Source organism: Chlorogloeopsis sp. ULAP01, assembly GCF_030381805.1.
Taxonomy (GTDB): domain Bacteria; phylum Cyanobacteriota; class Cyanobacteriia; order Cyanobacteriales; family Nostocaceae; genus Chlorogloeopsis.
In genome coordinates, this window is sequence record NZ_JAUDRH010000006.1 from 288358 (window position 1) to 346028 (window position 57671).

51 protein-coding genes, 1 tRNA gene, 1 CRISPR repeat array and 1 other annotated feature (1 of these 54 running past the window's edge) are annotated in these 57671 nt (G+C 42.1%); of the genes, 28 read left to right on the forward strand and 24 right to left on the reverse strand.

Translation table 11 applies throughout. The features are described from left to right. The first annotated feature begins 27 nt into the window (after positions 1 to 27). Positions 28 to 1398 carry an efflux RND transporter periplasmic adaptor subunit gene (locus QUB80_RS14060; RefSeq protein WP_289790120.1) on the forward strand — a complete coding sequence of 457 codons (1371 nt, stop codon included), beginning with the start codon at positions 28 to 30 and terminating at the stop codon, positions 1396 to 1398. A gap of 34 nt (positions 1399 to 1432) precedes the next feature. Beyond that, positions 1433 to 4690: an efflux RND transporter permease subunit gene (locus tag QUB80_RS14065; RefSeq protein WP_289790121.1), complete on the forward strand. Its 3258-nt coding sequence runs from the start codon at positions 1433 to 1435 to the stop codon at positions 4688 to 4690. Here QUB80_RS14065 and QUB80_RS14070 read toward each other — a convergent pair. After that, a complete protein-coding gene (locus QUB80_RS14070) occupies positions 4687 to 4827 on the reverse strand; it encodes a hypothetical protein (protein ID WP_289790122.1) in 141 nt (46 codons plus the stop codon). The genes QUB80_RS14065 and QUB80_RS14070 overlap by 4 nt on opposite strands. 250 nt (positions 4828 to 5077) lie before the next feature. Between QUB80_RS14070 and QUB80_RS14075 the strand changes: the two genes are divergently transcribed. Together QUB80_RS14075 and QUB80_RS14080 are read left to right on the forward strand one after the other, a co-directional pair. Next, positions 5078 to 5479 carry a response regulator gene (locus QUB80_RS14075; protein ID WP_289790123.1) on the forward strand — a complete coding sequence of 134 codons (402 nt, stop codon included), beginning with the start codon at positions 5078 to 5080 and terminating at the stop codon, positions 5477 to 5479. A gap of 981 nt (positions 5480 to 6460) precedes the next feature. Continuing rightward, positions 6461 to 8464, forward strand: coding sequence for a serine/threonine-protein kinase (locus QUB80_RS14080; protein ID WP_289790124.1), 2004 nt, complete (start codon positions 6461 to 6463; stop codon positions 8462 to 8464). Between the two features lie 82 nt (positions 8465 to 8546). Here QUB80_RS14080 and QUB80_RS14085 read toward each other — a convergent pair whose 3' ends face one another. Both QUB80_RS14085 and QUB80_RS14090 read right to left on the reverse strand, forming a co-directional pair. Then, positions 8547 to 9608 carry a glycosyltransferase gene (locus tag QUB80_RS14085; RefSeq protein ID WP_289790125.1) on the reverse strand — a complete coding sequence of 354 codons (1062 nt, stop codon included), beginning with the start codon at positions 9606 to 9608 and terminating at the stop codon, positions 8547 to 8549. A gap of 475 nt (positions 9609 to 10083) precedes the next feature. Then, positions 10084 to 11055: a glycosyltransferase family 2 protein gene (locus QUB80_RS14090; RefSeq protein ID WP_289790126.1), complete on the reverse strand. Its 972-nt coding sequence runs from the start codon at positions 11053 to 11055 to the stop codon at positions 10084 to 10086. Between the two features lie 145 nt (positions 11056 to 11200). Between QUB80_RS14090 and rplS the strand changes: the two genes are divergently transcribed. From rplS to rplL, 8 genes are all read left to right on the forward strand, one after another. Then, positions 11201 to 11563, forward strand: coding sequence for a 50S ribosomal protein L19 (gene rplS / locus QUB80_RS14095; protein ID WP_289790127.1), 363 nt, complete (start codon positions 11201 to 11203; stop codon positions 11561 to 11563). Positions 11564 to 11716: 153 nt separating this feature from the next. Continuing rightward, a tRNA-Trp gene (locus QUB80_RS14100) sits at positions 11717 to 11789 on the forward strand. A 206-nt stretch (positions 11790 to 11995) separates the two neighbouring features. Next, positions 11996 to 12223 carry a preprotein translocase subunit SecE gene (gene secE / locus QUB80_RS14105; RefSeq protein WP_289790128.1) on the forward strand — a complete coding sequence of 76 codons (228 nt, stop codon included), beginning with the start codon at positions 11996 to 11998 and terminating at the stop codon, positions 12221 to 12223. Further along, the gene (nusG, locus tag QUB80_RS14110) at positions 12220 to 12858 is read left to right on the forward strand and encodes a transcription termination/antitermination protein NusG (RefSeq protein WP_289790129.1); all 639 of its coding nucleotides are present in this window, start codon (positions 12220 to 12222) and stop codon (positions 12856 to 12858) included. The genes secE and nusG overlap by 4 nt, the downstream gene beginning before the upstream one ends. Positions 12859 to 12864: 6 nt before the next feature. Further along, complete coding sequence (rplK, locus tag QUB80_RS14115) at positions 12865 to 13290, forward strand: 50S ribosomal protein L11 (RefSeq protein ID WP_289790130.1); 426 nt, start codon at positions 12865 to 12867, stop codon at positions 13288 to 13290. A gap of 128 nt (positions 13291 to 13418) precedes the next feature. Next, positions 13419 to 14135 (forward strand): 50S ribosomal protein L1, encoded by a 717-nt coding sequence (rplA, locus tag QUB80_RS14120; RefSeq protein ID WP_289790131.1) that lies wholly within the window; start codon positions 13419 to 13421, stop codon positions 14133 to 14135. 70 nt (positions 14136 to 14205) lie between these two features. After that, positions 14206 to 14393 (forward strand) — a sequence feature (ribosomal protein L10 leader region). A gap of 90 nt (positions 14394 to 14483) precedes the next feature. Continuing rightward, entirely contained in the window at positions 14484 to 15029 is a 546-nt protein-coding gene (rplJ, locus tag QUB80_RS14125) for a 50S ribosomal protein L10 (RefSeq protein ID WP_289790132.1), read from the forward strand. Between the two features lie 179 nt (positions 15030 to 15208). Beyond that, a complete protein-coding gene (rplL, locus tag QUB80_RS14130) occupies positions 15209 to 15604 on the forward strand; it encodes a 50S ribosomal protein L7/L12 (protein WP_289790133.1) in 396 nt (131 codons plus the stop codon). Between the two features lie 61 nt (positions 15605 to 15665). Here the strand turns inward: rplL and QUB80_RS14135 are convergent, their stop codons facing one another. From QUB80_RS14135 to QUB80_RS14155, 5 genes are all read right to left on the reverse strand, one after another. Further along, complete coding sequence (locus QUB80_RS14135) at positions 15666 to 17471, reverse strand: serine/threonine protein kinase (RefSeq protein WP_289790134.1); 1806 nt, start codon at positions 17469 to 17471, stop codon at positions 15666 to 15668. A 169-nt stretch (positions 17472 to 17640) separates the two neighbouring features. Next, positions 17641 to 19844: direct repeats of the CRISPR family, unit length 37 nt; unit sequence GTTTCAATCCTCAATCACCTAATAAGGTAATTGTCAC. Between the two features lie 227 nt (positions 19845 to 20071). Next, positions 20072 to 20932: a type I-C CRISPR-associated protein Cas7/Csd2 gene (gene cas7c / locus QUB80_RS14140; protein ID WP_289790135.1), complete on the reverse strand. Its 861-nt coding sequence runs from the start codon at positions 20930 to 20932 to the stop codon at positions 20072 to 20074. A gap of 2 nt (positions 20933 to 20934) precedes the next feature. Further along, positions 20935 to 22191: a type I-C CRISPR-associated protein Cas8c/Csd1 gene (locus tag QUB80_RS14145; RefSeq protein ID WP_289790136.1), complete on the reverse strand. Its 1257-nt coding sequence runs from the start codon at positions 22189 to 22191 to the stop codon at positions 20935 to 20937. Beyond that, on the reverse strand, positions 22124 to 23836 hold the full coding sequence (locus QUB80_RS14150) for a serine/threonine protein kinase (protein ID WP_289790137.1): 1713 nt from the start codon (positions 23834 to 23836) through the stop codon (positions 22124 to 22126). The genes QUB80_RS14145 and QUB80_RS14150 overlap by 68 nt, the downstream gene beginning before the upstream one ends. A gap of 104 nt (positions 23837 to 23940) precedes the next feature. Further along, positions 23941 to 25518 carry a serine/threonine-protein kinase gene (locus QUB80_RS14155; RefSeq protein ID WP_289790138.1) on the reverse strand — a complete coding sequence of 526 codons (1578 nt, stop codon included), beginning with the start codon at positions 25516 to 25518 and terminating at the stop codon, positions 23941 to 23943. Between the two features lie 286 nt (positions 25519 to 25804). Here QUB80_RS14155 and QUB80_RS14160 point away from each other — a divergent pair, with 286 nt between their 5' ends. Together QUB80_RS14160 and QUB80_RS14165 are read left to right on the forward strand one after the other, a co-directional pair. Further along, positions 25805 to 26218, forward strand: coding sequence for a hypothetical protein (locus tag QUB80_RS14160; protein ID WP_289790139.1), 414 nt, complete (start codon positions 25805 to 25807; stop codon positions 26216 to 26218). Continuing rightward, the gene (locus QUB80_RS14165; protein ID WP_289790140.1) at positions 26205 to 26510 is read left to right on the forward strand and encodes a hypothetical protein; all 306 of its coding nucleotides are present in this window, start codon (positions 26205 to 26207) and stop codon (positions 26508 to 26510) included. Before QUB80_RS14160 ends, QUB80_RS14165 begins: the two co-directional genes overlap by 14 nt. A gap of 159 nt (positions 26511 to 26669) precedes the next feature. Here the strand turns inward: QUB80_RS14165 and QUB80_RS14170 are convergent, their stop codons facing one another. From QUB80_RS14170 to QUB80_RS14180, 3 genes are all read right to left on the reverse strand, one after another. Beyond that, the gene (locus QUB80_RS14170; protein ID WP_289790141.1) at positions 26670 to 28166 is read right to left on the reverse strand and encodes a protein kinase domain-containing protein; all 1497 of its coding nucleotides are present in this window, start codon (positions 28164 to 28166) and stop codon (positions 26670 to 26672) included. Positions 28167 to 28530: 364 nt separating this feature from the next. Further along, on the reverse strand, positions 28531 to 28677 hold the full coding sequence (locus QUB80_RS14175) for a hypothetical protein (protein ID WP_289790142.1): 147 nt from the start codon (positions 28675 to 28677) through the stop codon (positions 28531 to 28533). Between the two features lie 186 nt (positions 28678 to 28863). After that, entirely contained in the window at positions 28864 to 29025 is a 162-nt protein-coding gene (locus QUB80_RS14180; RefSeq protein WP_289790143.1) for a hypothetical protein, read from the reverse strand. Positions 29026 to 29518: 493 nt separating this feature from the next. Between QUB80_RS14180 and QUB80_RS14185 the strand changes: the two genes are divergently transcribed. The 7 genes from QUB80_RS14185 to QUB80_RS14215 are packed head-to-tail and all read left to right on the forward strand — an operon-like array spanning position 29519 to position 33451. Continuing rightward, positions 29519 to 29854 (forward strand): cation:proton antiporter subunit C, encoded by a 336-nt coding sequence (locus QUB80_RS14185; protein WP_289790144.1) that lies wholly within the window; start codon positions 29519 to 29521, stop codon positions 29852 to 29854. Beyond that, positions 29851 to 31284, forward strand: a complete 1434-nt coding sequence (locus tag QUB80_RS14190) for a cation:proton antiporter (RefSeq protein ID WP_289790145.1) — start codon at positions 29851 to 29853, stop codon at positions 31282 to 31284. Before QUB80_RS14185 ends, QUB80_RS14190 begins: the two co-directional genes overlap by 4 nt. Further along, positions 31281 to 31670: a Na+/H+ antiporter subunit E gene (locus QUB80_RS14195; protein WP_289790146.1), complete on the forward strand. Its 390-nt coding sequence runs from the start codon at positions 31281 to 31283 to the stop codon at positions 31668 to 31670. The genes QUB80_RS14190 and QUB80_RS14195 overlap by 4 nt, the downstream gene beginning before the upstream one ends. Then, complete coding sequence (locus QUB80_RS14200) at positions 31667 to 31933, forward strand: hypothetical protein (protein WP_289790147.1); 267 nt, start codon at positions 31667 to 31669, stop codon at positions 31931 to 31933. Before QUB80_RS14195 ends, QUB80_RS14200 begins: the two co-directional genes overlap by 4 nt. Before the next feature lie 3 nt (positions 31934 to 31936). Next, positions 31937 to 32215, forward strand: coding sequence for a monovalent cation/H(+) antiporter subunit G (locus QUB80_RS14205; protein ID WP_289790148.1), 279 nt, complete (start codon positions 31937 to 31939; stop codon positions 32213 to 32215). Beyond that, positions 32208 to 32795: a DUF4040 domain-containing protein gene (locus QUB80_RS14210; protein WP_289790149.1), complete on the forward strand. Its 588-nt coding sequence runs from the start codon at positions 32208 to 32210 to the stop codon at positions 32793 to 32795. The genes QUB80_RS14205 and QUB80_RS14210 overlap by 8 nt, the downstream gene beginning before the upstream one ends. Further along, the gene (locus QUB80_RS14215) at positions 32792 to 33451 is read left to right on the forward strand and encodes a Na(+)/H(+) antiporter subunit B (RefSeq protein WP_289790150.1); all 660 of its coding nucleotides are present in this window, start codon (positions 32792 to 32794) and stop codon (positions 33449 to 33451) included. The genes QUB80_RS14210 and QUB80_RS14215 overlap by 4 nt, the downstream gene beginning before the upstream one ends. Here the strand turns inward: QUB80_RS14215 and QUB80_RS14220 are convergent. Next, on the reverse strand, positions 33426 to 35090 hold the full coding sequence (locus QUB80_RS14220; RefSeq protein WP_289790151.1) for a tetratricopeptide repeat protein: 1665 nt from the start codon (positions 35088 to 35090) through the stop codon (positions 33426 to 33428). The two genes, QUB80_RS14215 and QUB80_RS14220, sit on opposite strands and share 26 nt — an antisense overlap. A gap of 474 nt (positions 35091 to 35564) precedes the next feature. On the opposite strand from QUB80_RS14220, the gene QUB80_RS14225 reads away from it, so the two are divergent. Continuing rightward, complete coding sequence (locus QUB80_RS14225; RefSeq protein ID WP_289790152.1) at positions 35565 to 37085, forward strand: sensor histidine kinase; 1521 nt, start codon at positions 35565 to 35567, stop codon at positions 37083 to 37085. Between the two features lie 110 nt (positions 37086 to 37195). Here QUB80_RS14225 and QUB80_RS14230 read toward each other — a convergent pair whose 3' ends face one another. Together QUB80_RS14230 and QUB80_RS14235 are read right to left on the reverse strand one after the other, a co-directional pair. After that, the gene (locus tag QUB80_RS14230) at positions 37196 to 37348 is read right to left on the reverse strand and encodes a hypothetical protein (RefSeq protein ID WP_289790153.1); all 153 of its coding nucleotides are present in this window, start codon (positions 37346 to 37348) and stop codon (positions 37196 to 37198) included. 51 nt (positions 37349 to 37399) lie between these two features. After that, a complete protein-coding gene (locus QUB80_RS14235) occupies positions 37400 to 37939 on the reverse strand; it encodes a DUF2267 domain-containing protein (protein WP_289790154.1) in 540 nt (179 codons plus the stop codon). A 492-nt stretch (positions 37940 to 38431) separates the two neighbouring features. Between QUB80_RS14235 and QUB80_RS14240 the strand changes: the two genes are divergently transcribed. Further along, a complete protein-coding gene (locus tag QUB80_RS14240) occupies positions 38432 to 39088 on the forward strand; it encodes a superantigen-like protein SSL4 (RefSeq protein ID WP_289790155.1) in 657 nt (218 codons plus the stop codon). Between the two features lie 388 nt (positions 39089 to 39476). Here the strand turns inward: QUB80_RS14240 and QUB80_RS14245 are convergent, their stop codons facing one another. After that, positions 39477 to 41930: an ATP-dependent Clp protease ATP-binding subunit gene (locus tag QUB80_RS14245; RefSeq protein WP_289790156.1), complete on the reverse strand. Its 2454-nt coding sequence runs from the start codon at positions 41928 to 41930 to the stop codon at positions 39477 to 39479. A 253-nt stretch (positions 41931 to 42183) separates the two neighbouring features. On the opposite strand from QUB80_RS14245, the gene QUB80_RS14250 reads away from it, so the two are divergent. Further along, a complete protein-coding gene (locus QUB80_RS14250; RefSeq protein ID WP_289790157.1) occupies positions 42184 to 42474 on the forward strand; it encodes a DUF3288 family protein in 291 nt (96 codons plus the stop codon). 7 nt (positions 42475 to 42481) lie between these two features. On the opposite strand, the gene QUB80_RS14255 is transcribed toward QUB80_RS14250, so the two are convergent. Continuing rightward, positions 42482 to 46144, reverse strand: a complete 3663-nt coding sequence (locus QUB80_RS14255) for a PAS domain-containing protein (protein WP_289790158.1) — start codon at positions 46142 to 46144, stop codon at positions 42482 to 42484. Between the two features lie 307 nt (positions 46145 to 46451). Beyond that, the gene (mutS, locus tag QUB80_RS14260) at positions 46452 to 49127 is read right to left on the reverse strand and encodes a DNA mismatch repair protein MutS (protein ID WP_289790278.1); all 2676 of its coding nucleotides are present in this window, start codon (positions 49125 to 49127) and stop codon (positions 46452 to 46454) included. A gap of 245 nt (positions 49128 to 49372) precedes the next feature. On the opposite strand from mutS, the gene QUB80_RS14265 reads away from it, so the two are divergent. Continuing rightward, positions 49373 to 49945, forward strand: coding sequence for a Uma2 family endonuclease (locus QUB80_RS14265; protein ID WP_289790159.1), 573 nt, complete (start codon positions 49373 to 49375; stop codon positions 49943 to 49945). Between the two features lie 30 nt (positions 49946 to 49975). Here QUB80_RS14265 and QUB80_RS14270 read toward each other — a convergent pair whose 3' ends face one another. The 6 genes from QUB80_RS14270 to QUB80_RS14295 form a co-directional block, all read right to left on the reverse strand. After that, positions 49976 to 50098, reverse strand: coding sequence for a hypothetical protein (locus QUB80_RS14270; protein ID WP_289790160.1), 123 nt, complete (start codon positions 50096 to 50098; stop codon positions 49976 to 49978). Positions 50099 to 50130: 32 nt separating this feature from the next. Beyond that, positions 50131 to 50571 (reverse strand): hypothetical protein, encoded by a 441-nt coding sequence (locus tag QUB80_RS14275; RefSeq protein WP_289790161.1) that lies wholly within the window; start codon positions 50569 to 50571, stop codon positions 50131 to 50133. Positions 50572 to 50853: 282 nt separating this feature from the next. Further along, a complete protein-coding gene (locus QUB80_RS14280) occupies positions 50854 to 51027 on the reverse strand; it encodes a hypothetical protein (protein WP_289790162.1) in 174 nt (57 codons plus the stop codon). Between the two features lie 452 nt (positions 51028 to 51479). Further along, entirely contained in the window at positions 51480 to 52571 is a 1092-nt protein-coding gene (locus QUB80_RS14285) for an AI-2E family transporter (RefSeq protein ID WP_289790163.1), read from the reverse strand. Between the two features lie 10 nt (positions 52572 to 52581). Continuing rightward, entirely contained in the window at positions 52582 to 53010 is a 429-nt protein-coding gene (locus tag QUB80_RS14290) for an NUDIX hydrolase (protein ID WP_289790279.1), read from the reverse strand. Positions 53011 to 53185: 175 nt separating this feature from the next. Then, a complete protein-coding gene (locus QUB80_RS14295) occupies positions 53186 to 53572 on the reverse strand; it encodes a hypothetical protein (protein WP_289790164.1) in 387 nt (128 codons plus the stop codon). Between the two features lie 350 nt (positions 53573 to 53922). On the opposite strand from QUB80_RS14295, the gene folD reads away from it, so the two are divergent. The 3 genes from folD to QUB80_RS14310 all read left to right on the forward strand — a co-directional run bounded on the left by folD (position 53923) and on the right by QUB80_RS14310 (position 56485). Next, positions 53923 to 54798: a bifunctional methylenetetrahydrofolate dehydrogenase/methenyltetrahydrofolate cyclohydrolase FolD gene (gene folD, locus QUB80_RS14300; RefSeq protein ID WP_289790165.1), complete on the forward strand. Its 876-nt coding sequence runs from the start codon at positions 53923 to 53925 to the stop codon at positions 54796 to 54798. Between the two features lie 149 nt (positions 54799 to 54947). Next, entirely contained in the window at positions 54948 to 55874 is a 927-nt protein-coding gene (gene crtE, locus QUB80_RS14305) for a geranylgeranyl diphosphate synthase CrtE (protein WP_289790166.1), read from the forward strand. Between the two features lie 152 nt (positions 55875 to 56026). Further along, complete coding sequence (locus QUB80_RS14310) at positions 56027 to 56485, forward strand: divergent PAP2 family protein (protein ID WP_289790167.1); 459 nt, start codon at positions 56027 to 56029, stop codon at positions 56483 to 56485. Positions 56486 to 57039: 554 nt separating this feature from the next. On the opposite strand, the gene QUB80_RS14315 is transcribed toward QUB80_RS14310, so the two are convergent. Beyond that, on the reverse strand, positions 57040 to 57671 hold the 3' portion of the coding sequence (locus QUB80_RS14315; RefSeq protein ID WP_289790168.1) for a hypothetical protein. The gene runs 145 nt beyond the window's last position; only the last 632 of its 777 coding nucleotides appear in the window; the start codon falls outside the window, past its right edge — the gene reads right to left on this strand; the stop codon is at positions 57040 to 57042.

The window sequence follows — 57671 nt, forward strand, 5'->3', positions numbered from 1 at the left end:
CAAACTTCCTTGGTAGGAGCCAAATCCATGATTCGCGAAGGAAAAAAGCCGCGTAAATTCGTTCAAAATCCCGCTTTGATGTTGGGTTCACCTATCTATTGGCTAGCTAGCTTGCTAGGTATCGCGTTGCTAATCGGAGGTTGTGGCTCGTTTCCCAAAGAATCAGCCGAGGCTCAACAAGAGCGTCGTGGCTCACAAGCAGCTAGTGCAACGCCTGTGGATGTGGCAATCGCCCGCAAGGATTTACTGCAACAGCAACTAGAGTATACAGGCACTACTACACCATACCGGACTGTATCATTGCGATCGCAGGTGGAAGGAAGGCTTGTGGCTTTGAATGTAGATGTGGGGGATATACTCACACAAGGACAAATTGTTGGGCAGGTGGATGATGTGCTATTAAGGACAGCATTAAATCAAGCGGAAGCTGAACTAGCCGCCCTGCAATCAGAAGTAGCCAGAGCAAATACTCAAGTCAGTAATGCTCGTGCGGAAGTAGAGCGGGCGAGACTTGTAGTAACTCAAGCTCAAGCAGATGCACAAAGGCAAGAAAAACTTTTTAAAGAAGGAGCGATCGCCCAACAAGCGGCTGAACAAGCACGTACTACTGCCCAAACTGCTGTGCAAGCATTACGTGCCGCCGAAGAGCAAGTGCGTACAGAACAGCAAGCAGTAGCTGCTGCCAAAGGTAGATTAACTGCTCAAAAAGCTGTAGTGGCACAAGCACAAGAACGCAGATCCTATACAAGACTGACATCTCCAATTGCTGGTGCAGTATTAGAAAAGGTTACAGAACCAGGTAACCTTTTACAACCAGGCAATGAAGTATTAAAAATTGGTGATTTTAGCCGTGTTAAAGTTGCAGTTCAACTTTCTGAGTTAGAACTGGCAAATATTCAGGTAGGGCAATCTGTACAAGTGCGCTTAGATGCCTTTCCTAATGAAAGTTACATTGGTACGGTAACACGCATCTCCCCAGCAGCCGATACTACCGCTCGCTTAGTACCAGTGGAAATAGTGATTCCCAACAGTGATGGCAGAATTGGCAGTGGGCTGCTAGCCAGAGCAAGTTTTGTTAGTAAAGGAGAAGAACAAGTAGTAGTACCGTTGACAGCCATTCAGGGAGTACAGAAAGAACAAGAAAACCGAAATTTAAAATCGACAGACGAAAATACTCAGGGACAAGTATTTGTGGTGTCAAAAACAGAAGATTCAACAAAAGTTACAGCGAGAACCGTCACTTTGGGTAAACGTGCTGATGGCAAAGTAGAAGTTATATCTGGCTTACAACCAGGTGAAGCTTATGTAGTGCGGAGTGGCAAGCCGTTACAAGATGGTAATGCTGTAAGTCTTTCAATTCTCTCTGAGAAATTAGACTCAACTTCGACAGGGAAATAGAAATTGTTTTTGTCTGAATTTTAAATTTAGAAAAATGCAGCAAACAAAAAAGATTGGGGGATTTAGTATCAGTGCCCTTGCTATCCGCCAGCACATTGGCACACTCATGCTTACCTTGGCAGTGATTGTAATGGGTTTCTTTTTCATCACTAAACTACCAGTAGATTTGCTGCCATCAATTACTTATCCCCGGATTGGTGTGCGGGTACAAGCTCCTGGAATTTCACCTGAGGTAGGAGTTGATGAAATTACCAAACCATTAGAAGAAGCTTTTGCCGCAACTGAGGGCGTAGTGCAGGTTTTTTCCCAAACTCGTGAAGGGCAGGTAAATTTGGATCTGTTCTTTCTACCAGGAGGCAATATTGATCAAGCTCTCAATGATGCGACGGCGGCATTTAACAGAGCTAGAAGTGGTTTGCCAGATACTATCGAAGAACCCCGCATATTTAAATTCGATCCCTCCCAATCACCTGTTTACGAAATGGCGTTGACTTCGCCTTCTTTAGAAGGTGTTGATTTGCGGGTATTTGCCGAAGAAGAATTAGCCCGCGAGCTAAGTGTGGTGTCAGGAGTGGCAGGGGTAGATGTATCGGGAGGAGTACAAGAAGAAGTCAGAGTCAATATTGATTTAGATCGCTTGCAAGCTCTTGGTGTTGGTTTAACAGATGTACTCAATGAACTGACAAGCCGTAACCAAGATATTTCTGGCGGTAGAATTTTTGGACAAAATTCCGAACCTCTCACCCGCACTGTCGGGCGTTTTAAAGACGCTAAAGAAATCCGTAATCTTTCTTTTGAAGTTTCTTCCCCTTCCCCCACTTCCTCTACTTCAGGGCAAGTACAAGGCACTACCCCTACTACTTCCCCGCTTCCCAGACGTGTGTATCTGCGTGACTTTGCTGAGGTTATTGACGGTACCGAAAACCAACGTCTGTTCGTCTTACTCAACGGAGAATCGGCAGTCAAAATCAGCATTCAAAAACAACCAGATGCCAACACCATCGATGTTGTTGATGGAGTGAAAAAGCGACTGGAAGAATTGAGACAATCTGGTGTTGTTCCACAAGAGGCAGTTCTCACACCTACTTTGGATGAGTCACGATTTATTCGCAATTCTATTGCTAACGTCACTACTTCCGGGTTAGTAGGAGCAGCACTTGCCGCGATCGCTGTTTTGTTATTTCTCGGTTCAGTACGGCAAACTCTAATTATTGTATTTGCTATTCCTTTGGCAACCCTCGCTGCAATCATTTTGATGGGATTATTTGGCTTATCCCTAAATATTTTCAGCTTGGGTGGTTTGGCATTGGGTGTGGGTATTGTGGTGGATAACTCCATCGTGATGTTGGAGAATATTGCCGAGGGTGCAGGCATGACTCCCGGCAAAGATACGAGAACTCGCCTTAGCCCACTGCGACTGATTCAACAGGCAGAACAAAGTAGCCAGGAAGTAGAATCAGCATTGCTGGCTTCTACTAGCACGAATTTAGTTGCTGTATTGCCGTTTTTGTTGATTGGTGGCTTTATTTCACTACTATTCAATGAGTTAGTTCTCACTATTAGTTTTTCTGTTGCCGCTTCTATCCTGATTGCTGTAACCGTAGTGCCGATGCTCACTTCTCGAATGCTGGCATGGCGCTTTTCCAGTGGTATGAGTGATTTCTGGTTTTTACGGGAGTTTAATAGTCGTTTTGATGCCGCAACCAGAGGATATAGCGCTTTGTTGAGTAAAATATTGCGTTTTCGATTGTTAACAGTGGCGATCGCTATTATCCTACTTGGTGGTGGCAGCTTGTGGATGATACCGCAAATTTCCCAAGAGATTTTACCCCGTATTAATACCGGACAAGCCAATTTATTCGCTCAATTTCCTCCCGGTACTCCTTTAGAAAATAATCAAAAAGTCATGGCTGCGGTTAATGATATCCTCAGCCGTCAGCCAGAAACAGAATACGTATTTTCAACAATTGGAGGTGGTTTATTTGGTAGCAATACTACTGAAAACCCCTTGCGGAGTTCCAGTACCATCACCCTCAAACCTGGTTCAGACGTAGAAGCCTATGTGGAACGAGTTACTCAAGAGTTTAACAAACTAAATTTAGCCGGTATTCGCTTACGTTTATCTCCCGGACAAGTACGAGGTTTAATTCTCACTAATTCTCCCGTTCGTGGTGCTGAAGTTGATATTATCCTGCAAGGAAATGACGCAGACACCTTACAAAAAGCCGGAGAGCAATTACTGGCAAATTTGGAAGAAAAAGTCACCTTAGCTAGATTTCGTCCCGATGCAGATGCGCGTCAACCAGAAATTCAGATTCTTCCCGACTGGGAGCGGGTTGCAGCTTTGGGATTGACTACTAGAGAAATTGGTGACACAATCGCAACTGCAATTCAAGGTAGCGTACCCACACAGTTGCAACGGGGCAATCGTCTTGTAGATGTGCGGGTGCAATTAGATGAAGAATCTGTGCAAACACCTTCGCAACTACAAAGATTGCCTTTATTTGTGGAAAATAATCGCCAAGTGCGCCTGAGCGATGTGGCAAGTATTGTAGATGCCCAAGCTCCTGGAGAAATTCAACGCATTAACCAGCGTCAGGTGTACATTATTGCTGGGAATTTGACGGAAGGAGCAAGTCTTAGCGATGCCCAAGCACAGGTAGATAATGTATTAAACAGTTTCCAATTTCCTCAAGGTGTGAGTGTCTTGCCCAGTTCCACCGCAGAATCTAATCGGCAATTGCAAAATTCTCTACAGTTGTTAGGGGGATTGGCTAGCTTTTTAGTTTTCGTAGTCATGGCAGTGCAATATAATTCACTGATTGACCCCTTAGTAATTATGTTTACTATCCCACTAGCATTAGCTGGGGGTGTTTTTGGCCTTTATATTACCCAAACAGCCATTGGCGCAACGGTAATTGTTGGTGCTGTGTTACTTGTTGGTATCGTTGTTAACAATGCTATCATCATGGTTGAATTGGCAAACCAAATTCGGGAACGGGAAGAAATTAGCCGTAAAGCAGCAATTTTACAAGCTGCTCCCCAACGTTTACGCCCAATCTTGATGACTACAATCACTACTGTTTTGGGTATGTTTCCTTTAGCATTGGGAATTGGGGAAGGTTCAGAATTTCTTCAACCTTTAGGTATTGTCGTATTTGCGGGGTTGTCTTTGGCAACACTGTTAACGTTGTTTATTATTCCCTGTTTTTATGTTCTGCTGCATGATGCTTTGAGTTGGAAATGGGTGAAGCCTATATTAATGCAATTGCGTTTGTTCAGGAAAATCTAAACCCAGAAGCTACCAACTGCCCCCATCACTACCACCTCCACAGTCTCCACCACCAACGCCGCCACTATCACCACCCCAACTACCACCCGTATCCCCATCACTTGAGTAGTCTGAATTAATTCTAGGAATTGATTCAACTTTAGCCTGATAATAATTACAGTGGTGGCATTTTACAAATATTACCCGCTATTTTTTCTTTCTTAACCTATTTGCCAATATTGAAACAACATTTATACCACGGCAGAAAAAAGCGATTTTTTCGGAAAAACTTTAATTCACGGGTATATTACAAGAACTATATCCTGAGTAGGAGGAATTATAAACTCCTGTTTAGTTAAAGGTGTAAGGGTGATTTCAAAATAGGAATTCACTTTTTTTGATTGCAATATGTGTGGTATAGGGGCGAAACAAAACAGTGATCATCATTACATTCTTATCTGTGATGATGTTCCTGAAAATTGCTTTTTTCTTGAAACGGTTCTCAAATTGGAGGGTTATGATGTTGAAATTGTAAATAGCGGAACAGCAGCACTGGCTAAAGTTGAAGCTAGTCAACCCGCTCTTTTGCTGCTAGATTTGATGATGCCAGATATAGACGGATACGAAGTTGCTCGTCGCATTCAGCAAAACCCGACTTTAGAATCTCTTCCTATTGTGTTGATTACGGCTTATGAAGAAGCTCTGATTAATGAAGAGTGTGAAGTCAGGTTGGCTGGAATTATCCGCAAGCCTATTGATCCTGATGAATTATTAAATCAGGTTCAGGCAATTTTGATGTCCAAAAATTAGATCCATTCTAGTTTTAGGCAAAAGATAAAAAATAAACTTTAATTACTCTATATCAATCTTTGGTAATATATTTACCAAAGATTTGACATTTGTTAATCGTTCTAGAGTTAGTACCATGAATAATTCAAAAACGTTATATTTTAAATAATAAAAACCGCTAGCTAGCATATATTATTTTTAAGATTCAATTAGTGAATTACTGGGATTTTAAAAAAGATAGATTACTGTAGCAAGTACTCCCAACTTAATTCATGATTTCCTATAGGCTCTATTTGAGAAATAAACTATTTGAGAAATAAAGATAAGTTTCTAATGTTATTAGATATTAGCCTCTGCTTTTGAGGCTAGAGTGATGATGTGACTCTTAGATAGCGATCGCCAAAAATTTAGAATTTTCTAACGCATGCATACATATTTACGTACTAGAGATGTAATTAACTTTTGCAGCACATCCCATTCCAAATTGGTGAAGCTTTGAGCGGTTGATTTAAGTGCTGGCTATACTATCCAAGTAGGTTAATAGCTGTATTGCTTATGGGCTACCAAGGACAATGCGATCGCCTGTATGTAATTCCTAGCTATCCTGCAACAAAAGCATTAGTTACTTAAGTTGCTCTTGACTTCATAAATAGTAATTAACTATACATATAAAATATCAATTCTTTACATACAAGATTGAGAAAATATAGTAAATTTTTAAACATTAAGAGACTTTCATCATTATGTTAAACAGCTTTCACACTGATTTTGTGCAGCTAGAATAATAATAAGCTTTGCTTATAATTAGTTAGAAATTGAATTATAAACATCTTTGTCTATTTCTATCTAACTATGAAGATAGTGAAAAATCATAATTGTTCTCAATGCCAACTGAAACAATACAAAGTTTGGTAATTTTTGTGCTTTTAATTCAGTTTATTGTAGTCATTTAATTTCCGGTACAACTTTTTTTAGGAAAGTAATATAGAGGCTTGAGATTCAATGTTGCAATCAACTATTAACAATCGTTACAAGATTGTTAAAGTTTTAGGAGAAGGTGGTTTTGGTAAAACTTTTTTAGCAGAAGACACACATTTGCCTTCTGGTCGTTGTTGCGTCATTAAACAGCTAAAACCTGTTACTAATAATCCGCAAATATACCAAATGGTTCAAGACAGGTTTAGACGAGAAGCAGCTATATTGGAGGATTTGGGCAATAGTAACAATCGCATTCCCAATTTGTATGCTTATTTTTCAGAACAAGATAATTTTTATTTAGTTCAAGAATACATTGAAGGCAAAACTCTCACTGAGAAAGTACAAACCGAAGGGGTAATGAATGAGAGTGCCGTGCGAGAAATTCTTAAAAGTTTGTTATATGTTCTCAACTTCGTACACAGCAGACATATTATCCACCGGGACATTAAACCAGATAATATAATTTTGAGGAGTTCGGATAACATACCAGTACTGATTGATTTTGGTGCAGTGCGAGAATCAATGGGTACAGTATTGAATTCTCAGGGCAATCCTACCAGTTCGATTGTAATTGGTACACCAGGATTTATGCCTCCAGAGCAAGCAGCTGGCAGACCTGTTTATAGTAGCGATTTATACAGTTTAGCCTTGACGATGATTTATCTGTTGACTGGGAAAATGCCGCATGAGTTAGAGACAGATCCCAGAACAGCAAACATTATCTGGCATCAATATGCAATAAATGTTAGTCCGAGTTTGCGAATGATTTTGGATCGGGCGATCGCTTATAACCCAGGTGTTAGTATAGCCCCTTCGCCAGAGGCTCGCTATGCCACAGCCAGAGAAATGATTGACGCTTTGCAGTCTCCTGCTGCTGATTATGTTGCTCCTACAGTACCTTCTTTCCAATACAACTCTGGTAAATACTATTCTCCACCGCCTACAGTTGTAAATTCTGGTGGTAACCCACCTCAATATATTTCACCTAGTACACCTACAAATTCTAGGTCGAATTCGTCAGCAAGCAGTAATCCTCCTCAGTACGTCTCGCCGGGTACACCAATAAATTCTGACTCGATGTGGGTAGGTGGAGGCGGTACATTTAATACCTCTGTTTCTGTACCGCTCGAAATTCAAGGTTGGAATTGGGGAGCATTTCTCATATCGCCTTTGTGGTGTCTAACTAACCAAGTCTGGATTGGTTTAATTTCCTGGATACCCTATCTCGGCTTACCAATGCCTTTTATTCTAGGTGCAAAAGGAAATGTGTGGGCTTGGAGAAGTAGACAGTGGCGAAGCGTACAAGATTTTAAAGCCCATCAAAGAGCTTGGGCAAAAGCAGCAATTATTGTTTACTCAAGCTTTGCAGCTTTATTTATACTTTTAGCTTTTATTGGTGCCAATCTTCCAGAAGAAGACAATTCTTCTAATACTAACAACTCAAGCTTGAACCAATCGAACTCTAGTCCTAACCCTACTCCTAGCCAATCAGATCCTCCTAGTTCTTCAAACTCAACAACTGAAACAGGCATATTTGAGGAAGTTGAAATTAGCAACCTTGATACGTACACCTACAAGACAGGTCTATTCTCAATTGATATTCCTCAAGGATGGACTCTCAAAGATAATAGTAATGCAAATGAAGTAATTATATATTGGCTGGACAACACTAAAAATGCTCTAGTTCAGGTTAACGTTTTCATTGTAGAACGCGAGCTAGATCAGGAGCAGTTGACTACTATGTTAAAAAATTTCATCAACAATTTTGCTGCTTCCCAAACAAACTTGACGATGAATCAACCTGTACGCCAATCCGACAATAGTGTCAGAATTACTTGGAGGTATACAACTCAAACTCAAGGTTTTTCAGGAAGGCTAACAGTTAATAGCTTTATTAAACATCAAGGCAATAAAGTTTCGATTGACTCCTATGTTGTACCTAGCGAGCAATACGAAAAGCTTTTACCAGCTATTAACCAAGTTATTGGTAGTTACAAGCTTAATGCTTCGGCTCCTTTAAATCTTTAAGTAGTTAGTAAAGACGGGATGAACCGAAGCGTTTGTACAAGTAGTGGTTAGTTGTTAATTATTAGCTATTAACCATTAACAGTCATTTTTTCACTAACTCTAAATACACCGCTAGATTTTCCTGATGAACGCGAGTAACATCTAACCACTCTAAGTTTTGATGCGCCTTTATTTTCCACTCATTTAGAGCTTCTGAATTACTCAATAAATTTACTAAGGCGGCAGCCAAAGCTTTACTATCTTTTGCTGGTATTAAAATGCCAGCTTTTCCATTGTCTAAAGCTTCCGGTATGCCATCGACTTGAGTGGCAATAATAGCACAACTAGCTTCACGTGCTTCTGAAAGTACAAGACCGAAGGGTTCACGGTGAGATGCTAACACGAATATGTCACAAGCTAGCAAATAGCGTTGAGGTTCAGCTTGAAAGCCTTCAAAATGAATGCGGGAGGTGAAGGCAGTTTGACTTGCCTGTGTTTCAAATAAGTGGCGATCAGGACCATTTCCAATAAGATACAAATGGGCTTCAGGAAAATCTGAGGCAATTTGTCCAAAAGCTGCAATTAACTCAGTTATACCCTTACGCTGATACATCCCTGCCACAGTGGCGATCGCGGGACGTTGTAATGGTAAAGGTTGATACTCTTGTAACGGACGACTGCGGGGACTACCGAGAGTACCGTTGCATATCACCCGCAACTTTTCTTGATGAATACCACGCCGTGCCATAGACTCGGCAACTGCTGTACTCACAGCAACTACTCTATCGGCAAGTCCCATTAGTATGCTGGCTCGTTGAAATTCGTTATGTACCGTGGCAACTAAACCGTATCCACCTTTATTTCTGAGTAAACCTGCTAGCACAACTCCTGTCATCATGTGGGCATGGACTATATTCGGTTGAAACTCTTGTATAATTGACCGATATCCTACAGCCGCTTTAATAATATTAATTGGCTTCCTACTTTGATCGAGTTGGTAGTGCTTAACACCAAAACTTGTTAGTAAGGCTTCGTATTCTCCCCCTCCTGAAATAACTGCTACCTCAAAACCGCTTTTTGCCTGCAAACAAGCAAGGTCTACAGTTACATTTACAATGCCGTTACCAATTTCTTGAATGTGATTCAATATATGTATTATTCGCATAATATTTGAGATGAATCTAAGAAATTAATATATAGCAATCCTAAATCATTGATAAAACTCTTCCTTCTTTGTGTAGTTTGTGTACTACCATGCGGAAAGGCGCTTCGCGTCTATGTGGTTAGTTAGTTCCAGCATCTTTTTATAAATTAGATAGGACTGCTATAGCTTTATATATGAATACCTTAATATTAATTGATGATAAGAGTTTAGCTTTATATAAATTTAATCAAACTAGAGCTAATATCAAGTAAATATGTAGCTGCTATTTTTAGAATATAAAAAATAAAAATATGTAAATCAGAGTGTAGCATTCCCAGAAAAAATAGAAAACAAAACTAGAAAATTAGCTCTCTGACTTCTTAAAGAAGTCGGAGAGCTATAATATGAAAGCAAAAAAATTCTATACTTAATCCCTAAATTGCTTTGCATGGTAATTTTGATGAATGTGTTTTAAATTGTGCATTTTCCCGTTGAATCATTTAATTAATACATATTTTTGAATTTGAGTGCTGCTGAAATTTCGGCGGTTCAATAGAGCATGAAACAAAAGACTCCAGGCTTGCCAAGAAAAGATTGCAGGAATAGCAGAAAAAATTATACTGTTAAAGCTCTGAAGATTTTTCTGTTTTAAAGCTACGAGCAACCAATGCAATTTCAAATAATTTTGAATATCTTTAAGAGCAGGAATGTGAGCATAGTGCTTTTCGCTAACCAAAGAGTAAATCTTCTCCTTCATCACAGAATTAGTCTTTAGGCGCCGAGACAAAGAGAACTTATGATTGCAAGCACCTTGCCATATAGTTCGGTAAGTAAGGCATTGATTAATAAAAATTGCATCACCAAACTTAGCAATATTAATCCAAGAATCAATATCATCACAATTGGTATCAAGTTGAGAATCCCAACCGCCTGTTTTTAAGAAGACATCACGACGACAAGCTACCTGTACAGGTGTACCAAATGGAAGAAGTTCGAGCAGCATACCGTAATGAATATCTGCTTGTGGAGTGTAAAAAGCTAACCCGGCACCTAATTGTGGTGTACGGCTAAGTTCAACTTCATGTTCATTAATTTGAGCAGCCATACAAGATGCGATCACAGCTTGGGGACGAAGTGCGATCGCTCGTGCCATTTCCTCCAGACAATTGGGAGCTAAGTAGTCGTCATCATCCAAAAACTTAATCCAATCACCACTGGACTTAAGAACACCCGCATTCACAGTTGCTGCATGCCCAGAGTTAACCTGATTACGATGGTACACAAAGCGAAAGTTTCCACTCTCTAAAAATTTTTCTCTACAATAACTTAAGTACTCTTGGGTGCCATCTGAGGAACAGTCATCAGCCACAACCACTTCACAGGGAATAGTTTGCCTCAAAGCAGAGTCTATCGCTCTTTTCAGCAAATCCAAACGGTTGTAAGTTGTAATCACTATGCTAAATTTCATACGTTTTCTACCTATGGCACACTTTTGTGACATCACATTTTCTTAATTTGATGACACAACAGGTGAAAACGTCATCAGTTTAATCCACTAGACTGATATAGGGTTGAAGATTTATTATGGATGATTGTGAGTTTTTCTGTAGACTATGAACGCTCAAGAAATAATCCGCTCTATTGAAGCGGAACAGCTAAAATCAAATCTGCCCAATATATATGTGGGCGACACAGTTAAAGTGGGTGTCAAAATTAAAGAAGGAGACAAATACCGTGTACAGCCCTACGAAGGAGTTGTAATTGCCATGCGTAATGGCGGAATTAATGAAACCATTACAGTTCGCCGTGTATTTCAAGGCATTGGTGTTGAGCGGGTATTTTTGGTTCATTCTCCTCGCATAGACAGCATCAAAGTAGTACGTCGTGGTAAAGTTCGGCGTGCTAAACTTTACTATCTACGCAATCGTGTTGGCAAGGCTACTCGGATTAAGCAGCGCTTTGACCGTGCTTTGTAATCGATAATGTAGAGTATGGGACAAAGATTCACACAAACAGCGGCATCAGCCGCTAATTTGTCTCCCGAAGTCAAAAATAAAGTTAACAAAAAACGCCAAATTGGGTTAAACTAGAAAAAGTCTGATGCAATAACTGAATCAAAGACAGCGTGTGCGCTCTTAGTTCAGTTGGTAGAACGCAGGTCTCCAAAACCTGATGTCGGGGGTTCAAGTCCTCCAGGGCGCGCTGTAAACGAAAAACCCGAATCGAGTGCAATAGTGGTTGAAAAGACAAGCAACCAGCACTTTTGATTTCGGGTATAATTGTTTTATTTGCAGCTTTTTTTCAAGCAATTATTTAAAGTTCAGAAATAAAGTTGCGATCGCCTATAGAAATTAAATGAAAATTAGCATTTAATGGCTGTATCAGCTATGGGGGGGAGTAAAAGTACCGTGGCCAAGAAAAACGAAGCAGAAATCCAAGAAACTACTAGCAATGGGTTTAGCTTAGGCAACTTCTTTCAAGGACTGAAAGAAGAATTTGAAAAAGTTGTTTGGCCCAGTCGCAGACAGTTAGTGAGCGAATCAGCAGCTGTCTTGCTGATGGTATCCCTATCGGCATCTGTGCTTTTTTTGGTTGATAAATTTTTTACTTGGGCAGCACAACAGGTATTCGGATGACTTCTGCAACAGACGAAGAACACAATTTTCTTGTGCAGTCAGAGGAAACACAAGAACGTATGGCAGCAGAGCATGAAGCTCGCTGGTATGCCGTACAAGTAGCCTCTGGTTGTGAAAAACGTGTGAAGACTAACTTAGAACAGCGCATCCAGTCGTTTGATGTAGCTGATAAAATTCTTCAGGTAGAAATTCCGCACACACCAGCAGTAAAAATCCGTAAAGATGGTAGTCGTCAACATACAGAAGAGAAAGTCTTCCCTGGCTATGTACTAGTCAGAATGGTGATGGATGATGACTCCTGGCAGGTAGTACGGAATACCTCCCATGTAATTAATTTTGTGGGAGCAGAGCAAAAGCGTGGCGGTGGTAAAGGCCGCGGTCACGTCAAACCAGTGCCGCTAGGTCATGCAGAAGTAGAACGAATCTTCAAACAGACTAGCGAACAAGAGCCAATTGTCAAAATTGACATGGCGACTGGTGATAAGATAGTCGTGCTTTCTGGCCCATTTAAGGACTTTGAAGGCGAGGTGATAGAAGTTAGTCCAGAACGAAGCAAGCTCAAAGCTTTACTTTCGATTTTTGGACGAGATACACCTGTAGAATTGGAATTTAATCAGGTTCAGAAACAGAGTTAATTAGAAATGGCGAAAAAAGTAGTAGCGGTCATTAAACTGGCCCTTAACGCTGGGAAAGCCAACCCAGCACCGCCAGTCGGCCCTGCCTTGGGTCAGCACGGCGTTAACATCATGATGTTTTGTAAGGAGTACAACGCCAAAACAGCAGATCAAGCTGGGACGGTGATACCTGTAGAAATTTCGGTTTATGAAGATCGGAGTTTCACATTTGTACTCAAAACACCTCCGGCATCGGTGTTGATTACTAAAGCGGCAAAAATCGACAAAGGTTCTAGTGAACCTAACAAAAGAAAAGTTGGGTCAATTACACAGGAACAACTACGGCAAATTGCTCAAACTAAATTGCCCGATCTCAATGCCAATGATATTGATGCGGCAATGAAAATTATTGCAGGCACTGCCAAGAATATGGGCGTAACCGTGACAGATTAGTTAATGGTCATTGGTCATTAGTCATTAGGAAAGACAATGGCAAAGGACAAATGACAAAATCTAAAATCCAAAATCCAAAAATTTTCGGGGGAGAGAATTTACCTCGTTAAATACCCCAGGAGAGAGAAATGGCAAAGAAAGTATCGTGTCGTTTGCAGGCGCTATTAGAAAAAGTTGAAGATAGGGAGTATGCTCCTATCGATGCTTTAAATCTTTTAAAAGAGACAGCAACAGCAAAGTTTCCCGAAGCAGCTGAAGCACACATTCGGCTAGGAATTGATCCAAAGTATACAGACCAACAACTGCGAACAACAGTAGTACTGCCCAAAGGTACAGGACAAGAAGTACGGGTGGCAGTGATTGCAAGAGGGGAAAAGGTAACAGAAGCAACTAACGCAGGTGCTGATGTTGTCGGTTCAGAAGAACTGATTGACGAAATTCAAAAGGGCAGGATGGATTTTGACAAGCTGATTGCCACACCGGATGTGATGCCGCAAGTAGCAAAGCTTGGTAAATTACTTGGCCCTCGTGGCTTGATGCCATCGCCAAAGGGTGGAACAGTAACATTTGACATCGCAAGTGCGATCGCTGAGTTCAAAGCTGGTAAACTAGAATTTCGTGCCGATCGCACAGGTATTGTGCATGTTATGTTTGGTAAGGCATCCTTCTCGCCAGAAGATTTACTGGTAAACTTAAAGGCGTTGCAAGAAACTATCGACCGCAACCGTCCTTCAGGAGCCAAAGGCCGTTATTGGCGCACAGTATATGTGTCTGCCACAATGGGGCCATCAATCAAAGTTGATATCAACGCCCTGCGCGATTTGAAATTAACTGAAGCAGCGTAAATTTAGTCATTAGTCAATGGTCATTAGTCATTGGCAAAAAACAAATGACTAATGACAAATGGCAACGGACACAACTAAATAACCAAAGCCGGAGACAGCAGGTGCCATTGGCTTAATATCCTGCCGAGGTTTGTATTCCAATTGCTTGAGGTTTTACCTATTGAAGGTGTAGGCATTCTGGCACTAGGAATCAGGCGTATAAAATTCGCCCCTCAAGTTAAACCCCGGCTTTAGCAGCTGGGGTTTATTGTTTTCGCTACTGGCTAATTGCTAATTGTTAATGGCTAATAGTAAATCGCAATGAACAATTAGCAATTAACAAATTCCTTCCAAGGAGGTGAAACAAGAATGGGTAGAACCATAGAAAACAAAAAAGCGATCGTGAGTGAACTCAAAGAAACTTTGGGTGAGTCACAATTAGCACTGGTAATCGACTACCAGGGGCTAACGGTTGCTGAAATTACCGATTTGCGCAGGCGCTTGCGACCAACTGGCACTGTTTGTAAGGTAACAAAGAATACTCTGATGGGTATTGCCATCGAAGAAGATGAAAAATGGCAACCGATGTCGGAATTGCTCAAGGGTTCTTCCGCCTTTTTGTTAGTAAAAGAGGATTTCTCTGCTGCAATTAAGGCTTACCAAGATTTCCAGAAAGCTACCAAGAAGACAGAACTTCGTGGCGGCGTTATGGAAGGGCGTCTGCTCAAAGAACCAGATGTCAAAGCGCTGGGTGATTTACCTTCCAAAGAGCAACTTATGGCGCAAATTGCTGGAGCAATCAATGCTTTGGCAACAAAGATTGCCGTTGGAGTCAACGAGGTTCCCAGTTCGCTGGCTCGTGCTTTACAAGCATATGCCGACAAAGACAAAGGCGGCGAAGAAGTTAGTGGTTAATAGCTAATAGCTAATGGTGAAGCAGCGTTGCGCGGGTTAAGCGCGTTGTAGTACCTGGCGTCGGGTTAAGCGCGTCGTAGCACCTGCTGAACCCGAAGGGCTAATTGCAATCAACAATTAACAATTAGCAATTAACAACTACAAACAATCAACAAATTCACATTACAGGAGTTATATCAATGTCCGCAGCAACTGATGAAATTTTGGAAAAATTGAAAACCCTAAGTTTGCTAGAAGCAGCTGAGTTAGTAAAGCAAATTGAAGAAGCCTTTGGTGTTAGTGCTGCTGCACCTGCTGGTGGCATGATGATGATGGCTGCTCCTGGTGCTGCTGCTGCACCTGCTGAAGCAGTAGAAGAGAAAACCGAGTTTGATGTAATTCTTGAATCTGTTCCAGCCGATAAGAAGATTGCTGTACTCAAGGTTGTACGGGAAATAACCGGTTTGGGTCTCAAAGAAGCAAAAGATTTGGTAGAATCGGCACCTAAGCCTGTTAAGGAAGCTATTGCTAAGGAAGCTGCCGAAGATGCTAAGAAGCGCATTGAAGAAGCTGGCGCTAAGGTGAGTGTGAAATAGTCAATATTTGTCTCTGTTTTGGAAGATTTGACAGGAGCCTAACTGAGGCTCCTTTTTTAAATCAACACTTTCTTGCATCGGCAGGGTTGACAAAATCATGTAAGTCTGAATCCCATACGCTGATGTAAATCAAGCCGCACTCTTGACGTACAATTTGGCCTTTTAGGGAGCCGATCGCAAAACGAAAATTATCCAATCGCCGTTGTCGCACTTGTAGCAATCCTTGCCTAATTTCTTCTGTGACTTGACGCCCTAACATTCCCTCCAAAGTTGTTAGCATAACTTGAAAGTCTATAGATTGAGCAAAAGCTACCTCTGTTTGACGAATCCTGCCAGAATTACGGTCAAATAAGTAGCCAAGGTGAATGCGATTTGGCACTAATATATAACTGACAGCACGAGTATTGCGCCAAATACCTCTTGAATCTTGGCTTGGTTTACCAAGGGCAGCTTCTACAGTACTTCTTTGCGTACCCACAGAAAATCCTGGAACTTTTTGCGTGCCGATAGTGCGAGATGATTGATTGCGAGGTACGTTGTTTTGTGGTTGAGAAACTGTAGCTGGTGGCGCTGATGCAACTGGAAACTCAGCAGTATCTTCAGGCTCTGATGGAGTAGGTACAGAAGGTACAGGATTAGATTGCTGTTGTTTTGGTGGTGATTGCGAATTTACTGGTGGATTGGCTTCCTCAGAAGTAGGAGCCGGGGATTCTGGCGCAGGAGATAGATCTGTTGAAAGCGGTGTGGGAGTGGGTAATATTGGTGAGTGGGCAGACTCTGGCTTGCGGGTGATATTAACGATCGCAAGCGTACCAATCAAGCTAGCAACAACCAAACTGCCAACAATCCAAGTCGGCTTTTGCCACTTTCTAGGAATGGAATAGGTGAGGGTAACAGGAGCGTTTTGATTGGAAGGCAATAGCTGAGTTTCCTGAGATGCGGCACTAAAAGTAGGGAGCGAGGTGACAATGGGTTGAATTGCAATTGTTGTCTTTGGTGTAGGAGGGGAATAAGACTGCAAAGCATCTAGCATTTTGCTTGCCGTAGTGTAGCGATCGCTAGCTTGGGGTTTAATTGCCCGGTTAAGTATCATTGCCAACTGCGGCGATACTCCAGGAGCATGATGTTGCCAAAGTATTTCACCCGTTTGCGGGTTGGTTTTTAGTTCCCGTGGATGTTTGCCAGTCAGTAAGTAAATCGCTGTTAAACCTAAGCTATAAATATCTGTAGCGTAAACTGGACGTCCTACAACTTGTTCGCTTGGCATATATCCTGGTGTACCCATAACCAGCGATTGAGTGGTGTATCCTGGCGAATTCTCTACTGAACGTATTGTTTCCTTCACTGCACCAAAATCAATAAGCACCGGCTCACCCCCCCTAACCCCCCTTTGATAAGGAGGTATGCTGGAAGCGTAAGGGTTGCGAAGAATAATATTATCTGGCTTGATATCTCTATGGATGATGCCTTTACTGTGGATGTAATCTAAAACAGGCAGCAAACTTAATAAAATTTCTCTAACTGCTGTTTCGCCCACTGAACTTTGAGTTTTAATAAGACTTGACAAGGTTTGGCCTTTAATCCATTCTTGAACAAGATAAAACTGTCCATTTTCAGAAAAGTAGGCATAGAGCTTGGGAATTTGCTCGCTACCTTCACCCAAATACTCTAAAGTGGTTGCTTCCCGTTCAAATCGCCGCTGAATCTTGGGGTAAATTTTTGGATCGTTTGTGATTGGTTTGAGCTGTTTAATCACGCAACGACGGCGAGAAGGCAGATGGGTATCTTCTGCCAAAAAGGTTTCACTAAACCCACCAACACCTAGTACCTGGATAACTTGATAGCGATTGTTCAGCAGCTTTGTCATGCTCCGTTCATAGTCTTAGTGAAACTCCAAATTAGGAGGTTCGCCTTTTGAAAATACCCCATTACCAATCAATTCTTGCTATGAGCTTATTAATTTTCTGAAAAAAACGTATCTATCCAAGTAAGTGAAACATAATGAACTATATCTATGTCATTGGTAGTGGAACCTAGTTTCAATTCTCAATCACCTAATAAGGTAATTGTCACCGCTGCCGCTATTGCGGAAGATACTGAGATTGCTTGTTTCAATCCTCAATCACCTAATAAGGTAATTGTCACGAAGGATCAGAAGGATCACCCCTCCCTCAAGCCCGTTTCAATCCTCAATCACCTAATAAGGTAATTGTCACAAAGCTCAGTACCTATCGAAGTTTTGCAAACTAGTTTCAATCCTCAATCACCTAATAAGGTAATTGTCACATTGATAAATTTAATACTCCTTTATCCTCTGTGATTGTTTCAATCCTCAATCACCTAATAAGGTAATTGTCACAAAACTTGCAGATGCTAAAGGATTAAATATAAGTTTCAATCCTCAATCACCTAATAAGGTAATTGTCACTAACGCTGAGGGTTACACGTGGCCTGAACGATTCACTGTTTCAATCCTCAATCACCTAATAAGGTAATTGTCACCTAAGTTCTCCAAGATGTATTCGTAGTAATCACCACGTTTCAATCCTCAATCACCTAATAAGGTAATTGTCACCTGCGCAAACGCTCCCAGAAGCCCAAGCGGTGACGGTGTTTCAATCCTCAATCACCTAATAAGGTAATTGTCACTCAGTAGGTGAAGTACCATTTGACGTCAAGAAGATACCGTTTCAATCCTCAATCACCTAATAAGGTAATTGTCACTCTACAGGGTGAGGAAATGGGTAGATGCTATGCTGTTTCAATCCTCAATCACCTAATAAGGTAATTGTCACGCCAGTGTACGCTGTGTGAACATCGGACTAGTATAGAGTTTCAATCCTCAATCACCTAATAAGGTAATTGTCACATCCTAAGTCTGGTCAACAGATTGCATCTGTACTTGCTGTTTCAATCCTCAATCACCTAATAAGGTAATTGTCACAGCCCAGCTATTGTTCTTCTCTGGAAGTCCTTGTCTGTTTCAATCCTCAATCACCTAATAAGGTAATTGTCACCCAGGGGGCGTCCGACTTCCCACGTCGGGCTTCCCGTTTCAATCCTCAATCACCTAATAAGGTAATTGTCACTTCCTGGTACTTTGGCGATTGGATTATTGCTTGGATTTGTTTCAATCCTCAATCACCTAATAAGGTAATTGTCACTAAATTACAAGAGCTTATAAAAATAGCGGCTAAAGTTTCAATCCTCAATCACCTAATAAGGTAATTGTCACCTCCCACAGATATAGCGGTAATTCCTTTGCGAATTGTTTCAATCCTCAATCACCTAATAAGGTAATTGTCACCTTGCTGCGGAATCGTTTCGATTTCTTCAGAATTTGTTTCAATCCTCAATCACCTAATAAGGTAATTGTCACCAAATTATTGAGTCCCCTATCTCTGCTAATCCTGTTTCAATCCTCAATCACCTAATAAGGTAATTGTCACTCCCGGCATATCCATTAAGTTAAGGAGTTTAGAGATGTTTCAATCCTCAATCACCTAATAAGGTAATTGTCACAACTCAGAAATTCCCATGGGTAGCACACTTGGGAGTTTCAATCCTCAATCACCTAATAAGGTAATTGTCACTTGGGGGAATCTTTCAGGGTCTAGAGGGAGCCGTTTCAATCCTCAATCACCTAATAAGGTAATTGTCACCACAAGATATTCACAGAATTAGAATAGGCGATAGGTTGTTTCAATCCTCAATCACCTAATAAGGTAATTGTCACTTCTACTATTGTCTACTTTGGAGAGCATTGGGTAGTTTCAATCCTCAATCACCTAATAAGGTAATTGTCACGAGTGCGATCGGTAGGGAACTCTTGGGATGCACCCTGTGTTTCAATCCTCAATCACCTAATAAGGTAATTGTCACTTCTAAGTTCCCTGAGAGCTGTAACATTCCAGTTTCAATCCTCAATCACCTAATAAGGTAATTGTCACCCCCTTTAAAACCGATAAGTCAGAAGCAGGCGTTGATGTTTCAATCCTCAATCACCTAATAAGGTAATTGTCACAATAGTGGTTAATAGTCGCTATTTTACGCTCCAAGTTTCAATCCTCAATCACCTAATAAGGTAATTGTCACTACACTGGGTGAAGGTTGCTGAGGTGCCGTTGGGTTGTTTCAATCCTCAATCACCTAATAAGGTAATTGTCACCGAGTTTCAGCATTATGAATCCCTATCAAGCAAGTGTTTCAATCCTCAATCACCTAATAAGGTAATTGTCACCCCCGTCTTGAGAAACCTTTGAAAAGACGAGATTTGTAAAAGAGTTTGCGCGGATACCTGCCCAGTATCTCATGCCAGTACAAAGAGTAAATAACTAAAACGCTCAAATCCTTGTTAAGTAAGGTGCGCGGATGGTTATAGCGACCCAAGACGCTGAATTCATACTGTGCAAAAGTTTCGGGTTTACTCATAGTTACTTCGTTTTAACACCTAGCCATTCGCGCACTTTAAGCTAGTCTAGTTAATGTCACGCCATCTGGGAAGCGATCGTCATCGACTTTTATTTTGTAGTCAGAAAAGCTGCGAGGTACATCAGCATTTGCTTGTATTTGCAGTTTATCAAAAAGCTGATGAACTGGGTAATTACCATATTTAGCAGCATGAGTGAATACATAAAACCCGCGACAAGCCATAAATCCGCGTGAAGATGAGCGATCAAATTCCCAGGCTTTAATTAAGGCTTCCCAGAATAGTTCTAAATCACGCTGGGTTACACAGTTTGCAGCCAAGTGAGGATTATAAAAAATATGAGCTTTGTACAAACCATAGGGTAAAATTTCTTTTCTTCCCATAGTTTTGTTATCTTTACCTTCACGCTCCTCTGTAGCAGCACATCGGGTAATAGTAACGGATTGAGGGAGTACAGGGTCAATACTTCTGGCAAAACTAATTTGCATTGGTCCCCAAAGTTGCCCAGCTTTTAAACCAATAGAAAGAACTGCACCAAACATTCTTATATCATAGAAATTTTGCTGCATCCACTCAGCTACCTTAGCTTGCTGCTCTGGTGTTCCTTCTTTTTCTGGGAAATTCATTGCTACATAACCACGTTTTATTGTTTCTCGTAGCACTCCACCCTGTTCAATAAAAAGTTTGTATTTTTCCGGTTTGTCCTCATCCTTACTTACCATCTCCACATAATTACGCACTTTACGTTTGAGACAAGCATCAGTTACTAGTCCTTGTCTGGTTTGTGGATCAATTCGGGGTTGGTTGCCAGCATCCGGATCGCCGTTGGGATTTCCGTCAAGGCAGTCAAACAGCAGGATAGCATCGTGTTTTTTGGTTGGGTCTAGGTGTATGGTCATAATTACTCCTCAGATTTGGTAAAAAATTCAGCCCTACGAATGCCCCAGCCCAAGAAAAAGCAGGCTTGAGCTTTGACATCAAGAGTGTCAGGCAAATCAATAGATGGGTTAAAATTACTGCCAAACTTAGCAAATTCTTCATCTAGTGCTTTTTTGATGCAGAATAATAATGCACCACCTTCTTTTTCTTCTAGGTGATGAGCAATGCAACCATAATACAGACGAGGGAAAACCTGGGCGGGTGTAGTTGATAGAGCCTTTAATGATCTTGTGACGTTAGTATCTTCTTTTTGAAGGTTTTGTGCTGTCACTTGCGCTCTGTGCATCAAAAATGCGATGCGCCCTAAAATGTAAGCTACTTGTTCTGGTGTGGGGCGTTTCTCTAATTCGGGTAGTGTTGGCATACTGACATTAGTAGTGAGATAAAAAGCTAAAGCTTGTGCTCGAACAAGCGATCGCATGACATCTTGTTCTTGACAAATTCGGTTCATAATCCGGATGGCATATTCATCCGGTAGAGGCATACCGAGCAAAGCAGCCTTGACTAAAGCAGTGGTGATTTTGTCGGTGTACTCTTTAACAGGGTCAAAAAATGCACTGTTACGCAGTACCCATACTGGTTTAGCTTTAGTGTCAGATGTTAGTTGTTGACATTTGACAAATCGTTTGACGCTAGATTTAATTTGCTCAGATGTGCATTCATCCCAACTGCTAACAGCAATTCTTCCCTTATTACCCTTGAGTGCAGCTAGATAAAAATGACGAGATAGAGTGCGATCGCTTGGCAGTTTGCTAGGTTGATTGGGGGTAACAAAAATACCCTGAGCAGCTGATGGATCTTCCCATAATTGCGGATCAATACCTTCACCTTCCACATCTCCCCAGAAAACAAACGCTTGTCTACCAATCTTTTTATGATTAGCATCTCTAGACATTAATATTTCTAAGGCTTTATGAAACCGAACAGCAGACTCAAACCCAATAGGTGCATTGGTGTTACCTTCCCACCCGTGTGATTGGTAAGCCGCTTTATCAAAGCTGGTGATAGCAGCGCCAGAAGTGGAAGAACCTGGTACACCTTTAACCATCATGGGCATCTTCCGACTAACAATATTAGTGTTTTCACCTGTCAGTAGGCAGATGCCAGAGATTGTGTCTTGCTTGCTGGCATAATATTCACCCCACCATTTTTTAATAGCTGGTCGTTTGCTGACTTGCTGACCTTGATCGCATAACATCAGGTGAGACAGATTGAGCAAAACTTACTTCTGTTTGCCGCAATATGCCTGATTTGCGATCAAATAAATAACCAAGATCAACACGATTTGGCTTTAACCGATAAAGATAAGCACGAGTATTCCATAAACCTTTGGAAACTTTACTTGGTTTTCCTAATGCTTCTCTAATAGTACTTTCAGAAGTACCTGTGGGAAATCCAGGTACACTGCCACTGGTGATATTTGTGGCAACTTCTTGCTTATTTTCTTGCTTTGGTGGTGGGTTGTCTTGTTGAGGTGGTTTTGGTTCTGATGTAGAAACTGTTGGGGGCTGAGAATCTTGTGGCTGGGGTTCTGGTGCTGGTTCAAAAGTTGTTGGTTGTTGCGGAGGTTCTGGTGTAAAAGCAATTGGAGGTGAAGAAGGAACAGCAGCAGCTGGTTTCTGTGGAGAGGTAGGTTCTACTAAGGGAGGTTGGGAAGCAGCAGGCGTATCGTCGGGTTCGTTTGTAGGAGCAACAGATTCTGGTGCAACAGTTGGATTTGTTGCGGTAGGTTCTTGTGTAGTTTCAGGTGCAGGTGATGTAGCAATAGTTGTTTCAGGTTGGGGTTGGCGAGTGATGTTAGCGATCGCTATCCCACCAATCAAACCACCGATCACTAAACCACCAAAAATCAAAGCGGGTTTTTGCCAATTTTTATCTGTGGTAGAGGCAGGAATAAAAGCTGATTTTTGGGAAGAAGGCAAAGGCTGAGTTTGTGCAGCAACAGGAGACAAAGCAACTGTAGATTGAGTTGACTGATATGACGGTGCCGAAGGCATAGAACCGAGAGATTGCAAAGCGTGTAACATTTTGCTCGCAGTGGAGTAGCGATCGCTAGCTTGGGGCTTAATTGCCTGGTTGAGAACTATCGCCAATTGTGTTGATACTCCAGGAGCAAGATGCTGCCAAAGAATTTCCCCAGTTTGCAGATTAGTTTGTAACTCGTGGGGCGGCTTGCCAGTCAAAAGATAAATTCCTGTCAAGCCCAAACTGTAGATATCAGTAGCATAAACTGGGCGTCCTACAGCTTGTTCGCTAGGCATATATCCAGGTGTACCAATTACCAAAGATTGAGTGAGATGCCCTGGAGAAGTGACTATTGAACGTATCGTTTCCTTAACTGCGCCAAAGTCAATTAAGACAGGTTTACCCCCCCGAACCCCCCCTTGAGCAGGGGAGGTGCTGGAAGCGGGGGGGTTGCACAGAATTATGTTGTCTGGTTTAATATCGCGGTGGATAATACCTTTGCTGTGGACATAATCTAGAACTGACAACAAACTCAATAAAATTTCTCTAACCTTATTTTCACTTAATGGCCCTTGAGCCTCGACAATATTTGTTAGAGTTTGACCTTGAATCCATTCCTGAACCAGGTAAAATTGCCCATTTTCTGAAAAGTAGGCATAGAGTTTAGGTATTTGATCACTGCTTTCACCCAAATACTCTAAAGTTGCAGCTTCCCGTTCAAACCTTTGTTGAATCATTTTGTAGGTTTGGGGATCGTTTGTCACTGGTTTGAGTTGTTTAATCACACAGCGACGGCGGGAAGGCATGTAAGTATCTTCTGCTAAAAAGGTTTCACTAAACCCACCAGCACCCAGTACCTGAATAACTTGATAGCGATTGTTTAGCTGTGTTATTGTCATGCTCCGTTCAAAGCGTCAGTGAAACACTAACCTAAGGGACTCGTCCTTATCAAATGTATATTAAATACTTAGACGAAATATATGAGTTAAAAGTTACGGGCAAGCTACTTAGCATCAGCAATAACCCATCCACTATTTTCGACATCCCATAAAAGGGAAAAGTTTACAGAACTAGGAACTACTCTTCCATTTTTCATCAAATATTTCAACTGAGCATTCACTGTGGCGGTTTGTGTACCTGTTTTTATTAAGTTCACTTTATCTACTTCTATCTGTTGAACCCTACCTCCCCACCAATCGATGTAAGAAAGATAACCTTGAGGGTGAAGACGTTTATTACTTTGGAAACTGGGAGCCAGGTATTTCCAAGCCTGTTGATATTCTCCTTGATTAATAGTTGCATAATAATTTCGTATAAATTCTTCTGGAGATGTTCTGACAGCTTGAGGAATGGAAGTTTCCGGTGTTGGCTCAGATGATACAGTATGATTGGGTTCTAGAGGTTGTTGAGAAGATTCTGATTTTGGTTCTACAGGTGTTGGGCTGGGTTCACTCGTTGACTGGGGAATTTCTTGTTGGGCGATCTGTGGAAGTTGTTGCCTGTTGTTGAGGACAAAACCAATGATTACAGATGTGCCGATCAAAATGCCTGCAATGATACTACCGAGTAAGATTCCCCTTTGCCCACCCCTATTGCTTTGATTAACAGGAGTTTTATAGGAATTGCTAGGGCTAACAGCTACAGTGTTTTGAGGTATTTGCGAAGACGGTGTAGTTGCCACTAGTGGTTGGGTGTAAGGCACGGTAGGAGGAAAAGGAGCAGCACCAGATTGCAAACTTTGTAGCATTTCTCTGGCGCTGGCAAAACGATCCCGTGCATTAAACTGAATCGCTTTATCCAATACTGCTGCAAAACTGGGAGTCACACCCAGAGCGTATTGCCGCCACAACAGCGCACCAGTTGCCGGATCTGTTCCCATTTCTTGTGGCATTTTACCAGTGAGCAAATAAATTGCTGTTAAACCCAAACTATAAATGTCGCTGGCAAACATCGGGCGTCCTACCGATTGTTCGCTAGGCATAAACCCTGGTGTACCAATTACAATTGACCTTGTAGAATTGCCAGAAGGAGTAACTAACGTTCCTATCGTTTCTTTGACCGCACCAAAGTCAATCAGTACCGGCTCACCTCCCCTAACCCCCCCTTGATAAGGGGGGGTGCTGGAAGCGGGGGGGTTGCGAAGAATGATATTATCAGGCTTAATATCTCGATGAACAATGCCTTTGCTATGAACATAATCGAGAACTGGCAAAATACTAATTAAAATTTCTTTCACCCCACTCTCACTCATTAATCCCTGCTGTTGGATTTTCTGTGTGAGAGTTTGTCCCTGAATATACTCTTGTACTAAGTAAAATTGCCCGTTTTCCAAAAAGTAGGCATAAAGTTTGGGAATTTGTTCGCTGCCATCACCCACTTCTTCTAAAATCGCTGCTTCCCGCCCAAACCGCTGCTGTACCAATTGGTAAACTTGAGGATTATCCTGAATCGGTTTTAATTGTTTAATTACACAACGGCGACGAGAGGGCATTTGGGTATCTTCTGCTAAAAATGTTTCTCCAAACCCACCGCTTCCTAAAGTCTGAATCACTTGATAGCGGTTATTGAGCAGCATTGGCATAAAAATCCGTCAGGGTAAGAAAAGAAAGGCAGTTATATATTTTACAAATTTTCTCAAGTTTGACACTTCGTCTTTTGACACTAATAGCAATTATCGAGAAAATCTTACAAAATCTACAAATAGTGCAATAATGTTGCCGTAATTCGTTATTTTTGGTTGAGCGATAGATCCAGTTTGGGATATATTTAGTTTAAATTTTATGTAAAACGAAAACATTTTGTTCCAAATTGGAACCTTATTTCATGAGTAAGTTTTGATTTTTTAGCATCCAAAAATGGATATTTATATGAACAAAAAAGGTCAAATTTTCTTAGTACCTCTACTAATTACCAACGTTGTTATTACAATTTCTCACTACACAGATAATGCTATTTTCATTGATAGATACCCAGCCCCTGAATGGATATCTTATTCGTATAGAGTTTATATGGCTTGGATTATTTTGACACTAATTGGGGTAGTTGGCTATTTGCTGTATCGAAAAGGAATACTGAGAATAGCTTATTTATTTCTTGGTATATATTCACTCACAGGCTTATTCAGCCCAGGACATTATTTTTATGGAGAAATGTCAAAATTTTCTTTAAAAATGCATACTTTAATTTGGTTTGATTTTATTGCAGGTTTATCGATAATTGGGTTTATTACCTGGTCGGGATTAATCCTTAAAGAATGGCAAAAAGGCTATGTTTCTAACTAGGTTAAAGTCCATTTATTTAGTACTGGTATTATCATTATCGTTTGCAGTCGCGCTCCCTGCACAAGCATTTACCTGTCGTAACCTTAATAACCACTCAATTTGCATTATTAATATCAAACGCAGTGCCAAATACCATTGGGAGTATAGAGCAGATGTTAGTGTTGATGGTGTAAAAAGACCAACAGAAGTATATAATTGTCGCGATCGCCTGAGAGTTCGCAAAGATAGAACTATTGTACCATTTGATTCAAATGGGGTGGGAGAACTTATCTGTAATCTAATCGACAAATAGTAATTAATTCGTCAGTTTACCTTCTGCCGTCTGTCCTCTGACTTGAAAGTTACCTCACCCCCTGCCCTTCTCCTTGCTAAGGAGAGGGGTGTCCGACAGGACGGAGTGAGGTTTTTCATGCATGGGGGTGAAACTTGTTTCATCGTGACTGCCTTCTACTTACTTCTTAAAATGTCTGCGATTATTACGGTCTTGATATTTGGCAATATATTCAACATTTTGTCGTTCTATTTTTGATAACAACTTTGTAGGAAAGTTCTTTGGTGAATACCTTGGACTATACCACGGCTGGCTATCAAAATACTCTTGCAATCCTGGAGTATCAAAACGCCGCCCGTGACGTGCAAAAATAGAATTCCGCATAATATCTAGCTCAAAACTATCTTTATTATTTAAGTCTGTATCTGTGACTAGTCTTTGAGAAAGCCAGAAATAATCGTTGATTGTTGTAGTATTTTCTGGTGTTTTGGATGTGTTTACAATAGATGGAGATGGAGTCAATATAGGTTGGCTAATTGGTGTAGATTTGATGTTAGGAGTTTCTATAATTTGAGGTGTTGATTTTAAATTAGGAGTTTCTGTAACTTGGGGTGTAGCGGTTGGTAAATTAACTGAAGGTGAAATTGTTTGCTGTGCTACTGGTTGAGAAGATTTTGTTAAAGCAAAACCAATAATTACAGATCCACCAATTAAACCACCTGCGATCGCACTTGCTATCAAAATATTATTGCGATTTTTATCTTGAGTTATAGATGGTGGATTTAAACTTACCGTTTCGGGAGGATGGGTAGGTAGTGTTGGTGGTTGGGTGAAAACAGGTTGTGTGGGTGGAATTGGACTTACTACGCCTTGCAGAGCATCTAACATTTCCCTGGCACTGCTAAAGCGATCACGTGGGTGATACTGTATTGCCTTATCGATTATTCCCATCAATGTCGGACTAACATTTATAGCATGGCGATGCCAAAGAATATCTCCTGTTCGTGAGTCTGTCTCTAGTGCCTGTGGTGGTTGCCCTGTCAGCAGATAAATTGCTGTCATTCCTAAACTATATAAATCGCTAGAATAAACTGGTCTACCAGCTGCCTGTTCACTAGGCATATATCCAGGTGTACCAATTACAATCGAACTAGTGGGATTTCCTTGAGAATTAAGCACTGTTCCCATTGATTCTCGTACCGCACCAAAATCAATTAGTACGGGTTTGCCGTCGCGATGACGCAAAATGATATTATCCGGTTTGATGTCACGGTGAATAATCCGCTTCGAGTGTACGTATTCTAAAACTGGTAATAAATTTGCTAATAATTCCCGAACCGCACTTTCGCTAAATAAACCCTGTTGTCTAATTTTTTCAGTAAGTGTGTCACCTTCAATCCACTCTTGAACTAAGTAGAATTGACTATTAGCTTGAAAATAAGCGTACAAGCAAGGAATCTGGTCAGTAGATCCGCCCAAGTCTTCTAAAATAGCTGCTTCTCGCCCAAACCGCTCTTGTACTAGTTGGTAAATCTGAGGATTATTTTGAATTGGTTTGAGTTGTTTAATCACACAGCGACGGTGAGAAGGCATCTGGCTATCTTCTGCTAAGAAAGTCTCACCAAATCCACCACTTCCCAGAGTGCGAATTACTTGATAGCGCTCATTGAGCAGCATCCTAACATCCTCTTGCTGTCAAATCGAAAACATATTTTTCATTATCGTTCCAAGAGAATGCAAAGGTCACTACGTATTTTTGACTACTAGCAACACTAACTTCAAAAAAATGAGTAATACTATTTCACGAAAAGGCTGATATGGATGTACCCCACCGCCTACAGCACCTCCCCTTACTAAGGGGAGGTGGGAGGGGTTGAAGATGAATCACTCAAAAAGTGAAATGGTATAAGGTGTCTTTGCGATCGCTATGTCACTGACGCAAATATCTAATTCTAAGGTTGATTTTGATACATTGTGATGTAAAGTGAGCGCACTTTTGGTATAGGTGTAATGTGGGTGATGTCTCTCGATAAGCCGCTACCTACGCTCTTGCGTGTTCGCCGTCAGGTGTTGCGTTAGCTAGCGACTTCTTTAGACGGGCTTTGCCCGGCTTCCCGTCGCGTCTACGCACTTCTGATGATGCGATGATGTGGGCGATCGCACTCTTAGATATTAAGATAAATTTCAACTAAATTGATTCAACGTGGATATACCGCAACCCTCAAAATCCTTAATATTTCTAGTAACAAGTGTCAAAGAATGTTTTTTAGCTGTTGCCGCAATCAATATATCAGCTTGCGATACGTAAATTCTGTTGTTCATCAACAAACTTTTTAGCTCCAAAAACCTAATTGATGTGACTTTATGTATAGAGTTACATCAATGCTTCTCCATTAAAAATAAGATGGAACTTTGTCAAAAACAGGTGCAAAAATAAGCGAAAATACTTATTGAGAGAGACTTTTACGTCAAACTCAACAGCAGCGTCAAATGAAATATGCATCTGTACCAGTAATGCCAAAATGCTTTGAGTCATGGTGTGCTCTACATCATAGCAAGCCACAAAAATTGAATATTTCCTTACAAATGCAAAATACGAGCAAGTTGGTGCCGAGTGGGTTGTCAGAACTTATTTGCGACCTAATCGAGTTGAAGTATTTGACTGTAAGGGCAAGGGCTGGTTAAGTCAAAGCGAAAATAAAGTGTGCGCTCAAACTAGTCCCAAATGCCATTGACTACTTGTTTTTGTGCCTACAGTACTATAACTTAGCATCACTTAACTAAAGATTTTGAACGCCAGTAGACGACTAAACTTCTTATAACCTTTGACGAAACATTGGAAGCTTTGTGTACAGCTGCTGAATCCTATCCTTAGATTTTAAATGCTCACATTAACCTATTTGCCTTCATCGCTTGAATTCTAGCTAGATTTAGGCGTAGAATTCTTTAAAGTATCATGCAAATAGTGTATTAATCAAAGATTTTTTCAAAACTAATTACAACCGACCCTTACCCAATAGGCAATTCTTGTGTTAGAAGCATGCGTATTCGCAACTATATTGTGCGGATTTTTTGGCATCATTTTTAAAAAGAATCTTGTTATGAAGATTATCTCCATGGATGTGATGAGCACGGGGGTTATCGCCTATTACGTGCTGATTGCATCACGAGATGGCTTATTCACACCTATTGTTTCAAAGGTCAAAAATGTCGCTTACTCCGATCCGGTTCCTCAGGCGGTGATATTGACGGCGATTGTGATCGGCTTGTCGATTCAAGCCTTAATGCTGGTTGGTGTCATGAAGTTGGCACGGGATAATCCGACATTGGAAAGCAACGAAATCGAGAAGAGCAATACCCCATGAGTACCATTACGATTGGATGGATCGCACTCCCGTTTTTTGTGGGGTTTGTCATTTATCTGTTCCCCAAATTTGACCGATATCTCGCACTGAGCACGGCTGTTGTTTCGGGCGGATACGCGCTACAACTGTTTGCCGAGCGACCCCTGAGACTGCAATTATTGGATAATTTTGGCGTCACATTAACGATAGATCAGTTAAGCGGCTATTTTATATTGACCAATGCGCTGGTAACAGCAGCAGTGATTCTCTACTGTTGGTACAGTGCTAAGACAGCTTTTTTTTATGCACAGACTATAATTCTGCATGGTAGTGTAAATGCCGCATTCGTCTGTTCAGATTTTATTAGTTTATACGTAGCCTTAGAGGTAATCAGTATTGCTGCGTTTCTGTTGATAGCTTATCCTCGGAGCGATCGCTCGATTTGGGTGGGTTTGCGCTATCTATTTGTCAGCAATGTGGCAATGCTGTTTTATTTAGTGGGCGCGGTGCTGGTTTATCAGACACATCATTCATTTGGTTTTGCAGGTTTGCGTGGAGCACCTCCAGAGGCACTAGCCCTGATTTTTCTGGGACTTTTGGTCAAGGGAGGTATTTTTGTATCGGGATTGTGGTTACCTTTGACTCACTCCGAATCGGAAACACCAGTGTCAGCCATGCTGTCGGGAATTGTGGTAAAGGCTGGTGTCTATCCACTGGTGCGTTGTGCTCTGTTTTTGGATGAGATTGATCCGATTGTCAGGATATTTGGAGTTGGAACGGCGCTTTTGGGAGTGTTCTATGCAGTCTTTGAAAAAGATACCAAGCGGATGCTGGCATTTCATACAGTTTCGCAGTTAGGCTTTATCCTTGCGGCACCTGGGGTGGGTGGCTTTTATGCGTTGACACACGGTTTGGTTAAATCGGCACTGTTTTTGATCGTAGGAGTTTTGCCGAGCCGAAATCTGAAGGAGTTGCAACAAAAGCCAATTGATACCTCAGTCTGGATTGCCTTGGTGATAGCTAGCTTCTCAATATCAGGCTTTCCTTTGTTGTCGGGTTTTGGGGCGAAAGTATTGACGACGAAAAATCTACTACCTTGGCAAGCGATCGCCATGAACATTGCAGCCCTGGGAACTGCCATATCGTTTGCCAAATTCATATTTCTACCCCATGAAAGACAAAAGAAACAAGAGGATGTAAAACCCGGTTTTTGGGCAGCGATGATCTTATTGATTGGTGGTTTGGTTTTAGCAAATGTTGTGTATTTCGAGGCTTATACCGTTGCAAATGTGATCAAACCACTGGCAATTATCGCCGTTGGCTGGTTGGCATATTTTTTGATGTTTCGACGTTCAGTCCTCAAGCTGCCGCGTCTACTTGAGCAATTTGAGCATCTAATCGGTGTGATGAGTTTGATGTTGATTCTGCTGTTCTGGATGGTATTTGCATGATTGGGTATTTGAATCTGATATTGCGGCTAGTCATCTGGTTTCTGCTCACCGCCAATTGGAGTGTGGCAAATATCATCATTGGCGTTAGTGTCGCACTTCTATTGCCACACAGACACAAAGCCGCAGGAGCATTAAAGGATTGGCTACGAGCGTTGGGTGAGGTGCTTGTGGCAATTCCCCAGGCATATATTGAGGCTTTTGAAATTATCCTCCGTCCGCATAATGAAGAAGATGTCACCCTAGAACGAGTTAAACCACGACGGACACCCGGACTCATATTTCTAGATATATTTCTGATTACATTTACGCCAAAGACAATCGTCTTGAAATACCACGAAGATGGCTGGTATGAAGTACACCGGGTTCGACGGAGGAAGAAGGCATGAACCTGAATTTCGTACTGATTGCAATGATTGTGGCTTTACTTATCCCTATTTACGAGGGATGTAAAGATAACAGTATCTGGCAGAAGATGTTGGCGTTTTCTAGTATTGCAACCAAAGCGTCAGTCATGATCCTGGTTGTATCCGTATTACGTGATGATTGGATGATCGGTGTTGTTGGGGTAATTATCCTGAGTGTGGGAAATGCCGCATTGATGCTGTTGGCACATGTACTGAAACGAATGAGTGATGTATCAAATTGGTGAGATATGATCAACCTGTTTAGCTATACCTGTATCGGCGTAGGCATCGTCTTCTGGTTTTGGGGAACTTCTCATCTGCTCGGCAAGCGATCGGTGTTATTCAAATTGCATAGTCTTTCGGTTGCGGATACGCTCGGATCTATGAGTGTAATCGTCGGGTTGCTTCTGAAGATACCCAGTGAATGGCCATTACTTATCCTTGCCATTATCTCCTTAGCGATTTGGAATACGATGCTGGGGTATGTGCTGGCATATTGTTCTAGTGGCGGAGGCAAAAATGAATGATACCTATGTCTATATCATAGTTGCTCTGCTGCCCTTGGCTGCGTCTATGGTGGTACTTCAGGTTAATCCATATCATGCTCTGGTAATTCGCGGCATCTTGGGAGCAGTGGCGGCATTGGTATATGTGGTTTTAGGGGCGGCGGATGTTGCTTTAACTGAAGCATTGGTAGGTACCATGCTCGCAATTACTCTCTACGCCATTGCGGTGCGTTCATCACTGGTTATGCGTCTTGGCGTACTTCAAGACGAATCAAGCGAGGCTGATGATAATCACTATTTTGGGCAACTGATGAATAACTTACGAACCATCTTTGGCAAACGCCATATGCGTCTTGAGTTAGTGCCATATACAAATACACAGGCTTTGCACCGGGCGCTGATGGACAAGGAAGTCCATGCGATTTGTACCCCATCAGAACACAGTCAGCAAGACAGCACAGTGTCTGGAGGCGAAAAGCAACCTTATCACACCACGACCAGGGTTCAACGCATTTATGACATTATCCAAAATGAACTTTCATCACCAGGGACAACCCTAATTTATGTAAGTACATCAGACTCTAGGGAGAAGCATCCATGAAATGGCTCTATATTATAGCAGGAATAGCGCTGTTTGTCAAAATGCTTGTCATCCCTAACCCAGCACCAGACTTGTCGATTTCTATCGTCGAGTCGATAGTACAAGATAGTGGGGTGCCTAATGCAGTTTCGGGTATCATTTTTAGGAACCGTCTGTACGACACTATCTATGAGGTGGTAGTATTTACGATCGCGATTTTAGGTGCCAATTTTTTGTTGGCAAATGAAAGGCCATCCTGCACAATCTATCAGTTCACAGATCAACCATCGATTGTTCTGGCACGTCTGGGGGCGACAATTGCCGCGTTGGTGGGTATCGAACTGGCAATTCGGGGGCATTTGAGTCCAGGTGGTGGTTTTGCGGCTGGGGTGGCGGGCGGAACGGCGATCGGGCTTGTAGCGATTACCTCTTCATCGGAGTGGATGCAGGCAATCTACAAGCGCTGGCACGCTGCTACATGGGAAAAGGTTTCGGTTCTGATTTTCATCATACTGGCAGCGATCACTTTGGCGGGAGTGGAATTACCGCACGGAGAGTTGGGCGCACTTGTCAGTGGTGGAGTTGTTCCCCTGCTCAACATTTTGGTTGCCATCAAAGTCGCATTGGGATCGTGGGCGGTGATTTTAGTTTTTATTCGTTATCGCGGATTGTTGTGAGAGGGGAGAAATCGGCATATTCCCAAGCGGTGACAAAGCGTTTTTGCACTGCTTGAGCTTCTTTAGTTTTGCCTTGTGCCTCTAGACTTTTTGTCAGTCCAAATAACGACCAACCATTCTCAGGAAAGCGTTTCAAGTCTTCTCGATATGCAATCTCAGCTTCCTTAGGGCGATGAGCCTGAAGTAAAGTTGCTCCTAAAGCTTGACGAACTGGATAATGCCAAGGCGGTGGTTCGTCGTAGTTGAGTTTGTCTTCCAATGTGACTGCTGTTTTGAGATGAGCGATCGCATTGTTGTAATCACCCTGTTTAGCTGCAAGTTTACCTGCCAAAACTTCAGATGCAATGTTTAGCAAGCTGCTAGTAATATTAATATCCCAAATTGTTACTGTTTTTAATGTCGAATCGGCAGCGATCGCTTTTAATTTTTCTAGTTCCTGTTTTGCTTCTTTGAATTGAGCTTTGGCTGTAAAGGCAGTTCCCCGTGCATAATGCCAAACTCCCGTAGGATACTGCAAATCTTTGGCTGGGGCTGGCTGTGCGAGAATATCATCCCACTTACCAAAGCGAGTCTGGGTATAAAGCGGCATGGAATAGTAATGCTGTAGTGTTCCATATCCAGGTTCGCGCATCTTCTTTTCATCTGCCATCGCTGCGGTATCGCGAGCAGCTTGCATTGCTAATTTTTGGTTTCCTGCCATCGTGGCAGCAGCCCACAGAAAATGGTGATTATGCGGCATATACGCTAGAGGATACATACCTTGTTTGTGGCATTGGGTGGTATATGCTTTATCTGCGGCAATGGCTTTTTGGTTGGCAATAGCAGCATCATGATAGCGTCCGACACGAATGTAGATGTGGGAAGGCATATGCACGAGGTGTCCAGCACCCGGTACTAAATTGCCCAGGCGATCGGCTGCTGCTATACCCAGTTCAGGTTTTACAGCCTCAACTGCGTGAATATACAAGTGATTTGCCCCAGGATGGTTAGGATTACGTCTTAATACTGAGTCTAATGTAGTGAGAATTTCTCGTGTTTCCGGCTTTGGTTCACCGTTTTCTTGCCAGTAATTCCAAGGCATGGTGTCCATTAGTGCTTCAGCAAACAAAGTGGCAGCATCTAAGTCATCCGGATAACTTTTTGCTACCTCTCGCATTGCTTTTGCATAAGCAATTTCAAGAGACTTACGGTCTTTGACAGGTTTTTGCGAATAACGCTTTGCTAAAGCCTGAATGTAAGCCTGCTCCATCTTACTAGCTTTTTCACTTAATTTTACTGCTTTTTGCAGTGCTTCCCACGCCACAGACACAGCTTCATCATCCATAGCAGCGTTGATGTTTGAGCCAAGCACGAGAGCAGTTCCCCAATTACAAATTGCACAGTCGGGATCGAGCCTAGCTGCTTCCCGGAAAGAACGTTCAGCCTCAGCATGGTTAAAACCGTAAGCTAGAATTAACCCTTGGTCAAAGTAACGCTGGGCAAGTGGCGATTTTGTAGAAATGGGATGATGATACTTGCCAAGATTATCAAACAACGGTGCAGCACTAGCCTCTGTCGCAGCACTATATTTATATTGTAGAAACAGACTTGATAGTCCAAAAGTTACAATTAGAACCAACGTAAATAGGATGCGGTACATTTTTATATCCTCCGCAAGTAATGAAGTTTGTTTAGGTTGTCAGATATGGTTTTATTTAAACTTCATTTTCAATCCTATTGATTCTTGAAAAAGACTAAAAGGCATTGGGTACTGGTGATTAGGGACTGGGAAGAAGATGCGGAGAAAGAGGATGGGGGACAAGGGCAAAGATCGCGACTGATGTCTTTTCTCCATGTCTCCTTTCGGGTACTCTAACGAGAACCCGCTTCGCGTGTACGCAGTCGCCTGCGGAGGAGAACAGTCCGTTGCCCAGAGAAGCGCCGTGCGGGGGTTTCCCCCCAACCCCACTCCGTGGGGGCCCCAAAGTCCCCCGTTGGGGCGACTTCGGAGGGCTTCCCCCGTTGAAGGAACTGTCCATTGGAAACCCTACCAAGAGCGCTGTCTCACCGTGTCCCCGTGTCCTCTTCATTCCCCGTGTCTCCCCGCGTCCTAATTTCTTGCCTGATTACAACTATGTTTCAAACTACTCGTCGCCGTCTTGCTCTCTGGTATACTGCTATCACCGCAGTACTGTTATTGTTATTTGCCGTTGGCGTATATTTATATGTCCGCAGTACGTTGATTGAGCGGATTGATGATACTTTGAATCATGTAGTCGAAGTAGTAGAGCGATCGCTTGTTATTGAGCCTGTTAATTCTGACACTGGTAAGTACCGTATAAATGTAGAAGCCAGTTTTCGCGGCAATGCTGATACCGCAGAAGATGATCACATTGACTTAGAGTGGTTTAGCCCTACTGGTGAATTACTTTGGTCTACTCTATCAGAACCGCTAAATATTCCCATTTACGTCAATCGCACTGGAGAAACTGTTTATGTGGTGAGGGGAGAAGGGGATAGGGGACAGGGGATAGGGGACAAGGAGAAGAATATTCCCACTTTCCCACTCATCTCATCTGCTGGCTCAAAATTTAATGCTGAAGAATCAGGAGTTTTACTACGGCAAGTTACGCAACGGGTAGAAATTGGCAAACAGGTGTTGGGATATCTGCGTGTTAGCCATCCCTGGTTTGAAGTCACAAAACCGAGTCGGCAGTTGATTTTTGATTTGGCTTTGGGTACTGGTTTGATGGTGGTTTCTGTGGCGGCAAGCGGTTGGTTTCTGTCTGGTAAAGCTATGGAGCCTGTACGGGAGTCTTATCAACGTCTCAAGCAGTTTACTGCTGATGCTTCTCACGAACTTAGAAGTCCCATTGCTTTAATTCAAACAAATGTACAAGTAGCCCTGACTGACTTAGAGTTAGCACAGGCAGATAACCCTACTCTTGTACACTACAGACAACAATTAAAGTTGGTAGAACGGCTAACACAACGCTTGGGTAGATTAGTTAATGATTTACTCTTTTTGGCACGGCAAGATAGCGGTATTAGCAAAGAAAGTTTTTCTCCTTGCCCTTTAGATGCTTTGCTAATGGAAGTGGTAGAAGAACAGCAACTGTTAGCAACTGAAAAAAATATTACTATTAGCTTCAAATTCATTGATCCTCCCAGCCCTGACATCAGCCCTGAGATACTAGAAAATTGGTTCTCATTAATGGGCAATTGGGATCAGCTAGTGCGGTTGTTTACAAATTTAATTGGCAACGCTTTACGTTACACTGCATCTGGTGGGCGGGTAAATGTAGAATTAGCAAGGATAGAGGGAATAAACCGAGTTTCTGGACTGCGTTACTATAGTGGGCCTCATTTGCAAATTAAAATCGGTGATACTGGTATTGGCATTCCAAAAGAAGCTTTGCCCCGCTTATTTGACCGTTTTTATCGAGTAGATCCGGCACGCACCCACACTAATGAAAAGACAGCAGCAGAAAATTCCACTGGTTCAGGATTAGGGTTAGCGATCGCCCAAGCTATTGTTGAAAATCACCAGGGACAAATCCAAGTTGATAGTACTGTTGGTATTGGCACAACAATTACCGTCACTTTCCCCTTGAAGAAGGCAGAAGATAAAAGGCAGATGGCAGAAGGTAATTAGTAGGGATACCTTCTGCCTGTGCCTTGTCCGAAGACTGGTAAAGTTTGCAGATTTGTTATGATACCAAATTGGCGAGCGGAAGTCTTGTTTCAAAATTCTGGACTAGTCTATTAATCAATAGGTTTGAATCCAAAATCACGCCACTTGCACTCAACGCGCTTAACCCGACGCCAGGTGACGCCAGGTGCTACCCTGCGGGAAGCCGCCCTCTGGGCGTCTACAACGCGCTTAACCCGCAAGGGCGCAGTGGTTCCAAAATCCAAAATTGGTATAAGTGATATTTCAAGATTGCTTGTTGGAAGGTGACTTTACAATTAAGCCTGTTCCCAAAGTTCGCGTACGTGTCCGGGGAGCCAGCTTGCGATTTCCTGAATCCGTTCCTCGGAAAGTTCGTCTTTAGTAGCAGAAAATACCGCTTTTACCGCTTGCTCTCGTTCAACGCTTCGCGGCATTCCTGATTCATTGGCAACCCGAAACAGAAAACGATCAGAATCAATTTTGAAGATTCCTGGACCTTGCCAAGGTGGACGAACTCTGCTTAAAAATCCCACAATTGGATTAGTATCTCTCCAAAGTTCAGCAACTTCCATTTGTAGGGCTTTTTCTTTGGTAGGTACAGCCTCTTGATGTAGTTCTGCCTCGACGCGATCTGCTGCTTCTGTTGTCATTAAGTCACGCATAACGCGAAACACAACTTCGGTAAAGTCTCTTGCATCGTACAGATCTGCAAATCCAGCTTTGACCATAACCTTCTCAAGGAAAGATCTATGCTCATCAGCAATAAAAGTTCTGGTGTCTTCAATCTGTGTTGGATCAATTTCTGGAAGGTCTTTTCTTATTGTTTCATCTGGCATTGTTTTTTCCCTGTGATTATGAATATTTCTTTTCTCAAGGCGTGTCTGCTTTTTTATGACTAGAGACTACGCTTACCAACTGTAAGAGTCGCACAAGTCAAAAATACTTATCATCTTCCAGAAGTTGATCATGTTATGTATCCAAAGTTTGAGTTAAGCGATCGCCCATCCGTATGACAAATTACTACGTAATTGTAACTAAAATTCTTATTTAGAAAATCCTCTATCTTTAGAGATAAAACAAAACTATTACTTAAAGTAGATGTATTTAAAAAAACAAAAATACTCTAACAATTCCTAAGCTTTATCATTCTTTTGATTGAAACAAATTTATAAATTTTTATTTATTTCCATCTCTTCAGTTAGAGGAATTATATTTTCTTCATTTGTTAATTTATAAATTAATAATTTAAATTTATAAAAATCAAAACTTTTTTAATCAACTTAGTGATTGATTGACTATTGATAGTATTTTGAGGCTAGAGGTAAACTATGAATAAAATTTTTCGTAAATCTGCTGGATTACTAGGTGCTATTTGCGGAGGCTTGCTGATTGGCTTGCCTGTAACACCACAGGCGGCTACGGCTCAACAGCAGTCTTCTATTCGTTCTGGTTCTCAAGTTAATCCCTGTCCTAGTATTTTCTACGAAGAGCCACACAATAGTAGAGTTTTAGTTCCGCAAGGATGTCCGCCTAATGCGTTAACGCAGAGAATGCAACCGCAAGCAACTGCACCAGCCCCAGAAGCAGGAGCTCAACAAGTAGAACCGGGTACTCCTGGTACACCAACCGCAGTCCCTGTTCAGCCACCCTTGCCACAAACGCAACAAGCGCCCATCGCCACGGTGACGCCTACAGACGGCAGAGTCAATGTGAGACTTAAAAATAATACTAATGCTGTCGTTGCCTATGAAGTGATCGGCCATACTGGAAAGCGTTTGCTCTCTGGTAGAGACGAAGTTGTACTGCGAGATTTGCCAGTAGCAGTTACGATTACTGCTGTGCGCCAAGATCAGGGATTTTTGAAGTTTACTCCTATGAAATCTGAGTCTGGTTTGTTAGAACTGTCTTTAGATGAACAGACAACTGCTACTAATAATCAAGGTGCAATCAGAATTCAAGAAAATGGCAGTGTCTTTTTGAACTAACTCTAATTTACTACTAGTGACGTACTCATTCCCGACGCCGAACTTCAGTAAAGGCGCGGGTTTTCTTAGAAAGGGGACTGGTGACTGGGGATTGGGTACTAGGAATAATACCAAATCGGGTTGTTCAACCCCTTTTTTATATAGCCCGCGCAGGTGGGCTTTGTTTGTGTAGCCCCAGGCTTTCAGCCTGTAGGGTCAAGGAGGTATTAGATTCGATATAATTCACGCTCTTGAGCATTTCTTTCGGATATTGATGTAAGATAAAACCCCTGATAATACTACCAGGGGTAAATATTCACCAAATTTTTGCTTGAAGGAGTTACTCGATTGTTTTACCCAGCGTAGGGAATTAGAGTACTTGCAAATGTTGGTATGGTCATAGTAAAGATTAGCCAACACTTGCTAAAAGCAACTCTGGTTTTTCTGACTTGCGTACTGTTACCTGACCGTCATCGTCAACATCTACAATAGCTGTGTCACCTGCTACGATTTGACCAGATAGCATTGCCTCAGCCAGAGAATCTTCTAGGAGGCGCATAATTGCCCGACGTAAAGGTCTTGCACCGTAACTGGGATTGTAACCTTCTTGTACTACACGTTCTTGGAAACGTTCTGTAACTTCTAAGGCAATATCCTTTTCAGTTAAGCGGCTAGCAACTTCCTTGAGCATAATCTGTGCGATTTGCTTGACTTCATCTCTCTTGAGTTGAGTGAAGACAATGATTTCATCAAGACGGTTGAGGAATTCTGGACGGAAGTAAGCTTTTAGCTCTTCGTTCACCAAAGACTTAATGCGGTTGTAACTTGCTTCGGCTTCGTCTTCACCAAACTGGAAGCCTAAACCACCGCCGCCTTTTTCAATGACGCGAGAACCGATGTTAGAAGTCAAAATAATCAGTGTGTTTTTGAAGTCCACTACTCGACCTTTAGCATCAGTGAGACGACCATCATCCATCATTTGCAGCAGCATATTGAATACATCGGGGTGTGCTTTCTCGATTTCGTCGAATAGCAACACTGTGTAAGGTCTGCGCCGCACTGCTTCGGTCAATTGACCACCTTCGTCGTATCCTACGTAACCAGGAGGTGAACCGATGAGCTTGGAGACGGTATGGCGTTCCATGAATTCAGACATATCGAGGCGAATCATTGCTTCTTCAGAACCGAAGAAGTAAGCTGCTAAAGCTTTCGCTAATTCTGTCTTGCCAACTCCAGTAGGACCAGAGAAAATAAAGCTAGCAATTGGTCGATTCGGATTTTTCAAGCCCACACGAGCGCGACGGATGGCACGAGATACTGCCGTCACTGCTTGCTCTTGACCGATGAGTCGCTGATGCAGGGTATCTTCTAAGTGCAACAGCATTTCGGACTCAGATTCGGTTAGCTTGTTAACCGGGATATTAGTCCAAGAGGCGACGATTTGAGCGATGTCTTCTTCATCAACAACAGGTTTGTTGACAGATTGACCATCTTGTGGGTCGGCTAGTTGAGCTTCAATTTCTAACTCGCGATCGCGTAGATTTCCTGCTTTGTCAAAGTTTTGTGCTCTGACAGCTTCGTCTTTAGCTTTAGTAATGGTGGCTAATTCACGCTTGAGTTCGCGATTGGCGACAGCAGTTGAGTGTCGCAAACGAACACGAGAACCAGCTTCGTCAATCAAATCGATCGCTTTATCTGGTAAGAAGCGATCACTAATGTAGCGATCAGATAATTGAGCGGCAGCAACTAGGGCTTCATCCAAAATTTGGACTCTGTGGTGTTGCTCGTAAGCTGAACGCAAGCCGCGAAGAATTTCGAGAGTTTCTTCTACCGAGGGTTCGCCAACCATAATTGGTTGAAAACGGCGCTCTAGTGCAGCATCACGTTCGATATGCTGGCGATACTCATCAAGGGTTGTTGCGCCAATACACTGCATTTCGCCTTTTGCCAATGCTGGCTTGAGGATATTAGCAGCATCCATGCCGCCTTCTACACCACCCGCACCAACAAGAGTGTGCATTTCATCAATCACGAGGATGATGTTACCTGTAGAACGGATTTCCTCCATGATTTTTTTGAGGCGTTCCTCAAAATCACCACGGAAGCGAGTGCCTGCCACCAACAAGCCCATATCAAGGCTGATAACTTGCTTGTCTTGTAAAATGTCAGGAACATCTTGGTTGGCAATACGTTGTGCTAAACCTTCGGCGATCGCTGTTTTACCGACTCCAGGTTCGCCAATCAAAACTGGGTTATTCTTTGTGCGACGACCAAGAATTTGAACTGCACGTTCAATTTCCTTCTCGCGACCGACTACTGGATCGAGCTTACCTTCTTGCGCTAGTTTAGTAAGATTTCTGCCATATTCTTCTAAAGTTAGTGTTTGGGTACGTCTGGGGCTACCACTGCTACCAGCGCCGACAGAGGTGACTTCACCCAAACGTCGAATTACTATAGTGCGAATTTGCGAGAGGTCTACTCCCAAATTTTGCAATACTTTAGCGGCGACTCCTTCACCTGCTTCCGTTAGCCCCAAAAGCAAGTGTTCAGTACCAATGTAATTGTGTCCGAGACTACGAGCTTCTTTAAATGATTGCTCGAACAAAGTTTTTACTTTCGGGGTAAAAGGAATTTCTGGCGGTACAAAGCCAGAACCCCGACCGATAATTCTTTCGACTTCGCGACGTGCGTCTTTGAGAGTAACGCCCAATTCCGTCAGCACTTTGGCAGCAACCCCAGTTCCTTCTCCTAGCAAACCCAGGAGAATTTGTTCAGTCCCTACAAAGTTGTGACCCAGCCGACGTGCTTCCTCCTGGGCGAGCATAACTACTTTAATAGCTTCGGAAGTAAAATGTTCAAACATAGCGGGTCTTGCTCCCTTGCTGCTTGGGCTATGGGCAAAATTATATTCACCCTCACCTGAACTTTTGTCTAATGATTGTCCTTACGGATAATGTATCTTTATTTCCAGTTTAACCGCAGTGAGGAGAGCCGTAAGAGCAAAGGTGTGTTTGCCACCTATTTCCAGAAGCAGAAAATACAGATGAGAGGGTGAAAAATGGCTAATAGTTAATAGCAATTAACAATTAACAACTACCAACCATATCACACTAATTATGAGTGCAGAAGCTAAAGATCAACAACATCCTTTATATAACCGCGATCGCCCTTTAATTGATAATTTAATGGCTCAGGCTGCGACAGACCATAACTTAGTAGAACTAGCAAGGCTACGCATTCGCTATCAAGGTTTTCCTGGAGCGCGAGATATCCAACAGGATTTAGAGAAAATTATGCAGCAATGGGGTTTAACCGAAGCGGAATTATTTGAGAAAACTCGTGCTCTACATGATGTTGGTGGTATTTATAAAAGTCGTGCTAAGAGGGAGGAACAAGATTGGAATTAACTAGTGGTTATTTTTTGATAACTCCAGCTAGTCTGGCAACTGCGGCGGCTACAGCCTCTGGTTCTAATGGTTTAGGTATGTGCAGTTGAAAACCTGCTGTCAGTGCCTGTTGTTGATCAAATTCTCCAGCATAGGCTGTAAGTGCAATGGCAGGAATTTGTCCACCATGATCTGATGTCCAAGTTCTAATTTGTCGTAACATTTGATAGCCATCCATGTCAGGCATACCAATATCACTAATGAGAATATCTAGCTTTGAGTATGCCAAAATTTGTAGTGCTTCTGATGCTGATGCAGCTTTAATAACTTCTGCCCCATACAATTCCAGCACAAAGCTAACAAAATCCCGCGAATCGGCATCATCATCTACAACTAAAATTTTGATTTCGCTTAAATCCAACGATACATCCTGCCTTTGCTTGTCAACATAAGTCTCTAAGTGAGGAGTCATTAATGGTAGTCTGACAATGAAAGTTGCCCCCTGCCCCACACCTGGGCTATTCGCATCAATCGTACCGCCATGTAGCTCTACTAACTTACGGACAATTGCCAGTCCTAACCCTAGTCCTCCAAATTTTCTTGTGGTGGAGGCGTCCTCTTGACGAAAGTAATCAAATATCAATGGTAAAAACTTGGGATTAATGCCTTTGCCAGTGTCAGTAACGGTAATTTGAGCATCCGCAACTACACGCTCTAGCTTGATTTCCACTCGCCCACCAGTGGGAGTAAATTTGACAGCATTGGACAGGAGATTCCAAACAACTTGTTGTAAGCGGGCAGGATCGCCTGCAACTTGCCCTACATTTGGTTCAATAATAGTTTGAATCTGAATTTCTTTCGTTTCGGCTGCTAGACGCACTGTTTCTATAGCTGCTGAAATTATGGATTCTAAATTAATTGTGGAAACATTTAGGGTAAGCTTGCCTTGAAGAATGCGAGACACATCCAGCAAATCTTCAATCAGGTCAACCTGTAATTTGGCATTACGTTCAATAATATTTAAAGCTTCAACCGTCTTTTGTGCATTTAACTTGCCGCCTTTAAGTAGTTTAGCCCAACCAAGGATGGGGTTAAGGGGAGTACGCAGTTCGTGGGACAAAACTGCCAAAAATTCATCTTTGACGCGGTTGGCGCGTTCAGCTTGCTCGCGGGCTGCTTGTTCTTGTTGCAAAACTCGCTCGCGCTCTGCTAACAGCCGGACGCGATCGCTCACATCCATAACCAGTGATAACACTGAAACTAGTTTGCCAGATTCATCTAACAAGGCAGAGTCATACCACTGACAATCAATTACTGTTCCGGCTTTGGTATAGTTTCTGTTCTGAATTACTACTCGCGGTTCTATACCTGTGGTTAATTCTGTGACTATCTTGACTACTTCGTCAGTATCTTCCTCAAAGATGAAGTTCCATTCATCAAATCGCTTGCCTAGTAATTCCTCTGCTTGCCAACCGAAAATGCGTTCGGCTTCTTTTGAGAAGCGCGACACCCGAAAGTCCCGATCCCACTCAATTACCCCTAATGGGGAGTTCTCAACGTGAAAGTTTAGCTTTTGCAGTACTTGTCGTAACTCCGCTTCACGCTGCTTGTGATCGGTGATTTCCTCACAAACCGTGCTGATGCCGATAATCTGGTCGTTAACTTTTAATGGTAAAAAGTGTTCTAACCAAATTCGCTGCACACCAGGTTGAGCCGGAGTTTCCCCCTGAATCTCCACATTTAAAAGCGGTTCTCCTGCCAATACCTGTCGTAACAAAGGTTCGACTTCATCGGCTAGATGCGGTAGCACCTCTCGTACTGTGCGACCGATATGTTCTGGTGCAGGCAATCCATTAATTTGTGCCAATCGTTCATTAATCCGCACAAAACGCAGGTTGGTGTCAATGACGTTTAGTCCAACCGGGGCTGATTGGTAGATAGATTCAATCTCAGCTAGTTGCTGTTGAAGTTGGGCTTCGCTTTGCCTGAGAGCTTTTTCCACCCGTTTACGTTCGCTGATGTCTTCTGCGACGTAGCAAAATCGAGGACACCCAAACAAGGCTGGATCGATGGGGAAGACTGTCACTGACAAGTAGCGCAGATTGCTTTGACTATCCTCGTGGATATACTCGAACTGCACTGGTTTTCCCTGCGCCTGTGATTTGTGATACTGGGTTAGCCACGTTTGGATGGCAGCAGGGGGTGCTCCTAGCTCATTGGCAAGTTTTTTGCTTGTACTGCCTGGTTCACGTCCAAAGAAGCGGCAAGTAGCAGCGTTGTCGTAGATGTGAATAATATCGTTCTCAGTCAATTCGACAACTCCCATCTGCATCGGTGCGTTGTCGTAATAAGCCCGCAGTGTTGCCTCGCGTTCAGCGATTGTGGCATTTGCTTGCTGTAACTGAGCGGTGCGTTCTAGGACTCTTTGCTCTAATTGCTTGTTTGCTAGTTGCAACGAAGCTTCTAATTTTTGGTGATCGCCTCTGAGGCGCACTTGTTCACTAATATCTCGTCCTTCCGGAATCAACAGACTTACTTGCCCTGACTGATCACGCAAAGGTTTGAGGGAGAAATCAATCGTAGTAACTTGATCGCCTGCTCCCAAAACCTCGACTTCATATCGCACAAATTCTCCGCTTGCAGCTTGTGCGATCGCGGCTTTGAGTTGCTCTTGAGTTTGGGGTGAAATTGTCCACCACCGCGCTTCCCAAAATGGGCGATTAATGACATCAGCGTGGGTTAAGCCACCAAAATCGAGCGCCGTCTGATTCGCTTCAATTAAAATGCCATCAACGGTGAGCAGTCCGATAAATTGAAACGTGGAATTAAAAATTGCGCGGAAGCGCCGTTCGCTCTCTTGGAGTGCTTCCTCTTCAGCTCGCTTAATTTGTGTAATGTCTCGCCATGCAGCAACAAACCCATCTTCTAGTTTTGTCACTCGGATATCGAAAGCTCTAGTGAGGTGTTTTTGTCTGTAAATATCAGAGTAAATGAGTGATTCTTTGACTAATGGTTTGCCTGTTTCTACAACCTGACAGTATTGTGCGAATAACCCACTCTCGCGATGAGCAGGCAGCAATTCACATAACCTTTTGCCAAGCTGTTGTTCTTTTGTCATTTGATTGGCTTCACAAGCGGCAGCGTTAACATACTCCACTCGGAAGTCTACGATTTCCCCTACTTCATTGCGAATCGCTGAGTAGATGCCGAAGCAATCAAGCATATTCTCGACTGAGGTGCGGAATCTTTCTTCACTTTCGTGCAATGCTCGACGCAGTTCGGCATTTTCAATCGCACTTTGCATTTTGTACCGTAACTGCTCTGATGTGAGTTGATCCTGAACAAGATAATCTTCGGCTCCGCCTTTAATTGCCTGAACTGCTATGGCGCTATTGTCACCATCAATAATGACTACAGGAGGACAGGTTTTTCCTAGTTGGGCTTTCAGTGCAGTGAGAACTTCTAATCCATCTCCATCGCTGAGGTGGTATTTCAAGAGAATAACATCAAGTCTGCGAGATTTACTTGCAGTCGCCAAAGTGTGACACAGCGCTAAGGTATCCTTTGCTGATTTCGCTTCCAAGATTGTATAAGTGATGTCTGGATCGGTCGTTAAATAGCAGCGATACTTTTCCCGATTGTCTTTTACATCATCGACAATGAGGATCGTATGTTGGCGTTGCGTCAGCATAAACTTGGAGCTGGATCAAGGATAAATTTTTCGATTGACAGTAGCAGGTGATCAGGTAGATCAAATCTAGTGTATTGTTCGAGTTTGCCAAATTAACTGATGGTGTTGCTTTGAGGTATAGCAAAGATTGGTTTACGATCGCTGCTTAAGGAAGCCAATTAGGCATACCAAAATTAGCTTTTCCCTTAAGGTTAACGCTTCTAACGTTATTCAGTATACATCCCCCTATGGGGGGATAAAATTAAATTTATGTCGCACCCATCGGTATCAGTGTTCATACTTTCGTAAAGCGGCACTAGTCTTTATTTTATAAACCCTCACGTAAACCGAGCGCGATTTTACTGTGTTTTTCGATTTGCCCCATTACTTGTTTAGCTCTATGAATCACCACTTTAGGTAAACCTGCTAATCTTCCTGCTTCTATGCCATAAGACTTGTCAGCACCTCCCGGTTGAACTTGGTGCAAAAATATAATTTGCTCTGGTAATTCCTTCACTGTCACCTGATAATTTGCCACATTCTCCAACAGCGACGCCAATTCATTCAACTCGTGGTAGTGGGTGGCAAAAATTGTTCTAGCTCGAATTTCCGTTGCCAGATACTCTGCTACCGCCCAAGCAATAGAAAGACCATCAAAAGTTGCCGTTCCGCGACCAATTTCATCTAATAATACCAAAGACCGCGATGTCGCATGGTTGAGAATATTTGCCGTTTCATTCATCTCTACCATAAAGGTAGATTGACCGGTTGCTAAATCATCCACCGCACCTACACGGGTAAATATGCGATCGCATATCCCCAACCGAGCAAATCTAGCAGGTACGAAACTGCCAATTTGTGCCATCAGTTGTATCAACCCCACCTGCCTTAAATAACAACTTTTACCACTTGCATTTGGCCCGGTGAGAATAATTAAGTCGGGAGATGAGGACGCGGGAACTGAACAGATATCCGTCTCACTTTCTTTGCTTCCTCCTTTCTCGGTGTCTCTCCCTCTCAGTGTCTGGGTGTCCCCCTGTTCCGTGTCCTCTGTCCCCCGTTCCCTGTTACCTAATTGAGTCGAATTCGGCACAAAGAATCCCGCAGGCAAAGACTGTTCTACTACCGGGTGCCGTCCATCCACAACATAAATTTCTCGTCCTTCTACCATTTGTGGACAACAATAGCCTTGATGCACTGCCAATTCTGCCAAGCCACACAGTACATCTGCTGCTGCGACTGCACGGGAAAGATTACGGATTACCTCCGCCTGCTGCCCCACCTCTTCTCGCAGTGCTATAAAAATTTCATACTCCATCTGATTTAAATCGTCCCGCGCTGTGAGGATTCGTGCTTCGCGTTCCTTCAATTCTGGAGTAATGTAGCGTTCCTCATTTGTCAGTGTTTGCTTGCGTATATAATTTGACGGTACTTGGTCAGCTTTAGCGCGAGAAATACTGATGTAATAACCGAAAGTTTTATTAAATCCTACCTTTAGTGTTTGAATTCCTGTTCTGGATCGTTCCTCTACTTCCAAATTAGCAATCCATTTTTGGTCTTCTTCCACCAAAACACGTCTTTCATCCAAGTGCTTGTTCACTCCAGGACGAATTAATCCACCTTCTTTAATATATACTGGTGGCGTCTCAACAACATGAGCGCTGATTTTTTGTGCCAGTTCTTCTAATACAGGCGGCACTTTTTGTAAAGCTTTGAGAAAAGGAGAACGAGTTTCTGACACTAACAGCGCTAATTCCGGTAATCTAGAAAGCGAATCTGCCAAAGCTACTAAATCTCTGCCGTTAGCAGTGCCAGATCCAGCCCTGCCTGTGAGGCGCTCCAAGTCATAAATTTGCCGTAGCAACTGGCGTAAGTCTTGACGGAGGGGAGTGTTTTCTACTAGTTCTTGAATCGTATCTTGTCGCGCCCGAATGCCTTTAATATCAAGTAGCGGTTGCAGGAACCATCGCCGCAAGGCACGACTGCCCATTGCTGTACTGGTTCTATCTAGCGCCCACAGCAAGGAACCATGAAAACTGCCATCTCGGACTGTTTGCGTAATTTCTAGGTTGCGACGTGTTTGATGGTCAACGATTAAGTAATCAGTAATGGTGTAGGTGCGGAGGAGTTGGAGCGGAACCGAGTTGTGTTTTTGGGTTTCTTCTAAGTATTGCAGCAAGCCGCCAGATGCACGAACAGCGAGGGGAAGATGTTCGCAACCCATACCTTCTAGCGATCGCACTTTAAACTTTTGCAACAATCTGGTTCTAGCTTCTCCTGCCGAGAAAGGAATTTGCGATCGTAAAGCATAACAAAAAGCAGGTGGCAAACATTCCGGTAAATGCTCAGATTTTTCTCCCGGACGTAATAAACCTCCTAAATCAGGAGCATTGGTAGGAATTAGAACTTCCGCAGGCTGCAAGCGCATCAATTCCTGTGTCAAATGTTCTGAATTGCTGCCTTGAGTGGTGAGGAATTCACCTGTAGAGATATCCGCATACCCCAAACCCCAATGCTCCCCCGCAATTACCACAGCAGCCAGGTAATTATTGCGACCCGATTTTAGCATTCCCTCTTCTAGCAAAGTACCAGGAGTGAGAATACGTGTTATTTCCCGCCGCACCAATCTGCCAGTAGCTTCCGCCGCATCTTCCACTTGATCGCAAATTACAACTGCGTAGCCTTTTTCCACCAACAAAGTTGCATGACGTTCCCAAGCATGGTGCGGTACGCCACTCATTGCTACCCTGCCCACTTCTCCGACTGGCTTGCTAGTCAGGAAAAGTTCTAATTCCTGTGCCAAAGTTACAGCATCTTGGAAATAGCATTCAAAGAAATCTCCCACCCGATACAACAACACAGCATGAGGATACTTCTCTTTCGTTTCGACATAATGCTGGAACATTTGAGTCAGCTTGCTGCGATCCACGATTCGATAATCCGAAATAGGCGCAATCGCATTGTTGTTTCCAGTGGGTTGGGATGCAGAGTGAGAAGCAGTCATCGATGATTTAGCAGTACAGATGGCAACTGACACAAGATACGATGATATCGCGTTATCAGCGATACTTTCATTTTGTTCAAGGTTTGTTAACTAACTGAGACTAACTTGCTGTTCTCAAACGTTAACCTAGAACTCATACAATTTTAGATATTAGATTGTGAAAAAATACTGGATCAGCTCTTAGGTATTCCATCTGTCGCAATCATTTTTCAAATTGGGATCAAAACCCAGCGAGGTTTTAACTTATGATTGCTTCTCCTCAAAAAGACTATCTCACTGCCGAAGCATACCTCAAAATGGAGGAACACAGTGATGTCAAGCATGAGTACATTGACGGGTATATCTACGCAATGGCTGGAGCAAGCGATCCTCACGTTACTATTGCCGGGAATTTGTTTGCTCTGCTCCGCAATCATGTACGCGGATCTGGCTGTCGTGTTTACATTTCTGATATGAAAGCACGAATCGAATCCCTAAATCGATTTTACTATCCTGATGTGATGGTTACCTGCGACCAACGAGACCAAGAAACGCCAGCTTATAAAAAATATCCTTGTTTAATTGTCGAAGTTTTATCTGACTCTACTGAAGCCTTCGATCGGGGTGATAAGTTCGCTGATTATCAAGCATTGGAGAGCTTGCAAGAGTATGTTTTAATTAACACTAAACGTCAGCGAGTTGAGTGCTTCCAACGTAATAGTGAAGGATTGTGGGTTTTGCGATCGTATACTTCGCAGCAAGAGTTCTTTCGACTGAATAGCATTAATTTTGAAGGAACTATGGCAGCACTTTATGAAGATGTGGTTTTTGAAGCATGACTTAGATTTCAAATGGCAACTTCAATAAATTTAGCGATGATGTGCTCGTCTTTTTGCCGCTTCTTTTGGGTAATCACCCAACCATTCAGATTTAGGATTTAGTTCAAACAGTGTTGCTTCTAGTATTGACAATAAAAGAGGTTTTCGCCTCATAGTTTTTTTGCGGTAAATAGTAGCTTGTTGTTCTAGGTTTCTAAAAGCAACCACGAAACATCCGTAGATACAGTTATGCCTAAATCATCGAGTATTTGCTGACGAAATCTTAAGTGAGCTTGGAAAAATTCATCAAAACTAACATTTTGATAGTAGGTTCCCACTTTTTTAGGGTGACGCCAGATGTATGCAATCCCATCATTTTGATTAACTTCCCGATTAATAGCACCGACTACCCAATCTTGCTCCACAATACTAAAAACCGTACAGTGTTCAACTATTGCCTCTCCATTTGCCCCAAAAATCTGACCAATTTCAGCAAAGCAATAATGTTGTGGGTGGGCAAAACACCGAGCAAATCCAGTACCTGGTTCAACTTTATAATCCATTAACTGGACAAAACCAAGAGATTCTAAAGTACTGGTTTGATTGCCTAACCAACTAACATTTAAAAGTGGATAATCTGCAAGCACTGCTACTTGGAATTTCCAGTCATCTGCAGAGCCTGAAGCATCTGAGATTTGAGATGAGACAGAAACCAAATTAAGGGAAAGAACACCAAGGAAAAACCTAATATGAAACCTACCAAAATTGGAAAACTCAGCAGATTGGAAAGTCTCCAGCCAGAAATGCCAATAAGTGCTAAAAATACAACTAAACCTCCAAATAGGAAATTCCCTATTTCAAACCAACCCCTGCGTAGTACTTATAGTTAAAGTACCCATCGCAGCAGCATCAATAACTTTTGATTTTGTTCAAAGTTTTCTAACTCTTCGGTTACTTCGCCTCGTGGGTGGTGTTGGTGGAGGTGGTTCTTGTGATTTGAGGAGCGCGATCGCCAATGAGAAATTATCCCAACCATTCCTCACGAGAAACCCTAGCTCGTCGCAGTAGTCGCGATCGTAAACCGACGTTAAAATCTCCTTCATGACGATTGGGAATAATTTTTTAGACTTGTTTAGTAAGTTCGTTGAGATTTATATCCGCAATGACAGGAATATCAAATCCCAAACGCAAACGCAGCGCTATCCAGTCACTCAAAGCTTCTCTTAATTCACGCCCAGACACCCTGTAAAGAAGGAATTTCACCCCAATAATACCAACTCTGTATGAAGATGCGCTGACGCGCAAGAAATAAATAACGAACCACAAAGAACACAAAGAGAGGAGGTACGGAGAAAATTTGGCGCAGCTTCACAAAGAAATAGTATAAGTTCTATCATCTTCAATAATCTCATAAACTGCTAGTTCCATAGCTTTGTCAATATAGCTTGCCAACATTGAGAATTCTCACCTATATAACTAACTATAAAGTTTCTATTTTCTGTCTTGAAAATAGGGTTGGGGGAAAGAGATTTTCATTCCCTCATTATGTGATTTATTACATGACTGTCTGACTTGTTCCTACAGTTGATTCTGATTCTATCTTCTCCACTTTCTCAAATTTTCCTTCACGCCAAGTATCTGCAACACTTTTAATAAAACTAGCCAAAGGAATGGCAACTAATAGCCCCAATAACCCTCCCAATTTCGCCCCTAAAAGTAAGGAAATAACTACCCAAACTGGATTTAAACCAGTTAAATTGCCGAGAATGCGAGGAGCAACAAAATTAGAATTAAATTGGTCAATTGCTACTGCGACAATTAAAACTTCTACTCCTAACCAAAAGTTATTTAATGCCACTAAAGAGCTAACTATACCAATTCCTATTCCTGTACCAAAAGGAAATAAGGCAAAAAAACCAATAACTAATCCGAATAATAAACCTAATGGAACTTGCAGCGCTAAAAATGCAAGTGTAATTCCTGTTGCCAATATAGTAGCTAAAGTTAATTGACCAAGAAAGTAATTTTGAAAGTCCTCGCGTAGTGATTGACGAATGTATGTTCCGATGTGCGCTGGAAACCACAAAAATATTCCGTCCCAGATACTTTCTCCGTTCAAAACAAGGTAGAAAGTCAAGACTACTGTCAGCAAGGTGTTGACGAGACTGCCGATAGTATCTAAAGCAAGACTTAATATTCTACCAGTAAAATTTTGAATTTGAGTTGAGACTCGATCAAGAAGCTGGGGTAATAAGCCACTTAAGTTTATTGGTAATTGTTCTGTTGTTGCCCAGTTTTGAAAAGCTTGTAGCTGTTGAGTACCAGAATCAATCCAAGCGGGCAAAATGTTAGCCAATTCGTTGAGCTGTTGTATTATTAGCGGCACTAAGGTGATGCCTAAACCTACTAATATCACCACAGTTATCAACAAAGCGACTGTAACAGCTATGTTGCGTTTTACTCCTTGTTTTTGAAACAACCGGATGGGATAATCTAAAAGAAAAGCCAGCAATAAGGCAGCAACTAAAATGCTAACTAATGGCTGAAAATACTTGATTACCTGAAGCAATACCCAGCCATTGAGGATGACAAGGGGAAATGCCAAGCCAAAGGTTAACCATCGCGGTAGTTTGTTTACTGATTGCATGGCACTGATTCTATTTATTCATTTTCTGCATAAAATCTAATAATATGCGCTGATGTACGGTTCCTACAGGTCGGATTTCCCCTGCTACTGTTGAATAACAGCTACCTTGGCAGATGTCTTCCGGTGTAAGTAAGCCCATATCCCAACCTTCGCTAAGAACTAGCTGATCTAATTCCACCAAAAGCGGCGCATGAAAAACGTGACGAATCACCCTATCATCACCATAACAGCCAAACTCATCAAATTTTTGTGGTAGCTCGTAATTAATTTCTTCTAAAATTTCTCGCTTTACTGCTATCTCTGGAGTTTCACCGGATTCGATATGTCCGCCAAATAGCGCCCAGTATCCAGGATAAAGAATATTGGGATTATTATCCCGCAGTTGCATGAGAAACTTGTTTTTTTGATAGAGAATTGCGATCGCTACATGAGCAGCCATATTTACTACTGTATAAGTACCAACATTCTTTATTGTCCATATCTTGTTGGTTTTTCCCATATTTTCCAAAACTGGCAACCAAAATGTGTAAACACAGGGCGACTTGATGTTAGGTACAGTGCTACAGCATCTAGCTAAGATCCATCCATAAAGCTATATTTTGATGTTCAGAATTTTACTTTTCTTCTAGAAATACTTCTCCAAAGTCTTTGCCAGCTATAGGTATAGGCTGATATTTAATTTTGCCTTTGATGACTGCGTATTCTCCCTCTCGCAAAGCTGTTTGATTGGTAATAGCCCAAATTTTTCCTGTGGAGTCGTTAATTAGATACGCCTGCCGCTTCAGTAAAGGCACTCGCCTTTCGACTTTGCCTTGAATGTATGCCGTTGTACCGATGCTTGGTTGTGATTGTAGTTCCCGAATCGGAGTTACATTTGCTCCTAGTGCATTTACCTTGGAAAAACTAAACTGACTACAACCCACTAATCCTGTAAAAAAGAGACACGTCAAACTCAAACGAGATACCGTAATAATGAGGAATTTTTCTTTTGCTTGTAGCATAAAAGATACCTTTTCCGGAAATTGTGGCATCAGTAGTTGGTGAGCCGCAACTTTAAATGAGTAAATTCCTATCAATAGGATGCTGCGGTATGAGAAAAACACTCCCACCTGAAGCAACCAATCTGAGAAGATAAAGATATAGATTCTGATCTGATTTGTGAGAAATTGTGTTTTGGTCGTTGATTGTTGGTAGTTGGTTAATGTTTCCTACAGCAAATAAACATCAACCAAAAGCTATCAATGAAGCCCTCACTAAAAGTCTCACAGTTCTTTGAGGAGTCTATGTTTGGTGAGTGCTGCTACGGTATCGGACAGCAATGCCAAAGTAAGAGCGTACTTCTAATAATAGAATGGAAACAAAAACTGCCAAGTTACTCGATGGTAAAGCTTTAGCTGCAAAAATTCAGCAAGAACTTGCTGCTGAGATTACCCAACTACAACCTCAAATAGGACGCCCACCAGGTTTAGCAGTACTAATGGTTGGCGACAACCCCGCTTCAGCTGCATATGTAAGCGGCAAAGAACGAGCTTGCGCAAAAGTTGGTATTGCCTCCTTTGGTAAGCATTTCCCTACAGAAACTACTCAAGCCGAACTTGAGGAAGCTATTCATACTCTAAACCAGGATGAGCGGGTAGATGGTATTCTAGTGCAGTTACCCCTACCAAACCACTTGGATGCTGTTTCTCTATTACATCAAATTCACCCCGACAAAGATGCTGACGGACTGCACCCAGTAAATATGGGAAAATTAATGCGGGGAGAACGTGGTTTACGCAGTTGTACTCCAGCAGGAGTAATGCGCTTGTTGCAAGAGTATGAAATTCCTTTGCGAGGGAAACAAGCAACAGTGTTAGGACGCAGTATTTTGGTAGGCAAGCCACTGGCGTTAATGCTATTGGAAGCTGATGCCACGGTGACAGTTGCCCATTCGCGATCGCAAGATCTAGCTGCCATTACCAAAAATGCTGATATTCTAATTGCAGCAGTAGGTCGTCCAGAAATGATTTCAGCACAAATGGTGAAACCGGGTGCTGTTGTGGTAGATGTGGGGATAAATCGCATTACTGATGTCGGTGGCAACAGTCGCCTAGTCGGAGATGTCAATTTTGACTCAGTTGCTGGTGTGGCAGAATTTCTCACCCCAGTTCCTGGTGGTGTTGGTCCTATGACCGTTGCCATGTTACTGCAAAATACCTTTTCTACTTATTTAAGGGTGACAAAATAAAGTTTAGATTAGAGATTTTAAGTTGCCAGTTGCACTCATCAAACCAAAAACTATGGTTAGTTAAGAGTAGAGCCAAATTCTAAATCTCAAATTACCACATACCCTTAAAATTGTTACATAAATAACATAAAACATAAGGAAATATAGGAATGGTAGCAGCGGATAACTTGAAACCGACTCCAAAACAAGCAAATTTTGACCTCATTACCTATTTGAAAGAACGACAACAGCTTTGTGAAGCAGCCCTGGAGCAGACGATTTCCGTGCGTTATCCAGAAAAAATTTACGAAGCTATGCGTTACTCTCTCTTAGCTGGAGGTAAGCGTCTGCGCCCCATTCTTTGCCTGGCAACTTGTGAGATGACAGGCGGTACGATCGAAATGGCAATGCCAACAGCATGCGCCTTGGAGATGATCCACACGATGTCGTTAATTCACGACGATCTGCCAGCTATGGATAATGATGATTACCGTCGTGGAAAGCTGACGAATCACAAGGTTTATGGAGAAGATGTTGCCATTTTAGCTGGAGATGGCTTGTTGGCTTACGCTTTTGAGTATATTGCCGCTAATACCAAAAATGTGCCTCCTGAACGAGTGTTGCAGGTAGTTGCTCATTTGGGACGTGCTGTAGGGGCTGCTGGATTAGTCGGTGGTCAAGTAGTAGATTTAGAATCGGAAGGCAAGTCAGATATTTCTTTAGAAACACTAAATTTTATTCACAATCACAAAACAGGAGCGCTCCTAAAAGCTTGTATTGTTTGTGGTGGTGTGCTATCAGGAGCATCTGAGCAAGATTTACAAAGATTATCTAGTTATGCTCGAAATATTGGTTTAGCATTTCAGATTATTGATGATGTTTTGGATATCACTGCTACCCAAGAACAATTAGGTAAAACCGCAGGCAAAGACCAACAAGCCAAAAAAGTGACTTATCCTAGTCTTTGGGGAATCGAAGAATCTCGAAAACAAGCCCAAAAACTAATTGAGGCAGCTTGTGCGGAATTAGAACCTTTTGGAAAGGCGGCAGAACCTTTAGTGGCACTGGCTCACTTTATTACCAGTCGCAATCATTAGGTTAATTTTTGACTTTCTGGGTATTCGCGTGCCAAAAGAAGTCATTAAGACATAAAATCTCAAAACTTGGGATGTTTCCCCATGCGAAGTAGCGCGATTTTCCTCACATATCAAACCGCTGCTCATAATTTTGTTAACCTGACTAAAATACCATGCAGGACATAGGCGACATTTTAGATAACCAGGTGCTGGTAGTTGCTCTAGTAGCTTGTTTAATTGCTCAAACTTTAAAGCTCGTAATCGAGTTAATTAAGAATCGGAAGCTGAACGTACGTGCATTAGTGACGACAGGAGGTATGCCTAGCGCTCACTCAGCTCTAGTAACATCACTGGCAGCAGGTGTAGGGCAGACTCGTGGTTGGGCATCCGCAGAATTTGCGGTTGCTACAGTTTTTGCCATTATAGTTATGTACGATGCGGCTGGAGTTCGCCAAGCTGCTGGTAAACAAGCTCGCATTCTCAATCAAATGATTGATGAACTATTTGATGAACACCCGGAGTTTACGGGCGATCGCCTCAAGGAATTACTAGGACATACTCCTTTTCAAGTAATTGCTGGCTCGGCATTGGGTATTACCATTTCTTGGCTTGCTCGCTATGCTTATAATTAAATTTCAGTGTAATATCATGACTTAGATTTTGAATTGCGAATTCAATCAATTTGAAATACTACTAAGCTATTACGTATGTATAGTAATAGCCAAAATACTTAGGATATTAACAGATGATAAAGCTTAGGCAAGCAAAGACTTTATAATTCAATCGCAAGGATTGTCCTAATTCATTTTTAACATATGGATATAGGAATAAGTATTAATGGCGGTCATTAAGTAATGATATATAAAACTGGACAATGGTTAGTTTACTTACCCCAATTTCTTATTGGTATTAAGATTAGTATTTATAACCGTCACGGAGATTTTGTTAGTTGATTGTTTTTACTGAAAATGAACTTTGAAGTTACGAGTTAATCTTAAATTCATAAGTTAATCTAAAAAATATAGAAGTTTTTGTAATTAATTTGCTTTAAATAAGCAACTACCAAAAGCTAGCTAATAATTAATCACCCAATTGACATCAAGCTTTATAAATTACATTTGATTTTACTAATTAGCAATTGAATATAGTAAAGTGCAAGTTTTAATTTTTTGTTGAGATGATAACTTTAGAAATGGGAATTTGGTAAATTTACTATCGGCCGTAATAGCATTACTTTGCTGCTATCAACAATGACAGCAAAAAAACCACGCTCTGATAGCTTTTGCAATGTACTGTAAGCATCTTGTTGATTAGTTGTGTAAGTTGCTAACAAATAAGGGCGTTGTCCGTAGGAAACAAAACCAACGTCACCTCTGACAATTTCTTTGATTTGATTCGCTACCTCCGGACGATTGAAATAATCCACTAAGACTGCGAAACCACGCTTTAGACGTTGGGGTTGATAAGTTGCTGTCTGATTTAATTGATTTAGCTGAGTTGTTGGAATTGTTGGAGTTGTTGGAATTGTTGGAATTGTTGGAGTTGTTGGAGTTGTTGGAATTGTTGGAATTGTTGGAATTGTCTGGTTTGCTAAATGCTCCCCCGGTCGAGTAGTGATAATGGCAGTTAATCCGACAATACTGTTAATATATCTTGCCCAACGATTAGCATCATCTACTTTACTAAAACCGCCGATTCGCGTGACTGTATCGGTAAGATATCTACAGGTTGTAGTTTTGATTTCCTTTGGTAAAGCACGGCGCAATTGATTTTGATTATCTGTTGTGGGGCTGATTACTAGTAACAGGTACTCACCAG

What these genes read in the sequence shown, in the direction of transcription:
- QUB80_RS14085 (WP_289790125.1), bottom strand. Translation starts at nt 9,608, where the DNA reads ATGCGAATAATACATATATTGAATCACATTCAAGAAATTGGTAACGGC.
- QUB80_RS14060 (WP_289790120.1), top strand. Translation starts at nt 28, where the DNA reads ATGATTCGCGAAGGAAAAAAGCCGCGTAAATTCGTTCAAAATCCCGCT.
- QUB80_RS14155 (WP_289790138.1), bottom strand. Translation starts at nt 25,518, where the DNA reads ATGCCAATGCTGCTCAATAACCGCTATCAAGTGATTCAGACTTTAGGA.
- QUB80_RS14090 (WP_289790126.1), bottom strand. Translation starts at nt 11,055, where the DNA reads ATGAAATTTAGCATAGTGATTACAACTTACAACCGTTTGGATTTGCTG.
- cas7c (WP_289790135.1), bottom strand. Translation starts at nt 20,932, where the DNA reads ATGACCATACACCTAGACCCAACCAAAAAACACGATGCTATCCTGCTG.
- QUB80_RS14215 (WP_289790150.1), top strand. Translation starts at nt 32,792, where the DNA reads ATGAAATGGCTCTATATTATAGCAGGAATAGCGCTGTTTGTCAAAATG.
- rplJ (WP_289790132.1), top strand. Translation starts at nt 14,484, where the DNA reads ATGGGTAGAACCATAGAAAACAAAAAAGCGATCGTGAGTGAACTCAAA.
- rplK (WP_289790130.1), top strand. Translation starts at nt 12,865, where the DNA reads ATGGCGAAAAAAGTAGTAGCGGTCATTAAACTGGCCCTTAACGCTGGG.
- QUB80_RS14255 (WP_289790158.1), bottom strand. Translation starts at nt 46,144, where the DNA reads ATGCTGACGCAACGCCAACATACGATCCTCATTGTCGATGATGTAAAA.
- QUB80_RS14080 (WP_289790124.1), top strand. Translation starts at nt 6,461, where the DNA reads ATGTTGCAATCAACTATTAACAATCGTTACAAGATTGTTAAAGTTTTA.
- QUB80_RS14160 (WP_289790139.1), top strand. Translation starts at nt 25,805, where the DNA reads ATGAACAAAAAAGGTCAAATTTTCTTAGTACCTCTACTAATTACCAAC.
- QUB80_RS14245 (WP_289790156.1), bottom strand. Translation starts at nt 41,930, where the DNA reads ATGTTTGAACATTTTACTTCCGAAGCTATTAAAGTAGTTATGCTCGCC.
- rplS (WP_289790127.1), top strand. Translation starts at nt 11,201, where the DNA reads ATGAACGCTCAAGAAATAATCCGCTCTATTGAAGCGGAACAGCTAAAA.
- QUB80_RS14190 (WP_289790145.1), top strand. Translation starts at nt 29,851, where the DNA reads ATGAGTACCATTACGATTGGATGGATCGCACTCCCGTTTTTTGTGGGG.
- QUB80_RS14075 (WP_289790123.1), top strand. Translation starts at nt 5,078, where the DNA reads ATGTGTGGTATAGGGGCGAAACAAAACAGTGATCATCATTACATTCTT.
- QUB80_RS14135 (WP_289790134.1), bottom strand. Translation starts at nt 17,471, where the DNA reads ATGACAAAGCTGCTGAACAATCGCTATCAAGTTATCCAGGTACTAGGT.
- QUB80_RS14295 (WP_289790164.1), bottom strand. Translation starts at nt 53,572, where the DNA reads ATGCTACAAGCAAAAGAAAAATTCCTCATTATTACGGTATCTCGTTTG.
- nusG (WP_289790129.1), top strand. Translation starts at nt 12,220, where the DNA reads ATGACTTCTGCAACAGACGAAGAACACAATTTTCTTGTGCAGTCAGAG.
- QUB80_RS14210 (WP_289790149.1), top strand. Translation starts at nt 32,208, where the DNA reads ATGAATGATACCTATGTCTATATCATAGTTGCTCTGCTGCCCTTGGCT.
- QUB80_RS14290 (WP_289790279.1), bottom strand. Translation starts at nt 53,010, where the DNA reads ATGGCTGCTCATGTAGCGATCGCAATTCTCTATCAAAAAAACAAGTTT.
- QUB80_RS14170 (WP_289790141.1), bottom strand. Translation starts at nt 28,166, where the DNA reads ATGCTGCTCAATGAGCGCTATCAAGTAATTCGCACTCTGGGAAGTGGT.
- QUB80_RS14165 (WP_289790140.1), top strand. Translation starts at nt 26,205, where the DNA reads ATGTTTCTAACTAGGTTAAAGTCCATTTATTTAGTACTGGTATTATCA.
- rplL (WP_289790133.1), top strand. Translation starts at nt 15,209, where the DNA reads ATGTCCGCAGCAACTGATGAAATTTTGGAAAAATTGAAAACCCTAAGT.
- QUB80_RS14200 (WP_289790147.1), top strand. Translation starts at nt 31,667, where the DNA reads ATGAACCTGAATTTCGTACTGATTGCAATGATTGTGGCTTTACTTATC.
- QUB80_RS14285 (WP_289790163.1), bottom strand. Translation starts at nt 52,571, where the DNA reads ATGCAATCAGTAAACAAACTACCGCGATGGTTAACCTTTGGCTTGGCA.
- QUB80_RS14205 (WP_289790148.1), top strand. Translation starts at nt 31,937, where the DNA reads ATGATCAACCTGTTTAGCTATACCTGTATCGGCGTAGGCATCGTCTTC.
- QUB80_RS14310 (WP_289790167.1), top strand. Translation starts at nt 56,027, where the DNA reads ATGCAGGACATAGGCGACATTTTAGATAACCAGGTGCTGGTAGTTGCT.
- QUB80_RS14270 (WP_289790160.1), bottom strand. Translation starts at nt 50,098, where the DNA reads ATGAGGCGAAAACCTCTTTTATTGTCAATACTAGAAGCAACACTGTTT.
- crtE (WP_289790166.1), top strand. Translation starts at nt 54,948, where the DNA reads ATGGTAGCAGCGGATAACTTGAAACCGACTCCAAAACAAGCAAATTTT.
- QUB80_RS14250 (WP_289790157.1), top strand. Translation starts at nt 42,184, where the DNA reads ATGAGTGCAGAAGCTAAAGATCAACAACATCCTTTATATAACCGCGAT.
- QUB80_RS14065 (WP_289790121.1), top strand. Translation starts at nt 1,433, where the DNA reads ATGCAGCAAACAAAAAAGATTGGGGGATTTAGTATCAGTGCCCTTGCT.
- QUB80_RS14265 (WP_289790159.1), top strand. Translation starts at nt 49,373, where the DNA reads ATGATTGCTTCTCCTCAAAAAGACTATCTCACTGCCGAAGCATACCTC.
- QUB80_RS14225 (WP_289790152.1), top strand. Translation starts at nt 35,565, where the DNA reads ATGTTTCAAACTACTCGTCGCCGTCTTGCTCTCTGGTATACTGCTATC.
- QUB80_RS14180 (WP_289790143.1), bottom strand. Translation starts at nt 29,025, where the DNA reads ATGACTCAAAGCATTTTGGCATTACTGGTACAGATGCATATTTCATTT.
- QUB80_RS14240 (WP_289790155.1), top strand. Translation starts at nt 38,432, where the DNA reads ATGAATAAAATTTTTCGTAAATCTGCTGGATTACTAGGTGCTATTTGC.
- QUB80_RS14195 (WP_289790146.1), top strand. Translation starts at nt 31,281, where the DNA reads ATGATTGGGTATTTGAATCTGATATTGCGGCTAGTCATCTGGTTTCTG.
- rplA (WP_289790131.1), top strand. Translation starts at nt 13,419, where the DNA reads ATGGCAAAGAAAGTATCGTGTCGTTTGCAGGCGCTATTAGAAAAAGTT.
- QUB80_RS14150 (WP_289790137.1), bottom strand. Translation starts at nt 23,836, where the DNA reads ATGACAATAACACAGCTAAACAATCGCTATCAAGTTATTCAGGTACTG.
- mutS (WP_289790278.1), bottom strand. Translation starts at nt 49,127, where the DNA reads ATGACTGCTTCTCACTCTGCATCCCAACCCACTGGAAACAACAATGCG.
- QUB80_RS14220 (WP_289790151.1), bottom strand. Translation starts at nt 35,090, where the DNA reads ATGTACCGCATCCTATTTACGTTGGTTCTAATTGTAACTTTTGGACTA.
- QUB80_RS14235 (WP_289790154.1), bottom strand. Translation starts at nt 37,939, where the DNA reads ATGCCAGATGAAACAATAAGAAAAGACCTTCCAGAAATTGATCCAACA.
- QUB80_RS14280 (WP_289790162.1), bottom strand. Translation starts at nt 51,027, where the DNA reads ATGAAGGAGATTTTAACGTCGGTTTACGATCGCGACTACTGCGACGAG.
- folD (WP_289790165.1), top strand. Translation starts at nt 53,923, where the DNA reads ATGGAAACAAAAACTGCCAAGTTACTCGATGGTAAAGCTTTAGCTGCA.